Here is a 56,172-nt window from a genome sequence, read left to right as displayed (position 1 = left end):
GCCGGGGCGCCCGGTCATCGACGCCCAGATATGCCGCATGGCACCGGGGTCCAGAGCGCCCGGCGGACCTTTACGTCGCACCCCGCATTCCCTATATGTTTGCTCAGGAAAGCCCACACTACCGCAGAGGTCCGTTCATGAACGACGCCACCCCCCCGCTTGAAGGTGCCCCGCTGATTGCGCCCTCCAGCACCGATCACCCGCTCTACGATCAGGTGGTCGAGGCGTGCCGCAGCGTCTACGACCCTGAAATCCCGGTGAACATCTACGACCTGGGCCTGATCTACACCATCGACATCTCGCCCGAGAACGCGGTCAACGTCACCATGACCCTGACCGCGCCGGGCTGTCCCGTGGCCGGCGAGATGCCCGGCTGGGTCGCTGAGGCGATCGAGCCGCTCGCAGGTGTCAAGCAGGTCGATGTGGACATGACCTTCGACCCGCCCTGGGGCATGGACATGATGACCGACGAGGCGCGGCTCGAACTGGGCTTCATGTGAGCCTCGATCCGGCCTGGGACACGATGGTCGCGGGCGAACTCTATCGCCCCGGCGCCCCGGATCTCGTCGCAGCCCGCAAACGCGCGCAAAAGCTCATGGCGGCCTACAACGCCACCACCTACGGCGACGACGGGCGCGAGACCACGCTGGCCGAGCTTCTGGGCGGTGTCGGGAAGGACTGCGCCGTGCGCGCGCCGTTTTATGTCGACTATGGCCGCAATATCACCCTGGGCGACAATGTCTTCCTGAACTACGGCTGCGTGCTGCTGGATGTCTGCCCGATCACCATCGGTAACCGCGTCGATATCGGGCCCTACGTGCAGATCGTCACCGCCGACCACCCGCGCGACCCCGCCACGCGCGCAGCCGGTCTGGAATTCGGCCGCCCCATCAGCATCGGCGACGGCACCTGGATCGGCGGCGGCGCGATCCTCCTGCCGGGCGTCACCATCGGCGCGGGCGCCGTCATCGGCGCCGGTGCGGTGGTCACCCATGACGTGGCACCGGGCACCACCGTCGGCGGCATCCCGGCCCGCCCCCTTGTGTCGAAGCGTTCCGGCGCTTAAATTCCAATCAGGCAAGAGGAGTTTCCCATGTTCGGCATTCCCGGCAAGGCCCCCGTCACCATGACCCCGGCCGCCGTGTCCCAGATCACCAGGCTCATGGCCCGCGACAACCGCGCCGGCCTGCGCATCGGCGTGAAAAAGGGCGGCTGTGCGGGCATGGAATACACCATGGAATACGTCGATACCGCCGACACCCATGACGAGGTGGTCGAACAGGACGGCGCCCGGGTGATGATCGCGCCGATGGCGCAGATGTTCCTTTTCGGCACCGAGATCGACTACGAGGTGTCGCTGCTGGAAGCGGGTTTCAAGTTCAACAACCCCAACGTCGCCGACGCCTGCGGCTGCGGCGAGTCGATCAAGTTCAAGGACGTCTCCGAACTCGAGGAAGAGCGCAGCGGGTCTTGATCCAGGCTGTCGGTTTCCGGTGCCGGCAGGTCTCGGCAAAACCTCTCGCCAAATGCACTCCGGCCAGCATGACCTTGGCGGAGCCGTAGGGTGCCGTATCGGTGTCGCCATTCGGATTCAAGAACAGCGACACCGAGATTCGTTCGGCGTCTGACCCGATCACCCGATGCGGCGGTGCCTTGACCCGGCCCGCGGTTCTCATCGCCAGCATCGCGCCGAAAGCGATGACTCATCCGCCCACGGGCGCCCAAAAGCGCCGTCCCTCGCCGCGCGCGTCCCCTTGACCTTCCGGCCCGCGCCGCGATGATGGCGCAAACCCCGAATGACAGGAGCGACCATGCCCCGCAAACTTGCCGCAGGCAATTGGAAGATGAACGGCACCGCCGCGTCCCTCGATCAGATCGACGCCTTGGCCGAGGCCGACGAAGGCGCGGCCGAGGTGCTGATCTGCCCGCCCGCCACGCTGATCCACGCCGCTGCGCAACGGGCCCGCGGCGTGATGATCGGCGCGCAGGACTGCCACACGGCTGACAAAGGCGCCCATACCGGCGACCTCTCGGCGCCGATGCTGGCGGATGCGGGCGCCAGCCACATCATCACCGGTCATTCCGAACGCCGCGCCGATCACGGCGAAACCGACGCCGTGGTGCGCGCCAAGACCGAAGCGGTCTGGGCGGCGGGCCTGACGGCCATCCTCTGCATCGGCGAGACGCTGGACCAGCGCGAGGCCGGCGAAACGCTCGAGGTGCTGGCCGAGCAGATGGCGGGCTCCGTACCAGACGGAGTGACCGGCACCCAGCTGGTCATCGCCTATGAACCGGTCTGGGCAATCGGCACCGGCAAGGTGCCCACCACGGACCAGATCGCCGAGGTGCACGAGTTCATGTTCAAGAAACTCGAGGACCGTTTCGGCTCCGAGGTCGCGGGCGACACCCGCCTGCTCTATGGCGGCAGCGTCAAGGCGTCGAACGCCACAGAGATCTTCGCCGTCCCCCATGTCGACGGCGCGCTGGTCGGCGGAGCGAGCCTCAAGGCGGAAGACTTCGCCCCCATCGTCGAGGCCCTCAACGCCGCCACCTGAGCGCCTGCGCGAGTCGCGACCGGGTCAAGGAGGCCGCAGGCCCCGCGGCGTGCCGCGGCGTGTCCTTGACGCGGGCGCGACTCGCAAGACACTGGACATGGCGCGTTCAGGGCAGACCTGCCCCTGAACCGCTTCTCAGCAAAATCCGAAACCCATCGGAAAAGGCGACGCCCCGGTCAGAGCGTCGCCTCGCAGATTTCAGATCAAGAGCGCGCGGTAGCGCTCAATCGGATCACCTGACGATGATCTCCGGTCCCATGAAGGTCGTCGGCAGCCAGGTCGACAGCCACGGGATGTACGTCACCATGATCAGGAAGACGAAGAGCACCGCGAGGAACGGCAGCGCCGCGCGCACGACCCGCATCATCGGCATCCCCGCCACGCCCGAGGTCACGAAGAGGTTCAGACCCACCGGCGGCGTGATCATCCCGATCTCCATGTTCACGACCATGATGATGCCCAAATGAATGGGGTCGATGCCAAGCTCGATGGCGATGGGAAAGACCAGCGGCGCCACGATCACGATGAGGCCCGAGGGTTCCATGAACTGTCCGCCGATCAGCAGGATCACGTTCACGATCACCAGGAACATCACCGCGCCGAAGCCGGCGTCCAGCATCATGCCCGCGATGTGCTGCGGGATCTGCTCGTCGGTCAGCACGTGCTTGAGAATCAGCGCATTGGCGATGATGAACATCAGCGTGACCGTGAGCTTGCCCGCCTCGAACAGCGTGTCGCGGGTGTCGCGGTGGAAAAACGCCGTGACCAGCGCGATGGGCCGGTCGAGCAGCGTCTTGTTGCGCGCGCCCTCCTCGGTCTTCAGCGGTCCCATGTCGCGGTAGACGAAGCAGGCGATGAAGAAGGCATAGACCGCCGCCACCGCCGCCGCCTCGGTCGGCGTGAAGATGCCGCCGTAGATGCCGCCCAGGATGATGACGATCAGGAACAGGCCCCAGCCCGCCTCGCGGCCCGAGGCCAAAACCTCGCCCCAGCCCTTCCACTCGCCCTTGGGCAGGTTTCGCATCACGGCGATGATGTAGATGGTGAACATCAGCATGGTGCCGGCCAGCAGGCCCGGGATCACCCCCGCGAGGAACATCCGCCCCACCGACACGTCCGTGGCCGAGGCATAGACCACCATCACGATCGAGGGCGGAATGAGGATGCCCAGCGTGCCCGCGTTGGCGATGACACCTGCCGCGAAGTCCTTGGAGTACCCCACCTGCCGCATCCCCGCGATGACGATGGAGCCGATGGCCACCACTGTTGCCGGGCTTGATCCCGAGAGCGCCGCGAACATCATGCAGGCAAAGACGCCCGCGATGGCCAGACCGCCCGGGAAATGCCCGACGATGGCGATGGAAAAGCGGATGATCCGCCGCGCCACGCCGCCGGTGGACATGAAGCTCGACGCCAGGATGAAGAACGGAATCGCCAGCAGCGTGTAATGCCCCGCCATCGCCTGGAACAGCGTCTGCGCGATCGACGCCATGGAGGTGTCGCTCAGCACCAGCAGGAACAGGATCGACGACATGCCCAGGGAGACGGCAATCGGCACGCCCAGCAGCATCAGGCCGATCACCATGACAAAAAGAATTGCAACTTCCATGGCTTAGCCCTCGCGATTCATGTGGGCGACGTCATCGACGGCGTCTTCGGCTTCGTGGCTGACGATCAGGCTGGTCTGGTCACCGGTCCAGATCCGCACGAAGGCCTGGACGAAGCGGAAGAGCAGCAGCGCCATGCCGATGGGCAGGATCGCGTAAGGGATAAAACGCGGCAGTTTCTCGTAGCTTTCACCCTGGTTCATGATCGGCTCGATGAAGCGCAGCCAATCCTGCATCGGGATGTCCACGACCTCGTACCAGGCCTGGTCGCGGCTGTCGGCGAACCCGGTGGGAAACCAGCGCCCGGTCGTGGCGTCGAGCCCGGCGAACGGCGCCCAGTAATCCCACGCGCCTTTCATCAGCATGCAGGCATAGACGATGCAGATGGCACCCGCGACCAGCGCGATGATCCGGCGCACGGGCGGCGAAAAGAGATTGATCACCGCATCCACGCCCAGGTGCGCGGTGACCTTGACGGCGTAGCTCACGCCGAACAGGACGAGCCAGGCAAAGAGGAAGGTCACCGCCTCCAGCCCCCAGATCAGCCCGGTGTTGAACCCGTAGCGCAGCACGACATTGGTGAAGGTCACCAGCGTCATCAGCCCCAGCAGCACGGCGATGGCGGTTTCCTCGAATTCGTGAACGGCTTGCCCCAGAACGCCTTTCGGCCGGTAGTGCGACATCGGATGTCCCCCTAGAGTTTCTTGGCACGATGAAAAAGGCCGCCCGGCGCCGGTCCGGCACCGGGCGGCCACTGCCCGTGCGGGCGATCAGCCTTCGGCGTTGATCGCTTGTGCGGCGTCGATGTTCTCCTGGCCGACGTCATCCACGAACTGGTCCCAGACCGGCTTCATGGCATCGACCCAGGCCTGGCGCTGCTCGGGGGTCAGCTCGCGCACCACGCCGCCGGCGTCGATGATCGCCTGCTTGGCCTCTTCGTTCACCGCAAAGGATTCGGCGTTCCGCGCCAGCGTGACTTCCTCGATGATGGTGGCAAGCTGGTCGCGCACCGCTGGATCGAGGCTGTCCCACCAGTCGGTCGAGGTCACCAGCAGGTAGTCGATCACACCGTGGTTGGTTTCGGTGATGCCGTCCTGCACTTCAAAGAACTTCTGGCCATAGATGTTGGACCAGGTGTTTTCCTGACCGTCTACAACGCCGGTCTGCAGCGCGCCGTAGACTTCGGAAAAGGCCATCGGCTGCGGGCTGGCACCCAGCGCTTCCATGTTCGCCTTCAGCACTTCGGAGGGTTGCACGCGGAACTTGAGGCCCTGCGCGTCTTCCGGCGAGATCAGCGGCTTGTTGGCCGAGATCTGGGTCACGCCGTTGTGCCAGAACTGCAGGCCCAGCAGGCCGCGGCGGGTCATCGATTCCTTCATCGCCTGACCGGCTTCGGAGGTCTGGAACGCGTCGACCGCGTCGATGTCACGGAACATGAACGGCAGATCGAAAATGCGGAAGACCTTGGTGAACTGCTCGAACTTCGACAGCGACGGCGCGGCCAGCTGGACGTCGCCCTGCAGCATCGCCTCGAGCACCTGGTCGTCGTTGTAGAGCGTGGAGTTCGGGAAAACCTCCATGCAGGCTGTGCCGTTCATCTCTTCGTTGACACGCTCCTGCAGCAGGCTGGCGGCGATGCCCTTGGGATGGCGGTCGGTGTTGGTGACGTGGCTGAACTTGATGACCATTTCGCCATCGTCACAGGCCGCCGCGGCGGTCTGGGCGGTGGCCGTCAGAGCAAGGACCGCGGTTGCGGTCATCAGAAACTTCTTCATGGGTGTCCTCCCGGGAACGATTTTCGTCTCATCGGGGGCGCTCTCCTCGACCGCCCCACTGCGGATAGAAGACAACCCGAATCGGATCACGGCAAGGATTTGCTTCACGGCGGCGTGAATCTCTGTCTTTCCTTTTTTTTCAGTGGCTTGGAATATTCGGTCGGTTCGAGGCCCGATTCGCCTGTGCGGAATTCCGCACAGGCGTTAGCGGCCACAGTGCGAAACCCCGCACATGCCGTCCGGAGGATCAGGGCCGCCCGATCTCTCCGATGGCGATGCCGGACCATGTGTGAACGGTGCTGGAGTAGTGGTCGTAATTCGGGGTATAGCCGGGCATGTCGCCGGCACCCTGCGCGCCCAGCACCATCAGCGCCATGCCGGTGCCAAGCAGCAGCATTTCCGTCGACATGGCCGCTGCCTCGGCGCTGGCGGCGTCGCCGCGCATCACATCGGCGATGCTGGGACCGGTGCGCCGCTGCAGGCGCTGCTGCCCAAGCTGCGCCACCTTGGCATCAGAACTTTGCGCCGCGCGGGTGAAATAGGCCCGCGCCTGGCTTGCATCGCGCAGCGGCAGCGGCCCCTCGGTCAGGATATCCCCGGCCAGCAGCAGCGCGAACGCATGTCCGCCTTCCGCCGCGCGCCGCGCATGGGCCAGCGCCCGGCCCATGTCGCGGTCGACGCTGCGTTCGCGCAGGATCGTCGCCGCGGCCTCGTAGAAGGCGTCGGGATGTCCCAGCTCTCCGGCCCGTACGAAGTAGGCCTCGGCACGCTCCAGATCCTGCGCCACGCCGAACCCGTCGCGGTAGATGCGCCCAGCCTCGAAATTTGCCGCCGCGTGATCCTGCGCCGCGGCCTGTTCCAGCAGGTAGCTGCCCTCGTAGGCATTCTCGGGCAGCACGTCGCCCAGCATGTAGGCCAGCCCCAGCGCATAAGCGGCCTCTGAGTGTTTCTGCTCGGCGGCGGCGCGCAGCCAGCGGTCTGCCCGCGTCGCGGCCTCTGCCTCGCCCTCGGTCGCCCGGCGCAGCTGTGCTATGCCGATTTCGTACTGCGCCTGCGGATGGCCCTGCTCTGCCGCCCGGCGCACCAGCACCGCCGCATCGGCGAGAGCGGCAGGGCCCTTCGCCATCACCAGCAGACCCGAGCGCACATAAAGCGCATCGGGTGTCTCTGCGCCGTCGAGCAGGTCCAGCGCCTGTTCCGCCGTGCAACCGCCGTCAGCGATCCGGGCGGCGCAGACCATCCCTTCCTGCACCTGCGCCACACCCGCACCGGGCAGCACGGCCAACACCGCCAGGACGACGGCCAGAGCCGACCCGGCCCGGCGCCGAGGTCTCATTCCTGCGCCGCGGCAAAGACTGCGCCGCGGACCATGATATAGGCATTGCCGAAGTTCTTCGCCGTTACCTCGTCCAGTCGGTTCCAGCGGCGCGAACGGTCCTTGCCCTTGCCGAAGGGCTGCGCCTTGAGCGCGTCGCTGCGGAACGCGCCGTCGATCTTGTAGGCCGCGTCGATGAAACATTTGCCGCCCACCGGCAGCGGATCGACGCCCAGAACGCCGGTGCGTACCTCGTAGGTGTTCCAGGCTTCGGTATAGGCCTTGACCATAGCTGCGCTGGGCCGAAGACCGATCTTGCCATAGCTGGCAGCCCGGTCCCGCAGAAATTGCAGATGCGGAGCGGGATCGAGGGACCGGCGCTTGATGGACTTGAGAAGCCGCGCCTCGGCCATGTCCAGCGTCACCTCCACGCCTTCGTAGAACAGGATCAGCTCTAAGACCTCGGCGCTGAGCCCCAGTTGCGACCGCACCGTCTGTTCGATCTTGGCGCGCTCCTCGGCGCTTTTGTCCGCGTGGTAGCGCTCCAGATGCGCGGCGAGCGCGGGCTCCAGCCCGATGCCTTCGGAGGTCATGCGGGTCAGGACCGCCTGCGCCTCGCGGTCGAAATTCTTCTTGCCGTAGAGCGACAGATAGGCGTTGGCCAAGTCCTTCGGTGTGACATCCTTGGCTTTTTCGATCTGCGCCCAATCCTTTTCGTACTGGCCACACAACCGGTTCGCGGCGACGGGTTCGGCAACCGAAAGGACCAGAAGGAACACGAGGAATAGGCGGAATAAAGGCATGAAAATCACTCCGTTCGAAATCGTGCAGCCAATACTCGACTTGGATGAAAGCCTGCAAATCGCTGCCTGACAAGCAAATATCGCCCATGGCGACACGGCTCACCGATACTCCTCGGGCTTCAGCCCGTATTTCGCCAGCTTGTCGTAGAAGGTCTTGCGCGGCAGTTTCAGCGCCTCGGCGGCGGCGCTGGCCTGCCCGCCGGTGCGGCGCAGCGCCTCGCTCAGCAGGGACCGTTCCACCTGCGCCAGCTGTTCGGTCAGGCCCAGCCGCGCATCCGGCGCCTGCGTCTCGCCCAGACCCAGGGCAAAGCGCATGGCCGCCGTCATCAGCGCCCGCGCGTTGCCGGGCCAGTCCTGCGCCATCAGCCCGGCGATGACCTCGGGCGTGATCTCGGGCGGCGCCAGCCCCGCCTGTTCGCTGGCCTGCGCCACGTAGTGCCGGAACAGCACCGGGATGTCCTCGGGCCGCTCGGACAGGGACGGGATGCGCACCGGCATGACCTCGAGCCGGTAGTAAAGCTCGGCGCTGAGCCGTCCCGTCTCCACCGCGCCGCTCAGGTCTTCGGTCGTGCCGGCGATCAGCCGGGCGCCGCCCTGGTCCAGCGCATCCACCAGCGCCAGCTGGGTGTCCGAGGGCAGCGCGCCGATGTCGTCCAGGAAGAGCGTGCCGCCGGCGCAGGCGGTCCAGAGGTCATCAAGCTGTGCGCGGCTCAATCCTTTCGAGGCGCGCTTTTCCAGAGGTCCCTTGGCGCGCGCCGAACACAGGTGCACGACCTCCGCGATCTTGCTGATGCCCGTGCCGGGCGCGCCGGTGACCAGCACCTCGGTGCCGGACCGCGCCGCGATGCGGACCCGCGCCCGCAGCGTCTCGGCCAGGGCCGACTGGCCAAAGACCAGCCGCGCCGCCGGATCGCCGGTTTCCAGCTGCGCCTTGAGCCGGCGGTTTTCCAGCACCAGCGCCCGGGTCTTGAGCGCGCGGGCGATGACCGCGGTCAGGTCCGCGGGCGCGCAGGGCTTTTCAAGGAAATCGAAGGCCCCCGCCGCCATGGCCCGCACCGCCATGGGAATGTCGCCCTCGCCGGTGAGCAGGATCACCGGCAGGTCGGGGTCTGTCTGCTGCGCATAGCTCAGCAGGTGGAACCCGTCGCGCCCGGGCATGCGAATGTCCGACACGATGATCCCGGCGAAATCGCGCTGGATGTGGTCCTTGGCCTCGACGAAGGACCCGGCGGTCAGCGGCGCGAGTTCCGCAAGTTCCAGCGTCTGTCCCAGCGCCTCGCGCACCGCCGCGTCGTCGTCGACCAGAAGCACCCGCCGGATCATCACGCGCCTCCTGCGGAATGGCGGGCGGGGCGACGGGCCCCGGCCCGAGCGGCGTCCGTCGTCCCACTCATGCCGCCACCTCGTCCGCACGCCAGGGGTCGAGCTCGACCGTGAAGACCGCGCCGGTTTCGGTGTTGGCGCCGCGGATGGCGCCGCCGAAACTCTGCACCAGGCCGTAGGAAATCGACAGGCCCAGGCCCATGCCGGCGCTCACCTCCTTGGTGGTGTAGAACGGCTCGAAGATGCGGTCGGGATCGGCGATTCCGGGACCGGTGTCGTGCACCTGCACGCGCAGCTTGGGGCCTTCGTCGAGTGCGATGCGGATGCGCTTTTCCGAGGCGCCCGCCATGGCGTCGACGGCATTATTGATAAGGTTGACGAAGACCTGGCTCAGCCGCACCTCGCCCCCGAGCGCAAGATACTCTCCGGGCGGCGGGGTCCAGTCCAGCGTCACGCCTTCGGCGCGCAGCCGCGCCTCGGTCAGCTCCACCGCCTGGCCGATCACCGCGACCAGATCGACGCAGCCCATCGGTTCGCTTTCGTTGCGCGCAAAGGCGCGCAGGTTGCGGATGATCCGCGCCGCGCGCTGCGCCAATGCGCCGATCCGTTCCAGCGTGCGCCCCGCGTCCTCGGGCCGGCCCCGGTCGAGGAACGCCCGGCCGTTCTCTGCGAAGGACCCGATCGCCATCAGCGGCTGGTTGAGTTCGTGGCTGATCCCCGCCGACATCTGCCCCAGCGCCGACAGCTTGCCGGCCTGCACCAGGTCCGCCTGCGCGCGTTTCAGCGCTGCCTCGGCCTCCTGCCGTTCGGCGATCTCGTGGCGCAGGGCGCGGTTGGCGGCAGAGAGGTCCGCCGTGCGCGCCGCCACCCGCTCCTCGAGCGCGAGATTCGCCGCCGCCAACGCCCGCCGGCGTTCGGTCGCGAGGAACAGCAGCGCTCCGAAAAAGAGGAAGGTCGCCGCCGCGGCCGCCGCCTGCAGCCCGGCCAGCCGCCGGGCCGGGGCCACATCTGCCATCAGCGCCCCTTCGAGGCCCACTACCGGCAGGGGCAGGGTCAGGTAGAGCGCCCGCCCCGGGATGTAGGCGCTCCAGTCCTGCTGCCAGATCGTGTGGCCGCCGGCCTCGCGCACCCGGGCCGTGCGGCGGGTGCCGTCGGGCGCCGTCATCACACCGCCGGCCGCCTTGGTCCAGTTCAGCATCTCGCTGCGGTTGGTGACCAGCACCTCGCCGGTCTCGATGGTGAAGAACACCGCCGGCAGCGTGCCGCGCCAGTTCTGCTCCAGCGCGCCGAAGGACACGGTGACCACCAGCACCCCGCGCACCCGGCCATCGGGGCCGAAATCCGGCGCCGCGAACGCATAGCCGCGCCCGTCGGTGCCGGGAAAGGCGCCGTCGCCTGCGCCCAGAGTGCCGTCGAGCGCCGCCGCGAAGAAGTCCTGCCCCACCAGCGAGATCGGCAGCTCCGGCCCGGACCGCGCCAGCACCCGCCCCGCCGTGTCGGTATAGACCGCCGCCACGGCGCCGGTCTTGTCGGCGGCCTGCAACAGGATGGCATCGGCCTCGGCGCGGCTGCCGCGGCCGTCGTGCAGCGCGGCCAGCGCCGGATGCTCTACCATCAGGACCGCGAATTCGCGGAACCGCTGCAGCTGCGTGACCAGCCTGTCGCCGGCCAGTTCGAGGTCCGACGCGCCGCGCGCCGCCACCTGGGTCAGCGCCTGCCGGTAGCCATAGGTCCAGACGCCCGCGGCAACGACCCCCACGAAAAGCAGGTAGCAGGCCACCAGGGCCGAACGGGGAATGTTGCGCCGAACCATGCCGAAGTCTTAGCAAAGACGCGCTTGCAAAGACCAGCGCCAAGCGCCAAGCCTGCCGCCATGCAGCGCTTGGCCCAGTCCCCGACCGATCCCGCCTTCGTGCAGGACCCCTACCCGTTCTACGCCCGCCTGCGCGCCGCGGGCGACCTTGCGTGGTGGGAAGACTACGCCATGCCCTGCGCGGCAAGCCATGCCGCCGTGCACGCGCTGCTGCGCGACCGGCGGTTCGGGCGCGAACGGCCCGCCGACCTGGCCCCGCCGGTGCCGCCGCACCTGGCGCCCTTCTACCGGGTCGAGGATCACTCGATGCTCGAGATCGACGGCCCCCGGCACGCCCGCCTGCGGGGGCTGGTGCTGCGTGCCTTCACCTCTCGCCGGATCGCCGCGCTCGGTCCCGAGATCGCGGCGCTGGCGCACGACCTGATCGACGGGCTGCCCGCGGAGGGAGCATTCGACCTCCTGCCCGGCTTCGCGCAGAAGCTGCCGGTCATCGTCATCGCCCGGCTGCTGGGGGTGCCCGAGGACATGGCGGACCGGCTGCTGCACTGGTCGAACACCATGGTCGCGATGTACCAGGCCGGCCGCAGCCACGCGGTGGAACTGGCGGCGGCCGAAGCGGCCGAGGCCTTCGCCGCCTTCCTGCGCGGCCACGTGGACGCCCGCCGCGACGATCCGCGCGACGACCTGATCACGCATCTCATTGCCGCCGAAGAGGACGGCGCGCGGCTTTCCACGGAGGAGCTGATCGCCACCTGCATCCTGCTGCTCAACGCCGGGCACGAGGCGACCGTCCACACCATCGGCAACGGGGTCAAGGCGCTGCTCGAACACGGTCAGTCGGTCACAACCGACACCGCCGCCGCCGCGACAGAGGAGATCCTGCGCTTCGATCCGCCGCTGCACATGTTCACGCGCATCGCCCACGAGGACGCAGAGGTCTTCGGCCACCGCTTCGCCCGCGGCGACGAAGTGGCGCTGCTGCTGGCCTCCGCGGCGCGCGATCCCGCGGTCTGCGCCGCCCCCGACCGTTTCGACCCAAGCCGCGCCAGCGCGCCGCATCTCAGCTTTGGCGGCGGGCCGCATTTCTGCGTCGGCGCGCCGCTGGCCCGGCTGGAATTGCAGATCGCCCTGCCGATCCTCTTCGACCGCCTGCCGGGTCTGCGGCTGGCAGACGCGCCGCGATACGCGCAGACCTACCATTTCCACGGGCTGTCAGCGCTCTGGCTGACCCGCTAGACCGCGTTCAGCGCCACCGCCCCCAGCGCCGAGGCCGCCAGCACCCAGCCCAGGCCCAGATGCAGCCGCAGCAGCAGCACCGCGCAGAGCACCGCCAGCAGTCCGGCCCGCCAGTCGAAACTGGCGGCATCAGGCACCCAGAGCGTCCAGGGGCCGCTTTCGACCCGGCTGACCTCGGCAAAGAGCACGTGCAGGGCGAACCAGATGGCCAGGTTCAGGATCACCCCCACCACGGCGGCGGTGATGCCCGACAGCGCGCCGCTCAGCCGCGGCTGGCCGTCGATCCAGTCGATATACGGCGCCCCCGCGAAGATCCACAGAAAGCAGGGCACGAAGGTCACCCAGAGCGTCACGACGGTGGCCGCCAGCGCCAGTCCGATGCCGCCCTGGGTGTGACCCGCGACGAAGCCCACGAACTGCGTGACCAGGATCAGCGGACCGGGCGTCGTCTCGGCCAGGCCCAGCCCGTCCATCATCTCTCCGGCGGTCAGCCAGCCGTAGCCCGTCACCACGTCCTGCGCCATGTAGGCCAGCACCGCGTACGCACCGCCAAAGGTCACAACCGCGAGCTTGGCGAAGAACAGCCCCAGCGCGGTCAGGAAGGCGCTGCCCGTCACCGCGTCCAGCAGCCAGAGCGGCCCGAGCCAGAGCACCACGCCGGCCGCCAGCGTCAGGAGTGTCGCGCGCCAGGACACGGACGGAGGCGCGGCTTCGGGCGTCTCGCCCTGCGCCGCGACCGCTCCGACCAGCGCCGCCGCCACCACGATCAGCGGATAGGGCAAGGCGAAGAAAAACAGCGCCCCGAAGGCCGCCGCCGCCAGCGCCCAGTGCAGCGGGCCGCGCAGCGCCTTGCGCGACACCCGCAACAGCGCCTCGAGCACGATGACCAGCACCGCCGCCTTGATGCCCAGGAACAGCGTTTCGACCAGCGGCACGTCGCCATAGGCCACGTAGACCCACGCGAGGGCCAGGATCACAAGCGCCCCGGGCCCGACGAACAATCCGCCCGCCAGCAGCCCGCCCGGCACGCCGCGCAACCGCCAGCCCGAATAGGTGGCCAGTTGCATCGCCTCGGGCCCCGGCAGCAGCATGCAAAAGCTGAGCCCGCCCATGAACTGCCGCTCGCTCAGCCAGCGCGTATCCTCGACCAGCATCCGGTGCATCAGCGCGATCTGCGCCGCCGGCCCGCCGAAAGACATCAGGCCGATGCGCAGGAAAACGGCGAATAGCGTCGCCCAACGCACGGCTGTCCGATCTTCCGCCATGACCTCACCCCTTCGCCGCAGGCCAATCGTGGCCCTCGTCCTGCGCATCCCGCGCCCAGCGATAGAGCGCGTCATACAACCCCATGCCCGCCTCGAGCTGTTGCAGGTCGTCGCGGTACATGCGCGACAGGCCCAGGGACACCGCCAGAAGCCCGGCCGCCTCAGGCGCGAGGTCATGCCGGTCGGTATCCGCGCCGCGCACGATCTCGGCCAGCCGGTCGAGCGCCGGAACCTTCAGGCCAAATTCGGCGAGCATTGTGTCAAACGTGCAAAACGCGCCACGATGGCTCCAGGCGCCGTCCGGCATGTCGAAAGCGGTCGCGCCGAAACGCTCCGCGACCAGATCGACCTGCGAGGGCGCCACGAAGAGAAAGCGCGCCATCGGGTCGACGAACCGGCGGATGAGCCAGGGACAGGCGATGCGGTCGATCTTGGGCCGGGCGCGGGTGACCCAGAGCGTGCCGCCGCTGGTCTGTGCCACCGGCAACGCTGCGGCAGTCACTGTCGGCAGCGCGGCGTCGCGCCAGGAGACCATGCCGCCCTCGAGCGTCTCTGCCTGCACACCCTCGCAACGCAGGATCGCCGCAGCACCCTGGCTGATTTTCAGCCCCTTGTGACAATAGAGGACCGCCCGACGGACGGTCAGCGCGGGCACCAGGTCAACGATGTCAGCGGCGGAGTGTCGCCGTGCGCCGGGAATGAAAACGGGGTCCGCATCGAAATCCGCGTCGATGCGCAAATCGATCAGCGCCGGGCAATCCGGTGTGCCGATCTGGCGGGCAAGCTGGTTCGGGGTCATTTCGGTTGGCGACGCCATCGGCATCCTCCTCCATCGGCAGGAAAGACAGGATGCGGTCTTTGGGCTGGCGCCTCACGAGGCATCCGCGTGCCCCATTTGGATGTGATAGCGTTCGCACCGCCCGCCGGTCAACCTCGCGCGCCGCCCTTGCCGGAAATATCAATCATGATAAATTCGTCGCCGCCCCGACCGAAAGAACCCCACCGTGGACCTGCCCGCCAAATCCGAACCCAAGCGCCGCCGCCCCCTGCAGGTGGCCGAAGCGATCAAGAGCTGGGTGGTCGAGAGGGGCCTGCGCCGCGGCGACCGCCTGCCCGGCGAGGCCGAGATGATCACGCGTTTCGGCATGTCCAAGAGCACGATCCGCGAGGCCATGCGCATTCTCGAAGCGCAGGGCCTGGTCGAGACGCGCACCGGCCCCGGCGGCGGGTCCTTTGTGGGTGAAGTGACCGAGGAGCGCGCACGGGCGTTGCTCGGAAATTATTTCTACTTCAAGGGCCTGTCCATCGACGACATCTATGCCCTGCGCGAACTGCTCGAACCGGAACTGGCCGCGTCCCTTGCGGGGAAACTGTCCGACGCGCAGCTGGCGGAGCTCGACGCGCTGGTCGCCGCCTATGACCGCCCGGCGCAAAGCCCCGAGGAAGAGCGCGACCAGCATGTCGCCTCGCTGGCCTTCCACCGCAAGCTGGCGCGGTATTCGGACAATCCGCTGCTGGGGTTCTGCATCGGCTTCATGGCGCAGATTTTGTCGGACCTTACCGTGACCCGCAGGCTCTACGAGCCGCCCAACGAACGGCTCTGGCGCAAGGGCCGCGCCTACCAGATGGATCTGGTGGCTGCCTTGCGCGCGGGCGACGCGGATCGCGCGCGGCAGATCATGCGCGACCACATGAAGACCGCGCATGCGATGATGCAGGATCAGGAAGCCGAGGTGATGCGGCGGTTCATGGCCGAATGAGCGGCGTCAGAAATGCGCCTTGGGCTCGTCCGGTTTGCCCGCGGCCAGCGCCAGCACGCCGCCCAGACCGGCAAAGGCGATGGGGAACATGGTGAAGACATTGAAGCCGAAGGCCATGTACATGCCCGCCGCCGACAGGATCAGGAACAGCCCGCCCAGAAAGGCCCGCGACGGCGCCATGGCCCCGCCCGCGATGGCCAGCATTGGCGACAGGATCGACGCGATGCGCACCAGTTCGGGGTCGGCGAACATGCCGAAGGCCTCCTCGACCTCGGAGAAATTGCGGGCAAGTTCGGTATAGCCGAACCCGACGAAGCCGACGATCATGCCGAAGCAGCCCGCGATGATGCCCAGGGCCAGTGCCGCGTTGCGCATCTCAGAACCCCAGGCTTCTACGCACGTCCGGGGTCCACCCCAGGTACATGGTATCGCCCGCGACGAGGAGCGGACGCTTCATCAGCGTCGGATGCGTCTGCAATTGCGCAAGCGGGTCGTTCGCGCGCTCGGCCTCGGACAGGTCGCGCCAGGTGGTGGAGCGGGTGTTGACCAGCGCCGGGCCGAACCGCCCGAGCGCGCGTTTCAGAATCTCCTCGGGCACGCCGTCGTCGCGGACATCGACAAAATCCGCATCGGGCAGCGCCTTGCGGGCCTTGCGGCAGGTGTCGCAGGTCTTCAGACCGTAAAGGATCATCGTCACTCCCTTCGCTGAGTGCTGAAATAATGGCCGGCTCAAGGGTTTGCGACCCTCTTTTTCTTGCTTTTTGGCAATCTCGTGCGATCCTTTGTTGCGCATCCGTCATAAAACGGACGCAGGATTGGGGAGTGTTGCCGGCCCCGGTGGGATCGGACGCACCGCCAGGAAAGACAAGACCAGAAGGAGACCGCGGATCATGCCGACCGGCACCGTGAAATGGTTCAACACCACCAAAGGCTACGGCTTCATCGCACCCGAAGGCGGCGGAAAGGACGTCTTCGTGCACATCTCGGCCGTGGAACGGTCGGGCCTTACCGGGCTCGCCGACGATCAGAAAGTCAGCTACGAGCTGAGCGAAGGCCGCGACGGCCGCGAAATGGCCTCGGACCTGTCGTTGCTCTGACAACGCCACGTTTCGGTGCCCTCAGCCCCGGCTCGCCCTGCGCGCCGGGATAATTCCCCTGTGTCTAAAAATTCCGGTGTCTCAGAGACCTTGCAACCGGCCTGCCTCGGCCTTGGCAAAGGCGATGAGGTCGGTGACATATCCCTTGCCCACGTCATCGCTGCGCGTCGCAGCGTAAAGCCTGCGGGTGATGCCCCGTTGCGTCAGCGGCCGCGTCACGTAGTCGGAATTGTACTTCACCTCGCGCACGACCCAGTCGGGCAGCACCGCGACGCCGCGGTTGCTGGCCACCAACAGCAGGATCACCGCCGTCAGTTCGACCTGCCGGATCGCCCCCGGTTCGACCTTGGCCGGGGTCAGAAGCTGGCTGAAGACGTCGAGCCGCGACCGCTCCACCGGGTAGCTGATCAGAGTCTGGCCGCGGAAGTCCTCGGCTTCGACGTAGGGCTTGTCGGTCAGCGGATGCTGTGACGACGCGACGAAAACCGGTTGATAATCGAATAGTTCGGTAAAGGTCACGCCCGGAATGTCCTCGGGATCCGAGGACACGACGAGGTCAACCTCTTCCTTCAGAAGTGCTGGCAGCGCATCGAAAGCCAGTCCCGGGCGAATGTCCACGTCCACGTCCGGCCAGCTCTTGCGGAACCGCTCCAGCACCGGAAACAGCCATTCGAAACAGGCGTGGCATTCGATGGCGATGTGCATGCGGCCCGCCGACCCGTCGCGCAGGCCGGAAAACTCCTCCTGCAGCGCCTCGACCTGCGGCAGGACCTGTTCGGCCAGCCGCAACAGGCGCAGCCCCGCCGGCGACAGTTTCATCGGCTTCGAGCGGCGCACAAAGAGCTCCACCCCGGCCTGGTCCTCGAGCCCCTTGATCTGGTGGCTGAGTGCGCTCTGGGTGATGTTGAGCTGATCCGCGGCGCGGGCGAGGCCCCCGGCCTGGTGAATGGCCTTGATCGTGCGCAGATGACGGAACTCGATATGCATATCCGCGTTCGCTTCATGTTGTTGATGAGATTTATGAGTTTGTCTCACATCCCCCGCCATGCGACAAGACGGTAACGCGACAGGATCGCCCCCTCAGATTCAAGGCCCCGACCATGACCCGACCCGAGATTTCCTTCGAATTCTTCCCCCCCAAGAACATCGAGGCGACTTTCCGTCTCTGGGACACCGTGCATGTGCTGGCGCCGCTGGCGCCGCGCTTCGTCTCGGTCACCTACGGCGCCGGCGGCACAACGCGCGACCTCACCCGCGATGTGGTGGCGACGCTGCACAAACATTCGGGCCTGCGCACCGCCGCGCACCTGACCTGTGTCGAGGCGACCCGCGAGGAAACCCTGCAGATCGCCCGCGACTTCGCCGCCGCAGGTGTGACCGACATTGTGGCGCTGCGCGGCGATCCGCCCAAGGGGGCGGACGGCTTCACCCCCCACCCCGAAGGATTCGCATCGTCGGTGGAACTGATCGAAGGGCTGAAGGATGCGGGCGACTTCACCATCCGCGTCGGAGCCTATCCGGACGTCCACCCCGAGGCGCGCGACCAGGCCGCCGATATCGAATACCTCAAGCGCAAGCTGGATGCCGGGGCGGACGAGGCGCTGACGCAGTTCTTCTTCGAATCCGAAACCTTCTTCCGCTTCCGCGACGCCTGCGTGAAAGCCGGGATCGACAAGCCCATCGTGCCGGGCATCCTGCCGATCGAGAACTGGAAGGGCGCGCGCCGCTTCGCTGAAAGCTGCGGCACGGTCATCCCGCAATGGGTGATCGACGCCTTCGAGACCGCCGAGCGCGACAACCGCCAGGATCTGCTGGCCACCGCCATCGCGACCGAGCTGTGCTCCGAGCTGATCGACGGCGACGTCGACAAGCTGCACTTCTACACGCTGAACCGCCCGGAACTGACGCGCGACGTGTGCTTTGCCCTGGGCGTGACCCCGGATGTGAAACTCGAAAACGTCGCCTGACCGCGCCAGACCGCAGCCAAGAGTTTTACCTGGGCGCCGCGGCCTATGCCGCGGGCGCCCGTCCCCCGATCCCGCGCGTGACAGCCTGTGCCGCGTCCCGCACCACCCCGCCGGTCGCGGCGATGGAGTCGTCGGGAATGCGGTTGGCCGGCCCCGAGACCGAAATGCCCGCCACCGCCTCGCCGTGGACATCGAAGATCGGCGCCGCGATGCAGCGCATCCCGAGGTTCTTTTCCTCCGCATCCACCGCGTAGCCGCGCGCCCGCGTTTCCGCCAAGTCCGCCGTCAGCGCCTCCCCGGTCAGCGTGTGTTCGGTGAAGCGCTCCGCCCCGTGCCGGTCGAGAATCGCCGCCACCCGCTCCGGCCCCATCTGCGCCAGCAGCGCCTTGCCGATGCCCGAGGCATGCATCGGCGACATCGTTCCCGGAGCAAAGAAGGCGCGGATCGTCGCCTGGGTCTCCACCTGGCTCAGGAACAGCACCTGCCCGTCCCGCGCGATGCCCAGGTTCGCGGTCTCTCCGGTCGCCTGCATGAGGTCGCGCAGCGCCGGGCGCGCGCGTTCCACCAGCGAGGTGCGGCGCAGGAAGCGCGAGCCGATCTGAAACGCCCCGGCGCCGATGTGCCAGACCTGCGCGCCCGAATCGAAATCGACGATGCCCCGCGCCTCGAGCGTGTAGAGCACCCGGTAGACGCTGGCGGGCGCCTGGTCCAATGCGCCCGCGAGCTCCGAAAGCGTCGCGCCGTTCATCTCGGACAGCCGTTCCAGCACCTCCATGGCGCGGTCCAGCGACTTGATGGTGTTCTGGTCGGTCCGGTCGGTCCAGGCGCGCGGCCGCCCCCGCGCCCGGGACGTGGTCTTGCCGGTCTGCGTGTCCTGAGTCTCTGCCATGGTGGTCTCCAAAGTTTCCAAAAATGTTTTTCACATCATGAAAAATACAAGCGCCTGTTTCAATTCGGTTTTTCTTATCATACCAAAAATGAAAAACGTTTTCAAAAAAATTGCCCAGCAAACGGGCAGATTGTAGACAGGATGCAGAACCCAGGAGGCACCGCCCATGAGCATTCAGAACCCGGTCTTCATCCCCGGCCCGACCAACATTCCCGAGGCGATCCGCAAGGCCTGCGACATGCCGACGATCGACCACCGCTCGCCGCTCTTCGCGACGATCCTGCACCCGGCCATCGACGGCTGCAAAAAGGTGCTCAAGACCACCCGCGGCGAGCTGTTCATCTTCCCCGCCTCCGGCACCGGCGGCTGGGAAGCGGCGCTGTCGAACACGCTGAACCCCGGCGACGGCATCCTCGCCGCGCGCAACGGCATGTTCAGCCACAAGTGGATCGACATGTGCCAGCGCTTCGGCCTCGACGTCACACAGGTCGACGTGCCCTGGGGCGAAGGCCTGCCGGTCGCGCGGTTCGAAGAGATCCTGCGCGCCGACACCGAAGGCCGGATCAAGGCCGTGCTCGCCACCCATAACGAGACCGCAACCGGCGTGGTGTCGGACATCGCCGGCCTGCGCCGCGCCATGGATGCGGCGGGCCACGGCGCGCTGCTGCTGGTCGACGGCGTCAGCTCCATCGGGTCGATGGACTTCCGCTTCGACGACTGGGGCGTGGATGTGGCCGTGACCGGCAGCCAGAAGGGCTTCATGCTGCCCGCGGGGCTCGCCATCGCCTGCTTCTCGGAAAAGGCCGTCGCCGCCAGCAAGTCCGCCACCCTGCCCCGAACATTCTGGAGCATCGACGACATGCGCAAGGGCTACGCGGCCAACGCCTATCCCTACACGCCCGCCGTGGGCCTGCTGAACGGTCTGAAGCTCGCCACCGACATTCTGCTGTCCGAAGGGCTCGACAACGTCTTCGCCCGCCATGCCCGCATCGCTGACGGTGTGCGCGCCGCGGTCAAGTCCTGGGGCATGAGCCCTTGCGCGGTGAGCCCCGATCTCTATTCCAACACCGTGACGGCCATTCGCACGCCCGAGGGCTTCAATGCCTCGACAATCGTCGAACGTGCCGCACATGAATATGGCATGGCCTTCGGAACCGGGCTTGGCGACGTGGCCGGCAAGGTCTTCCGGATCGGCCACCTGGGCCAGCTGACCGATGCCATGGCCCTGTCGGGCATCGCCACGGCGGAAATGGTCATGGCGGACCTGGGCCTGAACATCACCCTGGGCTCCGGAGTGGGGGCCGCGCAAGCGGTCTACCGCCACGGAACCCCCATCGCAACGGAGGCTGCCGCGTGAAGGACATGACAGACATACTGCCAACCTATGCCGACATGCTTGCCGCGCACGAGCGGATCAAGCCGTACATCCACCGCACCCCGGTGCTGACCTCGAGCTTTCTCAACGAGAAGACCGGCGCAGAGCTGTTCTTCAAGTGCGAGAACTTCCAGAAGGCCGGTGCCTTCAAGGTGCGCGGCGCGTCCAACGCGGTCTTCGGCCTGTCGGACGAACAAGCGGCCCGCGGCGTCGCCACCCACAGTTCCGGCAACCACGCCCTGTCGCTCAGCTACGCCGCAGGCCGCCGCGGCATCCCTTGCCACGTGGTCATGCCACGCACTGCGCCGCAGGCGAAAAAGGACGCGGTGCGCGGCTACGGCGGCATCATCACCGAATGCGAACCCTCGACCAGCAGCCGCGAGGCCACCTTTGCCAAGGTGCAGGAAGAGACCGGCGCGGAATTCGTGCATCCCTACAACGACACGCGGGTGATCGCGGGCCAGGGCACCTGTTCGAAGGAACTGATGGAGCAGATGGAGGCCGAGTACGGCCACGGTCTTGATGCCGTGGTCGCCCCCATTGGCGGCGGCGGCATGATCTCTGGCACCTGCCTCACGCTCTCGACGCTGGCGCCGGATGTGAAGATCTACGCGGCCGAGCCCGAACAGGCCGATGATGCCATGCGCAGCTTCAAGGCCGGGCACATCATCGCCGACGACGCGCCCGACACCGTGGCCGACGGTCTGAAGGTGCCGCTGAAGGAAAACACCTGGGCTTTCGTCAGCCAGCATGTGACCGACATCCTCACCGCTTCCGAGCAGGAAATCATCGACGCGATGAAACTCACCTGGGCGCGCATGAAGATCGTGATGGAGCCCAGCTGCGCCGTGCCGCTCGCGGTGATCCTCAAGAACCCCGAGGTGTTCCGCGGCAAGCGCGTGGGCGTCGTCGTCACCGGCGGCAATGTCGATCTCGACAAGCTGCCCTGGACGCTCTGACCGGCGTCCTCCATCCATTCACAGTTCTCAACGGGAGATGAGACCATGAAAGATATCACCGACTATTCCGACCTCGAGGTGGGCTTCGACGTGCCCGCCCTGCCCGGCATGGACGAATCCGAGATCCAGACCCCCTGCCTGGTGCTCGACCTCGACGCGCTCGAGCGCAACATCAGGAAGATGGGCGATTACGCCAAGTCGCACGGCATGCGCCACCGCGTGCACGGCAAGATGCACAAATCCGTCGACGTGGCGCTGCTGCAGGAAAAGCTCGGCGGCTCCGTCGGCGTCTGCTGCCAGAAGGTCTCCGAGGCCGAGGTCTTCGCCCGCGGCGGCATCAAGGATGTGCTGGTCTCCAACCAGGTCCGCGACCCCGCCAAGATCGACCGCCTTGCGCGGATGCCAAAGCTGGGCGCGCGCACCATCTGCTGCGTCGACGACTTGGACAACGTGGCCGACCTCTCGGCCGCAGCCCAGAAACACGGCACGCAGATCGAATGCCTGGTGGAAATCGACGTGGGCGCGGGCCGCTGCGGCGTGCAGTACGGCCAGCCGGTCGTCGAGCTCGCCAAGGCCATCGACGCGGCACCCGGCCTGAAATATGCCGGCATCCAGGCCTACCAGGGCGCGATGCAGCACATGGACAGCTACGAGGACCGCAAGGCCAAGACCGACATCGCCATCAGCCAAGTCTCCGAAACGCTGGAACTGCTCAAGGCCGAAGGCATCGAGAGCGACATCGTCGGCGGCGGCGGCACCGGATCCTACTACTTCGAATCCGCTTCCGGCGTCTTCAACGAGCTGCAGTGCGGCTCCTACGCCTTCATGGATGCTGACTACGGCCGCATCCTGGACAAGGACGGCAACCGCATCGACCGCGGCGAATGGGAAAACGCGCTGTTCCTGCTGACCAGCGTCATGAGCCATGCCAAGGCCGACAAGGCCATCGTCGACGCTGGCCTCAAGGCGCAGTCGGTGGACAGCGGCCTGCCGGTGATCTTCGGGCGGACGGACGTGGAATACGTCAAATGCTCCGACGAGCACGGCGTCGTCTCCGACCCCGACGGTGTGCTCAAGGTCAACGACAAGCTGCGCCTCGTGCCCGGCCACTGCGATCCGACGTGCAACGTGCACGACTGGTACGTGGGCGTCCGCAACGGCAAGGTCGAAACCCTCTGGCCGGTCTCTGCGCGCGGCAAGGCCTACTGATCCGGCTTCATCTTGCAAACAAACTCCAGAGAGCGCGAGAGACAGCGTCTCTCGCATCGCCCGGGGGCACCCCGGGCGATCCAATTCCCGGCAGGCGGCCTGCCGGCCTGAAAGGACCCCCATGCACATCGTTCCCGAATCCGTGATCTCCGACCTCATCACCCCCGAAGCCGCCTTCGACGCGGTCGAGCAGGTCTTCGCCGCAATGGCCGCAAAGGACGCGTACAACTTCCCCGTGGTCCGCGAGGCGATCGGCCACGAGGACGCGCTCTACGGCTTCAAGGGCGGGTTCGACAGCGCCGGCGGGTCGCTGGGCCTCAAGGCCGGGGGCTACTGGCCGCACAACCTCGAAAAGCGCGGACTGATCAACCACCAGTCCACCGTGTTCCTGTTTGATCCGGACACCGGCAAGGTCTCGGCCATGGTGGGCGGCAACCTGCTGACCGCGCTGCGCACCGCCGCCGCCTCCTCGGTGTCGATCAAGCACCTGGCGCGCAAGGACAGCGAAGTCCTCGGCATGATCGGCGCCGGGCACCAGTCGGTGTTCCAGATGAAGGCCGCCGTGAAACACCGGGATTTCAAGAAGGTCATCGGCTGGAACTATCATCCAGAGATGCTGTCCCGCCTTGCAGACTGCGCCGCCGAGCTGGGCCTGCCCTTCGAAGAGGTCGACTTGCCGACGCTGGGCCGCGACGCCGACGTGATCATCTCGATCACCTCGAGCTTCGATCCGACCCTGATGGATGCGCATGTCTCTCCTGGCACACATATCGCCTGCATGGGCACCGACACCAAGGGCAAGCAGGAGGTCGAAGCGGCACTGCTGAAGCGCGCACGCGTCTTCACCGACGAGGTGGCGCAGAGCATCTCCATCGGCGAGGCACAGCATGCCATCGCCGAAGGGCTGATCGAAGAGAGCGACATCACCGAGATCGGCGCCGTCATCAACGGCAGCCATCCGGGCCGGACAAGCGACGAGGACATCACCCTCTTCGACGGCACCGGAGTCGGCCTTCAGGACCTTGCCACCGCCGCCAAAGTGGTAGAGCTTGCGGTCGAAAAGGGCGTCGCCCTCGAGGTGGATTTCTAACGTAAGGCCAAGACCATGCGCATCGCGCTGAACGGGTTCGGCAGGATCGGTCGCACGGTCCTGCGCCAGGTGCTGCGTCACCATCCGGATATCGAATTGGCGCTGATCAACGACATCGCCGATCCCGCCACCTGTGCCTATCTCTTCCAGTACGACAGCGTCTTCGGCCCCTACCCGGGCCGGGTCCGCGCCGAGGCCGGTATGCTGCGGATCGACGACCGGAGCATCCCCTTCACCGGCAGGCGCGCCTTGGGCGATCTCGATCTCTCGGGAGTCGATGTGCTGATGGACTGCACCGGGACGATCCAGACCCGCGCCCATGCGGCACAGGGGCTAAAGGCCGGCGCGCGCAGCGTCCTCATCTCCGGCCCCTGCGACGAGGCCGAGCGGACGATCGTGCTGGGCGCCAACGAGGACACGCTGGGCGATGCACGGATCGTGTCGAACGCGTCGTGCACCACCAACGCGCTCGCGCCGCTACTGCGGGCCGTGCAGGACCGCTTCGGCATCCTGTCGGGGCACATGACCACGGTGCATTGCTACACCGGCAGCCAGCCCATGGTCGACGCGCCGCGCGGGCCCTTCGCGCGCAGCCGTGCCGGGGCGGTGTCAATGGTGCCCACCACCACCAGCGCCACGCACCTGATCGACCTGGTGCTGCCTGACATCGCGGGACGGGTCACGGGAGCGGCGGTGCGTGTGCCGGTGATCTCGGTCTCGGCCATCGACGTGACGCTGCGGCTGTCGTCGCCGCCCGCAGGACCTGCGGAGGACGCGCTCCGGGCGCTCGCCGAGGCATCGGAGGTGATCGGCTGGACCGACGATCCCTGCGTGTCGACGGACCTGCGCGGCCGGCCCGAGTCGCTGGTCATCGCCCTGCCCGAAACCCTGCCCAGAGGCGATCAGCTGCGCATCTTCGGCTGGTACGACAACGAATACGGCTTTTCGGCGCGCATGATCGACATGGCCCGGCGCATGTCGGCACGCGGCTGAGCGTCCTCAGACCAGCTGCTTGAGCTGGTCGAGCCCCTGCTGCGCGCGCTCGGTCTTGCCCATGCGCACCATCTCGGCCACCCGCTCCACCGCATCCGGCAGGCACAGCCGGTCCAGCGCGAAGGCGCGCGGCGCGGCGCGGCGGCGCAGGGCAAAATACCGCATCTCGCGGCGCTGCGCGCCAAAGGCGAATTTCCACGGCTGGTCCCCGGCCCCGAACTCGTAGCGGTCGAAGCCCTGGTCGATGCCCCAGCGGATGCTTTCGGGAATCAGGATCAGCTCGGGCGCGCCCGGCGCGTCACCGGGATCGCGGCCCATGAGCAAGAGGTGCATCCGGTCCATGTCGTGATCGAGCAGATGCGCAACCGCGCCGACCGGCGTGTCCCCGTCCCACAAGACGCTCAGGTCGAGGCAACCCAGCCGGCGCGCCAGGTCTAGGCGGCTGCGGAACCCCTCGGCCAGCGCCTGCGCTTCGTCAGAGCCGCTTTTCACCCCGCGTTCCGCCACCCAAAGCGCCAGCAGCGCCTCGCGGTCGCGCTCGTGGGTGTCGGCATCGCTGCGGGTGAGCGTCCAGCGCCCGCTGTCGAGATAACGCCGCCGCGTGCGGCGGATCAGGTCCTGCACGCCCCGCGACGGCGCGGTCTGCAGCCAGGTCTCGAAGCTCAGCGGCAGCACCAGGCGCGGCGCGACAAGGTTGTCGGTGGCGCCCGCGTTGACCGTGTAGGTCTTCCAGCTCAGCCGGAACTCCGCGGGATCGAACGCCGCCGCGAATGCCTCGGCGCGGCGGGTGCTGCGGACATAGCGCAGCGACAGCTCGGTCCAGGGCGTCTGCGCCACCGCCCGCGCCAGCGCCGGCATGGCCGCCTCTTCCCAGTCGGGATCGCAGAGCAGGCCGGTCCAGAGGCTGTGCAGCAGCCGTCCGGCGGCGTCGCATTCGGTGGTGAATTCCTCGCGCTCGCGGCTCCAGTGCACGCGCAGGCGCAGCGGAAGGACGGCGACGATCTGGCTAAGCTGGTGCGGGTTGCGCGCGACGAAGATGCGCCAGCGGCGCGGGTTTTCCGACAGGCCCTCGGCCAGCCAGGCCCAGGACAGGAACAGCGTCGCCTCGGGATCGCGGGCAAAGAGCGCGTTCCAGGCCGGGCGCAGCGCCTCGAAGGCCTCGTAGGCGTCGATGACGTCGACGACGGGCTGTGGTGCGCTCCGCGCCGCGGCGTCTTGGGTCACGGGGGACTGGTCCAGCATGCTCGGCTCAGGCCCGCAACACCCGGCGGCGCTTGAGTTTCTTCATCCGCTTGTCCTCGCGCCGCGCGTCGCGTTCAGATAGCGTGCGGAAGTTCTTTTCCGCCGCTTCGAAATGATCGCGCAGGCAGGACGTCAGCGGATATTGCGCCGCGAAATACCCGCCGACCTTGCAGATATGGGCGGCGAAATCCGGATGTATCCCGGCATCGTCGTATTTGCGCACCTTCTCTTTCTTCTGCCAGCCGCGCTTTTCCGCCTCTTTCACGATCAGCTTGAAGCGCTGGATGCAGTGAAACACGGTGTAATGCGACAGGTATTCGAAATAGGCGTCCATGGTGTGGCCGCATTCGGGGTCGAAGGCGTCGATGACGATATCGACCATGTCGCTCGGGTCCATCGGCCAGGCCTCGTCGCCGATGAGCCAGGCGAAATCCTCGGCGCCGTGGCGGATGCCGGAATATTCGAAGTCGAACCAGCGCAGCCGCCCGTCGTCCCCGAGCGCCGCGTTGCCCGACCGGCAGTCCCACTTGATGAACTGCGTCTTCGGCACGTCCAGCGCATCCAGCACCGCATAGGGGTCGAAACTGTCGGGGATGCCGCCTCCGTAGGGTTCGAGCGCGTCCACCGCGCCGATGAAATTCTCGTACCATTCGGCATTGTCGCCCAGGTGCGGCAGCATCTCGGCCAAGTCGGTCTTGCGCGCGGCACTCTGGAAACGGAAGATCGACGACACCGCCGCGTGGGCCATCTCGTGCTGCTCGATCCCCTCGACCTCGGCGATGGCGACGTTGAGCCGGCGGCCGCCGACGTCTTCCTGAAACAGGATTTCCTCGACCACGCCAAGCGCGCGGGGCACGTCGTCGCAATGCTCCGACAACTGGCCCAGCACATAGCCTTCGAGATGGGTGCGGCGGAAGTTCGGGCGCAGGGTGGCGATCACCGTGCGGTCGGGAAAATGCAGACGGAAGCTCGACCGGCTTTCGCCGCCGGGGGCCGAGATGTCGTCCAGTTCCTGGCCGAAAAAGTCTTCGGCGGACCGGGCGATATAGTCGACCCGGGATTCGGCGGTGTCTCTGGGCATGGCGGTCTCCGTCAAAGCTGGTTGCATCCCGCTTAAACGGACATTTGGGCAATTTTGAGGAAGAAGCGGCAGATTAGCGGCGCGCTGCCCGCGTCGCAGGCCGACAGCAGGCGAAGGATAAAACAAAAAGCGGCCCGGCGTCTTTCGACACCGGACCGCGCATCCCCTAAAGGATGATCCCGCAAGCTTCGGGGGGACCTTCACCTGCGGAATTCGCGCCTTACGCGTCCTGTTGATCGAGCGTGCCGACGGTGACGGATTTCGTCACTTCTTCACCCTTGCGCCAAATCACCACGTCGGCCTCGGCCTCGGGGTCGGTGTCGGCGACGGCACGGGTCAGATCGCGCAGGTCTTCGATCTGTGTCCCGTTAAAACTTAGGATGATGTCACCGTTTTCAAGGCCTGCGGCCTGTGCGGGGCTGTCGGGCTGGACCATTTCGACCACCGCACCGCGGGGGGTGGCGTAGCCCAGCACGTCCGCGATCTCGTCCGACATCGGCCGAATCTGGACGCCCAGCCAGCCACGGGTGATCTCGCCATCGTCGCTCAGGTCGGCGACGACCTCCTGCACCAGGTCGGACGGCACGGCAAAGCCGATGCCCACGGACCCGCCGCCGGGCGAGAAGATCGCGGTGTTGACGCCGATCACCTCGCCATCGTTGTTGAACAGAGGGCCGCCCGAATTGCCGCGGTTGATGGCGGCGTCGGTCTGGATGAAGTCATCGTAGGGCCCGGCGTTGATGTTGCGCGACTTGGCCGAGATGATCCCGCTGGTGACAGAGCCGCCAAGGCCGAAGGGGTTGCCCACCGCCATCACCTCGTCGCCGACGCGCATGTCGTCCGACGATCCGAAGGCCACGGCCGGCAGAGGCTCACCGGCAGTGACCTTGATGACGGCGAGGTCGGTCAGCCGGTCGCTGCCCAGCACCTCGGCCTCGAAGCTGCGGTCGTCCGACAGCTTGACGGTCACGGTTTCGGCACCGGCCACGACGTGCGCGTTGGTGACGATCAGCCCGTCTTCGGACACGATGAAGCCTGAGCCCAGACCCTGGCGCGCGCGGTCGCCGCGCTGGCCGTGTTCGGGCATCATGTCCTCGAAGCGCCTGCGCAGCTCTTCGGGCATGTTCTCCGGCAGCTCGCCTTCGAAATTCGCAGGCGACGCCTTGCCGGTCACCTCGATGAAGACGACGCTGGGTGACACCTGCTCGACCAGGTCGCCATAGCCGCCTTCGGGCACGGCGAAGGCCGCGGTGGGAGCCAGCGCCAGGCCGCCGGTGGTAGCCACGGATGCGGCCAGGGCCACGGCCGCGATGCGGGATGTGGAAGCGTTGAGGGTCATGCAAACTCCGTTGTTTTGCTCTTGCGATGCTGCCTATCTGACGCCTGCGCCTCACAGCCGCTTGGCCGGGCCTATACAAATTTTTAACACCAACGAAGCTTCACACGGCGGACCAAAAGGCTCATGTTCCGTGCACTTCCGCGGGCTTGCACCCGCCATTCAGCGATTGCGGTCCCAATGAAACTTCTCGTTGTCGAAGACGACGCCACCACCGGCAGCTACATCGCCCGCGGACTGCGCGAAGAAGGCCACACGGTCGATCTCGTGACCGACGGCCGCGACGGGCTGGTGCAGGCCACGGGCGGCGGCTACGATGTCATGGTGGTGGACCGGATGCTGCCAGAGGTCGACGGCATGACGCTGGTCAAGACCCTGCGCGCCGCCGGCAACCGCACGCCGGTGCTCTTCCTGACCTCGCTGGGCAGCGTCGACGACCGCATCGACGGTCTGAACGCCGGCGGCGACGATTACCTCACCAAGCCCTTCGCCTTCGGTGAACTGTCGGCCCGGGTCAGCGCCCTTGCCCGCCGCCCGCAGGCGGTGGAGCAGGAAACCGTCCTGCGCGCCGCAGACCTCGAGATGAACCTGATCACACGCAAGGTGACCCGCGGCGGGCAGGAGATCGACCTGCTGCCGCGCGAATTCTCCATTCTCGAACACCTGTTGCGCCGCAAGGGCCGCGTGCAGACCCGCACCATGTTGCTGGAATCGGTCTGGGACATTTCCTTCGACCCGATGACAAACGTGGTCGAAACGCATATCAGCCGGCTGCGCGCCAAGGTCGACAAACCCTTCGAGCCGGACCTGATCCAGACCGTGCGCGGTGCGGGCTACCGGATCGACGGATGAGCCGCCTGCTGCGCTCCACCCCGCTGCGGCTGGCGCTTGGCCTCGTGCTGCTCTTCTCGGTGGTCAGCCTGCTGAGCCTCGCCACCAGCTACGTGATCACCCAGCGGTCCTTCGAGGACACGATCCGCGAGGATCTGCGGCAGGACATGACCGGGTTCCGCGCCGCCCCGAGCGGTGCCGCGCTGGCGCAGCTGGTCGAAGCCGAGGCGGCAGAGACCGATCCGAACCGGCTGGTGCTGAGCTATTACGCCGCCAACCGCCAGCATTACGGCAACGCCTTCATCGCGCGCGACGACGAGGGCTACCACATCGTGAGCCTGGGCGAGGATCGCGCCGGGCTGCCGGGGCGCTACCTGGCGCTCACCGCTCGGCTCTATGGCGGGCAGCTGACCATCGCGCGCAGCCGGGCCGAGATCGACGCCCTGCGCGGCGTGTTCCTGAACATTCTGGCGCTGAGCCTGCTGCCCACGGTGCTGATCGCGGTGTCTGGCGGTCTTTACTTCGCCCGCCGATCGGCACGGCAGGTGGCGGTGATCGGCGACGACCTCGACCGGCTCACCACCGGCACGCTGTCGGCGCGGATCGGCGACACGCCCGGCTGGGGCGAGGATCTGGCGCAGATCGCCCGCAAGATCGACCAGATGGCCCGCGCGCAGGAAGCCTCGGTCGAGACCCTGCGTCAGGTGTCCTCGGACATCGCGCACGACCTCAAGACGCCGATCCAGCGCGTCGCCCTGCACCTGGACGATCTGGCCGAACGGCACGCGCTGGATTCGGAGGCGCAGGAGAAGGTGGCCGAGGCGCGGGCGGAGCTCGAGGATATCGTCTCGGTCTTCCACGCCCTACTGCAGATCGCGCAGGTCGAGGCGGGCACGCCCCGCTCACGCTTTGCCACGGTGGACCTCGCGCAGCTTTGCCGGACCTTCCACGAGGTCTTCGAACCCTCGGCGGCAGAGAACGGCCAGAGCCTGACGCTGGACCTGCCTGCCGACGCGGACACGATCCCGGTGACCGGCGACCGCAACCTGCTGGGCCAGGCGGTGGCGAACCTGATCGAGAATGCCATGCGCCACACGCCCTCCGGCACGGCGATCACCCTGGGCGCATCGAACGGCCCGCATCCGGTGCTTTGGGTGGCCGATACCGGTCCCGGCATCCCCGAGCCAGAGCGCGGGCTGGTGCTGCAACGGCTCTACCGGCTCGACCGCAGCCGCGGCACGCCGGGCAGCGGGCTGGGTCTGAGCCTGGTGGAGGTGGTCGCGTCCCTGCACGAGGCGCGTCTGGAGCTTTCGGACAAAGCGCCGGGGCTGCGGGTGTCGCTGCGGTTCTAAGGCGATTGGTCGATGCCATGCCCCGTCAGAGACAGGCGCCATGTTGTAGTCGACCCGCGACTGTTCACCAGCGGCACGTCATCACGCCGGTCATGTGCCAGGCCGGTGCCGCGCATCCACGGACCGCAAGGTGAGTTTGACGCCGCCAAACCTGCCGCGAGGGGTCGGGCCGCCCCTCTGTTCGTTGGTTCGGACCTCGTCGCTGCGCGGAATCAAGGCGGCCCCTGGCCGCCGCCGCGCCATCGCCGGGCCGCCCCCCGGCACGGCGATTTGGCTGGGCTTGGCACGACGCTGACAAGTCGTCCGGATTTGGCTGGTATAAAGTGCTGAGCGGCAGAGCCGGATCGCCGCACCGCGGCCCGACGGTGGCTCGACTCTCCCTGACCCCAGCGGTTTCCTCGCGAAAACCGCGTTCGCCGCTGAAAAGGCTCCCCCGGAGCCTTTCCCGGGCGCGGCTTGCCCCGGCGGTTTTCTTGCGAAAACCGCGTTCGCCGCTGAAAAGGCTCCCCCGGAGCCTTTCCCGGGCGCGGCCTGCCCCGGCGGTTTTCTTGCGAAAACCGCGTTCGCCGCTGAAAAGGCTCCCCCGGAGCCTTGCCCGGGCGCGGCTTGCCCCGGCGGTTTTCTTGCGAAAACCGCGTTCGCCGCTGAAAAGGCTCCCCCGGAGCCTTTTCCGGGCGCGGCTCACCCCAAGGCGCGCAGGCGGCGGATAAGGCTCGAGGTGTCCCACCGGCCGCCGCCCTGCTTCTGCACGTCCTTGTAGAACTGGTCCACCAGCGCCGTGACCGGCAGCGAGGCCTGCACCTCGTCGGCGGCCTGCAAGCAGATCCCAAGATCCTTTCGCATCCAGTCGACTGCGAAGCCGTGATCGAAATGGTCGTCCAGCATCGTTTCATAGCGGTTCGACATCTGCCACGACCCGGCGGCCCCCTGGCTGATCACCTCGACCACCGCACGGCCGTCGAGCCCCGCCTTCTCGGCGAAATGCAGCGCTTCGGAGAGCCCCTGCACCAGCCCGGCGATGGCGATCTGGTTGCACATCTTGGTCATCTGCCCGGCACCGCTTTCGCCGATGCGGCGGCAGAGCTTGGCATAGGTGTCGATCACCGGTTCGGCCATGTCATAGGCCGGCTGATCCCCGCCGCACATCACCGAAAGGGCTGCGTTCTCGGCCCCCGCCTGGCCGCCGCTGATCGGTGCGTCGACAAAGGACAGGCCCAAGGTCTTGGCCTCGGAATACAGCTCTGCCGTGACCTTGGCCGATACGGTGGTGTGATCGACGAAGATCGCGCCACGGTCCATGCCCCCGAAAGCGCCGCCTTCGCCGGTGCAGACCGAGCGCAGATCGTCGTCGTTGCCGACGCAGGCCATGATGAATTCCTTGCCCCGCGCCGCCTCTGCCGGGGTTTTCGCCCAGGCGCCGCCGTGCTCTTCGACCCAGGCCTCGGCCTTGGCGGCGGTACGGTTGTAGACCGTGACCTCGTGCCCGCGCCGGGCCAGATGCCCCGCCATCGGATAGCCCATCACGCCCAATCCCAGAAATGCCACCTTGGCCATCGTTCTCTCCCTCTTTCGCTGCGTTGCGCCCGTTATTCCCGCCGGTCCGCCCCTTGGCAAGGCCGCGATCCCGAGATACGCCCTTTGCACCGGACCTAGTGCGGGAGACGGAGACGAAAATGGGCTTCCTGTTCAGATGGCTGCTGCGGCTCGCATCGGCGGCGATCCTGCTGTCGTTGCTGGCGGTGCTGGTGGTCTATTACCTGGGCTCGCGGTCCCTGCCCGATTACGATAAGGCGCTGGCGGTCTCGGGCATCACCGGCGATATCGAGATCGTGCGCGACAATTCCAACGTGCCGCATATCCTCGCGCAGTCCGACCGCGATGCCTTTTTCGGACTGGGCTACGTTCACGCGCAGGACCGTCTGTGGCAGATGACCCTGCTGCGCCGCACCGTGCAGGGCCGCCTCTCCGAGGTCTTCGGCACCCGCACGGTCGAGACCGACAAGCTCTTGCGCCGCCTCGACCTTTACCCGCTGGCGGTACAGTCGGTCGAGGCACAGGATGCCCGCACCCGCGATGCGCTCGATGCCTATGCCCGCGGCGTCAACGCCCGCATCGACGAGATCAACGCCGACTCTCTTGGCCGCGGCGCGCCCGAATTCTTCCTGTTCAACGCGCCCATCGCACCGTGGCAGCCCGCGGATTCCATCGCCATCGTCAAACTCATGGCGCTGCAGCTATCGGGCCACCTCGGCGACGAGGTGCTGCGCGCCCGCACGTCGCTGCAACTCCCCGACGAGGACCGGCTGGCGGATATCCTGCCCGACATTCCCGGCCAGGGCCTGGCCGCGCTGCCGGAATACAGCGCGCTCTTTCCCGCCGGAGCCCGCTTTGCCGCCGCGACGCCCGCGCAGGACCGTCCGGCCCTCTGGCCGGTGCCGCGGCGCGGGCTGGCGGGCGCGTCGAACGCCTGGGCCGCCGACCCCACCCGCTCCGCCTCGGGCGGCACCTTGCTGGCCAACGATCCGCACCTGGGCTTCACCGCCCCCGCGATCTGGTATCTCGCGCGGCTGCAACTGAGTTCCGGCGGTGTCATCGGCGGCACCATCCCCGGCGTTCCCGCGATCATGCTGGGCCGGTCCGAGGATCTGGGCTGGGGCATCACCTCGTCCTACCTCGACGACCAGGACCTCTACATCGAGGAACTGAACCCCGACAATCCCGAGCAATACCGCACGCCCGAGGGGTTCAAAGCGTTTCGCACCCGCCGGTCGATCATCGAGATCAAGGACGCGGCCCCGATCACCATCACCCTGCGCTGGACCGACAACGGCCCGGTCCTGCCGGGCACCCGCTTCGACCTTGCCAGCATCACGCCCGAAGGCCATGTCGTGTCGCTGGCCTGGACGGCACTCTCGGGGCGCGATACCTCGATCAGCGCCGCCATCGGCCTGATGCATGCCCATGATGTCGAAGAGGCGCTGGCGCTCTCCGAAGGCTACGTCGCGCCGTCGCAGAACCTGACACTGGCGGATAACGAGACCATTGCGCTCAAGACCATCGGCGCCATGCCGCGCCGCGACGCCGCGCATCAGAGCCAGGGCCGCCTGCCCAGCCCCGGCTGGATCGAGGCGAACCGCTGGCAGGGCATGCTGCCCTTCTCCGCCAATCCCGAATTCCTCTCGCCCTCGGGCGGGATCGTCGGCAACACCAACAACAAGGTCGTCGACCGGCCATTCCCCATGCATGTCAGCTTCGAATGGGGCGACAGCCAGCGGGTGATGCGCTGGCAGGGGCTGATGCAGGGCCGCGAGGTGCACACGCGCGACAGCTTCATCGAGGCGCAGCTCGACACCGTGTCCTTTACGGCGCGGTCGCTTCTGCCGCTGATCGGCGCCGATCTGTGGTTCACCGGCGAGGCCGCGCCCGAAGGCACGCCCGAACGCCAGCGCCAGCGCGCGCTGGACCTGCTGGCCAACTGGAACGGCGAGATGAACGAGCACCTGCCCGAGCCGCTGATCTACGCCGCCTGGCTGCGGGCGCTGCAGGACCGGCTGATCCGCGACGACCTCGGCCCGCTGGCGGATGAATTCGACCACGTCGAGCCGCTGTTCATCGAGCGCGTCTTCCGCGACGTGGACGGCGCCTCGGCCTGGTGCGACATCATCCGCTCGGCGGCGGAAGAGAGCTGCACCGACATCTCGCGGCTGGCGCTGGACGACGCGCTGGTCTGGATCGGCGAAAATTTTGGCACGGCGCTCGAATCCCTGCGCTGGGGCGATGCGCACCAGGCCACCCATGACCATCCGGTGCTGGGCGAGGTGCCAGTGCTGCGCTACTTCGTCAACATCCGGCAAAGCACCAGCGGCGGCGACAACACGCTGCAACGCGGGCGCACCAGCGGACAGGACCCGATGCCGTTCCAGAACGTGCACGGGGCGGGCTATCGCGGCGTCTACGACTTCGCCGATCCCGACAGTTCGGTCTTCATCAATTCCACCGGGCAATCGGGTCATTTCCTGTCGCGCCACTACGACGACCTGGGCGAACTCTGGCGGCGCGGAGAGTACATTCCCATGTCGCTGGACATCGACCTCGCGCGCGCGGCGGCGGTGGGCGTGACACGGCTGACCACCGACTGACGCTGCGCGCCTGCCCGACGCCCCACACGTCCAGGTTGCCAGAAATCTCGGAACATTGCGGAACGACGTTGCGTTAACCCCGAATATCTTAACGAATTCAACGGGGGACATGATGGACGAACTTGCTCGGAAACTGGGTCTGAGGACCGATCCCGCGATTTTCTTTACATCGGCCGCTCTGACACTGGTGTTCGTGCTGGCGCTGGTCATCGCCCCCGGCCCCATCGGCGACGCCTTTGCGGCGGGCCGTGCCTGGATCGTCACCAATCTGGGCTGGTTCTTCATCCTTGGCGTCAACGTCTGGTTGGGTTTCCTGCTTTGGGTCGCGATGTCGCGGCACGGGCACATCCGGCTGGGCCGCAAGGGATCGCGGCCCGAGTATTCGAACCTCAGCTGGTTCACCATGCTTTTTGCCGGCGGCATCGGCACGGTGTTGATGTTCTGGGGCGTGGCCGAGCCGATCTCGCATTTCTCCACCCCGCCCCTGCCCGGCATCGAACCCTACAGCGAAGAGGCGGCCAAGGACGCCATCTCCATCGCGATCTACCATCTGGGCCTGCACACCTGGACGATCTTCACCCTGCCGGGTCTGGCCTTCGCCTATTTCATCAACCGCTACGAACTGCCGGTGCGGGTGTCGTCGGTCTTCTACCCGCTGCTGCGCGAGCGCATCCACGGCCCCATCGGCAAGACCATCGACGTGGCCGCCGTGCTTGGCACCCTCTTCGGCGTCGCGGTGTCGCTGGGCCTCGGGTCCAGCCAGATCGCCGCCGGCCTGAACGAGCTCTTCGGCACCGGCGACGGCGCCTTCGTGCAGGTCTGCATCCTCGCAGTTCTGACCGGCGTCGCGGTCACCTCGATCGTCGTCGGGCTCGACAAGGGCGTGAAGCTCTTGTCGAACCTCAACATCGGCATGGCGGTGGCGCTGATGATCTTCGTGCTGATCTGCGGGTCCACCCTGTTCCTGCTGCGCGGCATCGTGGAGACCTTCGGGCTCTATTTCGAGAACCTGCCGCGGCTGGCCTTCTGGAACGACATGCTGGCCAACAACAACCCCGGCAACGACGACTGGGGCTGGCAGGGATCCTGGACGGTGTTCTACTGGGCCTGGACGGTGACTTGGTCGCCCTTCATCGGGCTTTTCGTGGCGCGCATCTCGCGCGGGCGCACGATCCGGGAATTCGTCTTCGGCGTTCTGATGGCCCCGTCGCTCTTCACGCTGATCTGGTTCGCGATCTTCGGCTGGCAGGCGATGGAGTTCGACGGTCTCGGCGCCGCCGCGCGCGAGGCGATGGGCGACCAGGCCGGGGCGATCAGCGACGCGGTGGCCGAAAGCGTGCCGCTGGCCATGTTCGCCTTTTTCGAGCAACTTCCCTGGACCACCTTCATCCAGGGCTTTGCCGTGGTGATCGTGGCGATCTTCTTCGCCACCTCGTCGGATTCGGCGTCACTGGTGGTCGACATGCTCTGCACCGGCAACGCCACCCCCGGACCGGTGCATCAGCGCGTGTTCTGGGGCGCGGCCGAAGGGCTGGTGGCGGCGATGCTGATCATTCTTGCCGGCGAGGCTGGCCTGACGGCTCTGCAACAGGTCATCACCGTGGTCGGCCTGCCGATCTTCGTGCTGGTCAGCATGATGATCCCGTCGCTGATCATCGGCCTCGCGAACGAGGATATCGACCATATCAGCATCGGCACGCGGCCCGATCTGGACTGCTTCGAACCCGACAGGTCCGAAGAGGGCAGCGCGTCCTAGGCGCTCGCGTCTAGACCGTCTCGAAAGTGCGCTTCTGCTGCTCGGACCAGCGCACGGTGAGCGCGAAGCCGTCTTCGGTTTCGCGCTCTTCCTCGACCAGCCCGCGCTCGAAGAGCCAGGCCCGGCGGTGGCCCTGATCGAAGGGCAGCACCAGCGTCTCGACCGTGGTCTCCGTCTCAAGCCGCTGCTTCACCGTCTCCAGAAACTGCGGCAGCCCCTCGCCCGTGAGGGCGGAGAGCGCAAGGATGTCCGGCTCGCGCTCGGCCCGGGTGCGGGCGGCATCGCGGGCCTGCGGCTCAAGAAGGTCGACCTTGTTCCAGACCTCGATCTGCGGCGTGTCCTCGGACACTTTCAGCGACTTGAGGATGCCGCGCACGTCCTCGGCCTGTTCCTCGGTGTTATCGTGGCTGATGTCGCGCACATGCACGATCAGGTCCGCCGCCAGCACCTCTTCGAGCGTGGCGCGGAAGGCGGCGACCAGTTCCGTGGGCAGGTCGCTGATGAACCCCACCGTGTCCGACAGGATCACGTCGAGCCCGTTGGCCAGCTTCACCGCCCGCATCGTCGGATCGAGCGTGGCGAAGAGCATGTCCTTGGCCATCACCTCGGCCCCGGTGAGCCGGTTGAACAGCGTCGATTTCCCGGCGTTGGTATAGCCCACCAGCGCGACGATCGGATACGGCACCTTGGCGCGCGCCTTGCGATGCAGCTCGCGGGTCTTCACGACCTTGTCGAGCTGCCGGCGCAAACGCACCAGCTGTTCGTCGATGGCGCGGCGGTCCGCCTCGATCTGCGTCTCGCCGGGACCGCCGACGAAACCAAGCCCGCCCCGCTGCCGTTCCAGGTGGGTCCAGGCCCGCACCAGCCGTGTGCGCTGGTAGGACAGTGCCGCCATTTCGACCTGCAGCACACCTTCGCGGGTGGCGGCGCGATCCGAGAAGATCTCCAGGATCAGACCGGTGCGGTCCAGCAGCTTGACCCCCCATTGCTTTTCGAGGTTGCGCTGCTGTACCGGCGACACCGGCCCATCGACCAGCACCAGCTCGACCTCTGCCGCTGCGATCCGCGCCTTGAGCTCTTCGATCTTGCCGGTGCCGAACAGATGCCCGGCATGGGGCTTGGGCAGCGGCACGATTTCGGATCCGACCACTTCGAGATCGGGCAAGGCCGCGGCCAGGGCCACGGCTTCGTCCAGCGCGGGCCCCGCCACACGGCGGTCGCGGTCGGATTTGATGTCGGGGTGAAGAACCCAGGCCCGGGTCACACCGCGGTCATGTTCTTTCAATTGTTGTCTTCGCCGTCATACAGGTTGATCGGCTGGGCCGGCATGATGGTCGAAATCGCATGCTTGTAGACAAGCTGCGACTGACCGTCGCGGCGCAGCAGCACGCAGAAATTGTCGAACCAGGTGATCACGCCTTGCAATTTCACGCCGTTTATCAGGAAAACGGTCACCGGAACCTTGGTTTTCCGGACGTGGTTGAGGAACGCGTCCTGAAGGTTTTGTCTGTCCGAAGCCATTGAAATTGCCTTTTTTCTTGCGCACGCCCGGATCGGCGCGGTGGATCATCGCCAAGTATGGGGTGCGGATTCGGGAACTTCCAGTGCAAAAAGCCCGAAAATGTCCGGCTGCGGCAATGGCGCGTCAGTCGCGCCACATATCCGGGTTCAGCATCACGAAAAGCGCCAGCATCTCGACCCGCCCCAGCACCATGGCAAGGCCCAGGAACGCCTTGATCCCCGCGCCCATCTGCGACACCGCGATCGGGGCCTCGGCGGCGACGGCGATCAGCGGCCCGGTGTTCGTGAGCGCGGCGATGGCCAGCACGAAGGACGGCTCGAACGCCACGCCAAGCGCCGCCAGCCCCAGCGCCACCGCCGCGAGGGTCAACGCGAAAAGCATGAAGAACACCCAGGCGATAAAGGCGCCCTCCTTGCGGATGCGGCGGCTCATGATGCTGGAGCGGCCGACCGAGGACGGATACACCAGCTTCTCGATCTCGCGCAAACCGTTGAGATAGAGCGCGAAGACCCGCAGCAGCTTGACCCCGCCGGCGGTGGTCGCCACGCCGCCGCCGATCAGCGCCAGGCCCAGCAGGATCAACCCCGGCGTGCTCAGCCCCGACCAGTTCTGCGCGGTGGACCAGTCGGCGCTGATGAACCCGGTGGTGGTCAGGAACGACAGCGTGGTGAACATGGCCCCCCAGTAGGCGCGGATACCGGCGATCAGGTTTTCCTCGTCGCCCACGTCGAAGGACGCCAGCCAGTGCCGCAGGAACAGCACCGTGGGGACCGTCACGACGATCACCAGGCCCATGCGGAATTCCGGATCGTCCCGCAGGCCGCTGCGGCTCGAATTGCCGGTGTCGCCGGAAAAGGTCAGCCGCGACAGGGCGAAGAACATGAAAAGAAAGAGGATGACCTCTCCGGCAATGCCGCTGGTGGCGAATTGCGCGCCCCCCACCGGCGAAATGCCCGAGGTGGCCATCACCGACATCGCGTGGCAAAGCGCCACCAGCGGCGAATCTCCCAGCACCTGCAGCAGGATCCACATTGCCAGCGTCAGCCCCGCATAGACCGGCAGCAGCGCATGCAGGCTGCGCGACAGCCGCCGCGCCGGATCGGCGATCGCCCGACGTCCCCGGTCCGCAGGCGCGGTCTGTCCCGGCTCGCCCAGGGCGGTGACCTCGAACCCGCCCAGGGTCAGCGGCGCGAGGATCGCCGCCGCCGCAACCCACATCAGCAGCCCGCCCAGCCAGCCCACCTGCGCGCGCCAGAGGTGCTCCGTGGCCGACAGCCGCGACGGCTCGAAAAGCGTGGCCCCGGTGGTGGTGAAGGACGACACCATCTCGAAATAGGCATTGACGAAGGTCGTGGTGCGCACCGCCTCGTAGAACGGCACCGCCATGATCGCCGGCAGCACCAGGAATGCGGCCAGCAATGCCAGAAGCTGCCGCAGGGCGCTCTGGTTGTGCACCCGCGTCGCCTGCGCCACGGCGATCATCACACACAGCACCAGCCCGACAAGGCCCGCGTAGAAGAAACTGCGCGCATCGTGGAAATCCTCGCCCGCCAGCGCCACCGCGGCCGGCAGGATCATCGACGCGCAGGTGATGATGGTCAGCACCAGGAACAGCGGCAGGGCAAGCAGGCGCTGCATGGCTCAGAAGAAGTCGATCGAGACTTGCAGCAGACGTTCGACCTCGGCCACGTCCTTGCTCAGCGCGAAGATGACGATCAGGTCGCCCTCGTCGATCACCAACGCCCCGGTGGGCTTGACCACCTTGTCGCCCTTCAGCACCGCCCCCACCAGCACGCCTTCGGGAAAGTCGATCTCGCGGATGCGGCTGCCGGCGATGGGCGAGGTCGACAGCACCTCGGCCTCGATCACCTCGGCCTCGGCATCGCCGATGGAATAGACCTGCCGCACGCGGCCATGGCGGATGTGGCGCAGGATCGAGCTCACCGTCGTGGCGCGCGGGTTGATGTAGGCGTCGATGCCCAGCGGCTCCATCAGCGGCACCAGCGTCGGATCGTTGATGAGCGCGATGGCCATCGGGCAGCCCGCGGCCTTGGCGCGCACCGCCGCCAGCATGTTGGTCTTGTCGTCGTCCGTGACGCAGAGCACCGCATCGGCGCGTTCGATATTGGCCTCGGCCAGCAGGCTCGCATCCAGCCCGTCGCCATGCAGCACGATGGTCCGTTCCAGCGCCTCTGCCGCGCGTTCGGCGCATTTGCGGTTCTTTTCGATCATCTTGACCCGCACCCGCTCGGCCCGCGTCTCGAGGTTCTCGGCCACCGCCAGCCCGACGTTGCCGCCGCCCACCAGCACCACCCGCTCCTGCTTGCGCAGCGACTTGCCGAAGATCTCCATGGTCCGGCGGATGTCGTCTGCATGCACGATGACGTAGCAGGAATCCCCGACGAAAAGCTGGTCGCCCGATTCAGGCGCAAAGAGCGTGCCCTCGCGCCGGACGCCCACCACCACCGACCGCAGGGTCGAGAAAAGGTCGGTCAGCTGCCGCAGCGGCGTGTTCACCACCGGGCATTCGGCTTCGATGGTCAGGCCCAGAAGCTGCGCCTTGCCGTCGAAGAAGATCTCGGTGTCGAAGGCCGCGGGCGCCGCCAGGCGCTGCAGTGCCGCCTCCGCCACCTCCTTCTCGGGGCTGATCACCACGTCGATGGGCATGTGATCGCGGCGGTAGAGATCCGAATAGATCGCCGTCAGGTAGCTTTGCGAGCGCAGCCGCGCGATCTTGCGCGGGATCGAGAACACCGAATGCGCCACCTGGCAGGTGACCATGTTGACCTCGTCCGAATAGGTCGCGGCGATGATCATGTCCGCATCGCGCGCACCCGCACGGTCGAGGATGTCCGGGTAAGAGGCAAATCCCGAGATGCCCTGCACATCCAGCGAGTCGGTGGCCCGGCGCACGAGGTCGGGGTTGTTGTCGACCACCGTCACGTCGTTGCGCTCGCCCGACAGATGGCGGGCGATCTGCCAGCCCACCTGGCCCGCCCCGCAGATGATGACCTTCATGCCGTTCCAGCTCCGCGCCGCACCTGTCCAGAGGTCTGAATGACAGAGTGCCGCAAAGGGGTCAATCCACCGCCCGACCGGTCTCTGTTCCGGAGCCACCCCTCGCACGGGACGGACCGGACCGGAAGCGGACGCCGCGACAAGGGAAATCGCCGAGGGGCCCCGCGGCACGCGGGGAGACGGCTATTTCGCTTGGCGCGGGGGCCGGTTGCGGTCAGGCAGGTCCGGGCGCGGGGTGGGTGCGGAACAGAGGCTCTGTTCTGGTGAATCCGGAGCCGGACCCATGCTGCCCGGTGTCCGCGAGGACGCCCGCCAGGGCGGAGGAGCGGCGCTCAGCCCGCCTCTTCGACCTCGTCCTCGAGCTGCGCGATACGCGCCCCGCCCTTGGCCGAGGTCACCACCCCCAGCGACTTCAGCTTGCGGTGCAGCGCCGACCGCTCCATGCCCACGAAGGACGCGGTGCGGCTGATGTTGCCGCCGAAGCGGTTGATCTGCGTCAGCAGGTATTCGCGCTCGAACGCCTCGCGCGCCTCGCGCAGCGGCAGCGTCGCCAGCGTCCCCGACAGCACCACCCGTCCCTCCTCGGCACTCGCCGGGCCGCTGTCCTGCGGCAGTTCGCGGGCCTCGATCTCGCCGGAGCCGTCGCCGAGGATCAGCACACGTTCCACGAGGTTCTTGAGCTGCCGCACGTTGCCCGGCCAGACCATGGTCTGCATCAGCGCCACCGCGTCGTCGCTCAGCGCGCGCATCGGCAAGCCTTGGGTCTTGTTGCACTGGGCGATGAAATACCGCGCCAGCAGCGGGATGTCCTCGCGCCGCTCCTCGAGGCTCGGCACCGCGATCGGCACCACGTTCAGCCGGTGGTAGAGTTCCTGCCGGAAGCGCCCGGTCTCGATCTCCACCGCGAGGTCGCGATTGGTGGACGAGATCACCCGAAGGTCGACCCGTACCTTGTCGGCGCCGCCAACCCGGGTGAACTGCTGGTCGACCAGCACCCGCAGGATCTTGGACTGGGTGCCGGACGGCATGTCCGCCACCTCGTCGAAATAGATCACCCCGCCGTGGGCCTGCTCGAGCAGGCCCGGCTCCACCCCGCGGTCGGGCGTCTCGCGGCCGAAAAGCACCTCTTCCATGGTTTCGGGCGCCACGCCGGCGCAGTTCACGGTGACGAAGGGCGCCGAGGCGCGGCCGGAATGGGCGTGGATATAGCGCGCCGCCACTTCCTTGCCGGACCCCGCGGGTCCCGACAGCATCACCCGTCCGTTCGATTTTGTCACCTTGTCGAGTTGTCCCACCAGGGTGCGGAACGCCGCACTTTCGCCGACCATCTCGGCGGCGGTGGCATCCTTGCGCTTGAGCTTCTGGTTCTCGCGGCGCAGGCGACTGGTTTCCATGGCGCGGCGGATCACCACCAGCAGCTGGTCGATATTGAACGGCTTCTCGATGAAGTCGTAGGCGCCCTGCTTGATCGCCGCCACGGCGATCTCGATATTGCCATGGCCCGAGATGATCACCACCGGGATGTCAGGATTGTCGCGCTTGACGGTCTTGAGGATGTCGATCCCGTCCATCTTGCTGTCCTTGAGCCAGATATCCAGGATCATCAGCGCCGGCGGCTCGGTATTGACCTCGGCCATCGCCTCGTTGGAATTGCCGGCCAGCCGCGTGGCAAAACCTTCATCCTCCAGGATATCGCCAATCAGCTCGCGGATGTCGCGTTCGTCATCGACAATCAGAATATCGCCCATGGGTCGTCACCTCTTTTATACCGTTTCTTGTTGCAATGCGGCGGGCAACGGGCTGCCCCCCGGCGCCAGCGGCAGGCGGATGACCGCCATCGCCCCGGCATGGGTCGCGCCGTCGAAAACCGGCGCATCTTCAAGCGCAAGGCTGCCGCCGTGCTCTTCGATGATCTTCTTGACGATCGGCAGGCCCAGGCCGGTGCCCTTGTCGCGGGTGGTCACGTAGGGCTCGAACAGCCGCGCGCGGTCCTCGGGCAGGCCGATGCCGTTGTCCATGATCCGGATTTCGGCCCGGCCCTGGTCGTCGGTGCCGCAAGTGATGCGGATCTCCGGCACATAGCCCTCCTCCGCGCCGCTCTCGCGCAAGGTCTCGGTCGCCTCTCCGGCGTTCTTGATGAGATTGGTCAGCGCCTGGCTGATCATCGTCGCATCGAGTTCCGCCGCCATCGGGCTGTCCGGCAAGTCCGCGACAAAGCGCACGTCTGGCTGGCCGCTTTCCTGCAGGAACACCGCCCCGCGCAGCAGGGCGACCAGGTCTTCGGGCTTGCGTTCGGGTTCCGGCATCCGCGCGAATTTCGAGAACTCGTCGACGATCCGGCGCAGGTCGGTGGTCTGGCGCACGATCACGTCGGTCATCTGGTCAAGGCTGTCTGCGGACACCGCATCCAGTTGGCGGCGGAACTTGCGCTTGATCCGCTCGGCGGACAGCTGGATCGGCGTCAGCGGGTTCTTGATCTCGTGGGCGATGCGGCGGGCCACGTCGCCCCAGGCCGCCATGCGTTGCGCGCTCACCAGGTCGGTCACGTCGTCGAAGGCCGCCACGTAGCCTTCGAGGCTGCCGTCGTTGCGGCGGCGGGTGGCGACGCGCACCAGCAGGTTTTCCAGGCGCCCCTCGCGGCTGACCTTGACCTCTTCCTGCACCGTCTCGCCGGGAATGTCGCGCAGGCGGTCGAAGACCGGGCCGAATTCCGGCACCGCCACATGGATCGGCACCGACTGACGGCTGTCCTCGTCTTCCCAGGCCAGCAATTTCTCGGCGGAGCGGTTGACGAAGGTGATCTTACCCTCGGGATCGAGCCCCACGACCCCCGAGGTGACCGAGCTCAACACAGAATCGAAGAGCCGCTGGCGCCGTTCGATCTGGCGGGTGTTGTCCAGAAGCTTTTGCCGCTGCGCCTTGAGCTGCCGGGTCATCTGATTGAAATACCGGCCCAGAAGGGCGATCTCGTCATCACCTTCGTCCTCGACCACCTGAACGTCCAGATCGCCCGCACCCACCTGCTGCGCCGCGCCCGTCAGACGCCCCACCGGGCGGCTCAGCCGTTCGGCGAACCACAGGCCCAGCCAGGTGGCGGCAAGGATCAGCAGCACCGCGAAGCCAAGATAAAGCAGCGCGAAGTCGAACAGCCGCCGGCCCCGTTCGCTTTCCTGTTGCTGGTAGAAACGCGCGGTTTCCTGCGTGTCGTCCAGCAGGTTGAGGATGCCGCCGTCGACCTCTCGGCTGACGTAAAGATAGCGGTCGACGAAGGCGTCGAGCGGCAGCAGCGCGCGGAATTCGTTGTTGTCCCAGTCCTCGATGATCGCGACGCCGTCGTCGGAGGCCTCGGCGATCTCTGCGGGGGTCGGTTGCTCGTAGTCGAAGAGGTACGACCGTTCGCCCCGTGCGCGGATTTCTCCGGTGCCGTCGATGACGAAGGCTTCGCGCAGCCCGCGCTGAATCTGCGCCTGCCCCTGGCTCAGGATCTGGCGCAATTCGCCGTCGTTCATGATGAAGGTCGCGCGGCGGTTGATGTCGAGGTAATTGCCAAGCGCGCGGGCATCCTGAATCAGGTCCTCGCGGTGCTCCTGCTCATAGGCCTCTGCCGCCGACAGCGACGCGCCCACCACGTTGCGCACGCGTTCCGAAAACCACGTCTCGAGCCCGATGTTGATGGTGAGCACCGCGAAGACGGCGACGGTGATCGTCGGCAGCAGCGCCATCAGGGCAAAAACGCCGGTCAGACGCAGGTGCAGCCGCGATCCGGCGGACTTGGCGCGCCGGGCGGCGATCATCTTGGCCACCCGCTGCAAGACCAGCGCCGCCAGAAGCAGGACGTAGACAAGGTCGGCGAGCAGCACCAGCCGCAGCCCGGTCTGGGCGCCCCGACCCTGGTCGAGCGGGCCGAGCACGGCAAAGGTCGCGCCCGCCAGCAGCGGCCCCAGCAGAACCAGGCCGAGGGTCATCGCGTTCTGAACGCGCCGCTGGCGCCGCAAGCGGACCAACCGCGACCAATTCAACGTCCGTGCCCAAGTGGCCACAGCCCAACCTCGCACCAATGCGCTGCTACCCGCAGCGAACCGCCATATCTTGTGGTCTCTTCGCCGCCGACAGCAGCGCGGCCACAGTTATGTGGCTCTTTTACATCAATTTGCGGCGGCGTGTCACGCGGATATCGAGGTCGGTGATCTTCTTCCGCAGCGTATTGCGGTTGATTCCCAGCAAATCGGCACATTTCGCCTGATTGCCGCCCGTCGCTTCGAGCGCGATCTCGATCAGTGGCGCCTCCACCTCGCGCAGGATGCGGGTATAGAGCCCCGGCGGCGGCAGCATGTTGCCGTGCAGGTCGAAGTAGCGCCGCAGGTGACGGGCCACCGAGGTCCCCAGCTTCTCGCCCTCGCCGCCGCGCAGGATCGGGCCGGTGTCGGGCTGGTTGCCCAGCACCGCCTCGACCTCGGTGCGGGTGATCTCCTCGGCGCGGCTGGTCAGGCTCAGCCGGCGCACGGCGTTTTCCAGCTGGCGCACGTTGCCGGGCCAGGAATACTGCCGGAAAAGCTCTGCCGCGTCCGTCGAAAGCCACCGCTTCGGCGCGCCCTCGCGTTCGGCGCGCAGCAGGAAATGGTCGGTCAGAAGCGCGATATCCTCGACCCGTTCACGCAGGGACGGCACGTTGATGGTCGCGCCCGACAGGCGGTAATACAGGTCCTGGCGCACCCGGCCCTCTTCCATCGCCTGGCTCAGATCGCCCTGACTGGTGGCCATGAAACGCGGCACGTGTTCGCCCGGCACATCCATCATCCGCACGATCCGCGCCTGCACCTCATCGTCGAAATCGGTGATCTCGTCGATCAGCAGCGTGCCGCCCTTGACCCGCGCGAGGATGCGCGCCGGACCTTCGAGTTCCGACAGGTCGGCGGCGGTGGCGGTGACGAAGGGCAGCGTGCGGCGGTCGGAAAAGTCGTGGATCGCTCGCGCGATCAGCGACTTGCCGGTGCCGCTCTCGCCGCAGATCAGCACCGGCAGATCGGTGTTCATCACCCGCGCCACCAGCCGGTAGAGCGCCTGCATCGCGGCGGTCTTGCCCACCAGCGGCAGTTCGTCCGGGCCGTCGGCGCTGTGCGTCGGTTCCTCGCGCCGCGGTGCGCGGTTGCGGTTCTCGAGCGCCCGCGCCGTGCGCTTCATCAGGTCCGGCAGGTCGAAGGGCTTGGGCAGGTAGTCGTAGGCCTCGGCCTCGGCGGCCTGGATCGCCGTCATGATCGTGTTCTGCGCCGAGATCACGATCACCGGCAGGCCGGGCCGGTCCTGGGCGATTTTCGGCAGCATTTCCAATCCGTTGCCGTCGGGCATGACCACGTCCGAGATCACCACGTCGCCCTTGCCCTCGCCGACCCAGCGCATCAGCGTGGTAAGAGAGCTGGTGGCGTGCACCTTGCACCCCGCCCGGGTCAGGGCCTGGGTCAAAACCGTGCGGATCGTGCGGTCGTCATCCGCAACCAGAACCGTGCCATCCATCAGCGTTTCTCCTTTTTGTCGCGGGGGGCCATGGGCAGCGAGATGCGGAACACGGTGCGCCCCGGCACCGAGTCCACCGAGATCCAGCCGTCATGGTCGGAAATGATCTTGCTCACCAGCGCCAGGCCCAGGCCGGTGCCGTTCTCGCGGCCCGACACGAAGGGGTCGAAGATGTCGCCCTTGATGTTCTCGGGCAGGCCCGGACCGTCGTCGATCACCTCTATCTGCAACGGCAGCGACACGCCCGACCCGTCGGCCCGCCGCAGGCGGAAGCTGTGTTCATAGAAGGAATGCAGGCGGATCTTGCCGGGCTGGCCCTGGGTCGCCTCGGACGCGTTCTTGAGCAGGTTCAGCACCACCTGCAGCAACTGGTCCGGGTCGCCATGGGCCAGCGGCAGCGAGGGGTCGTAATCCTCGATGATCTTCATATGTGCGCCGAAGCCCAGCAGCGCCGAGCGCCGCGCGCGGTCGAGCACGTCATGCACGTTGACCGGACGCCGTTCCGGCGCGCTGAGGTTGCCGAACTGTTCGACCTGCTCGAGCAGCTTCACGATGCGGCGCGTCTCTTCGACGATGAGGTCGGTGAGCTCCAGGTCGCTCTGGCTCAGGTTCATGCTCAGAAGCTGCGCCGCCCCGGCGATGCCGGCGAGCGGGTTCTTGATCTCGTGCGCCAGCATCTCGGCCATGCCGATGGCCGACTTGGCGGCAGACTTCACCGAATGGCTCTGGGTCATGCGGCCGGCGAGTTCCCGCGGCGAGATCAGCAGGATCATCCAGCCAGGCCGCCCCTGCACCGGGGCGATCTGCAGGTTGCACACCAGCGGCGGGCGACTGCCCGGGCCGACATCGACATCGTTGACGAACAGCGGCGTGCCGTTCTCTCGCGCCCTCTCGAGGCTCTGCTCCAGCGGCGCGTCCACCGTCAGCCGGTCCCAGATCGGCTGGCCCAAGAGCCACTTGGCCGAGTTGTTCATGAAGCCTTCGGCGGCGGGGTTCATGTCGGCGATGCACTGGTCGGCATCCAGCAGGATCGCCGGAACCGGCAGAGACGACCAAAGGCTGGCGTCGAATTCGGCATTCATGCCGCCGCCCTCCGGCTGTCCATCAGCGCCTCGGGCAGCCGCTCCAGCACCTCTTCGGGCGTCCGCGCGGTCAGGATGGCCCGGCGAAGCGCGGCGTCGGTGCCGGCATCATCCATGTACCAACCCAGATGCTTGCGCGCGACCTTGGCGCCAAGCGTCGTGCCGTAGAAGCCCAGCATCGCCTCATAGTGCCCGGCCACCATATCGACCAGCGCCCTGCCCTGCGGCACCTTCGGCGCGGGCGCCCCGTAGAGCGCATGCGCCACCTGGGCCAGCAGCCAGGGCCGCCCCTGCGCGCCCCGCCCGATCATCACGCCGTCGGCGCCACTGGCAGCGAGCGCCCGGCGCGCGGTCGCCGTATCGGTGATGTCGCCGTTGGCGATCACCGGAATCGTGACCGCGTCCTTCACCGCCCGGATCGCCGCCCAGTCGGCGCGGCCCTTGTAGAACTGGCAGCGGGTGCGGCCATGGATCACGATCATGCGGATGCCGGCCGCTTCGGCGCGGCGCGCAAGCTCGGGCGCGTTGAGGCAGGCATCGTCCCAGCCCAGCCGGGTCTTGAGCGTCACCGGCACGTCGACCGCGCCCACCACCGCTTCGATCAGCCGCAGCGCATGGTCGAGGTCGCGCAACAGCGCCGATCCCGAATAGCCGCCCACGACCTTTTTGGCCGGGCAACCCATGTTGATGTCGATAAGCCGCGCGCCATTGGCCTCGACCATGCGCGCCGCCTCGGCCAGCCAGTAGGGATCGCGTCCCACCAGCTGCACCGCGGTGTTGGCCTGCCCGAACCCCAGTTCGGCCTTTTCGCGCACCCCGGTCTTGCCCTGCACCATTTCCTGCGAGGCGACCATCTCGCTGACCACCCGGCCCGCGCCGAAGCGCGACACGAGCGTGCGGAACGGCAGGTCGGTGATTCCCGCCAGCGGAGCCAGCAGAACCGGAGGTGTGAAGTCGATATCGGCGGGAGCCAAGTTCAATCGCTTATTCCTTGTGCACCGTCTCAGCGCTAGCCTGCGCCCCGGCATCCTACAATATCTGCGGGATATATTGCGCCCACCACGGACACAAATGCCTAATTTTTCGGCACAACCCGCGGCACCGTTGCGCAGCCGCCGCGCAAACCCTACACCCGGGTCAAGGAGACACCCATGACCATCGCCGCCTTGATCGTGGCCGCCGGGCGCGGCACCCGTGCCGGGGGACCGGTGCCGAAGCAGTGGCAGATGCTGGCGGGCGCTCAGGTGGCGCGCTGGACGCTCAGGGCGTTCTCTCGGATGGACCGGTGCGTGGTGGTTGTCCACCCGGACGATATGGAGACCGCGAAGACGGCAGCCAAGGGGATCGACTGCACTTTCGTGCCAGGCGGCGCGGACCGCGCGGCCTCGGTCCGGCTGGGGCTGGAGGCGCTGGCAGAGGACCCGCCCAGGCTGGTGCTGATCCACGACGTCGCGCGGCCCTGCGTCAGCCCCGAGATCATCGCCGAGGTGATCGCCGCGCTGGACACGGCAAAGGCCGCCGCCCCCGCCCTGCCCGTGACCGACGCGCTCTGGACCGGCGACGCCGGCCGGGTGACCGGCACTCGCGACCGCGACGGGCTTTACCGCGCGCAGACACCGCAGGGGTTCCGCTTCGACGCCATCCTCGCCGCCCACCGCGCGCATCCCGGCGGCGCCGCCGATGACGTGGCCGTGGCCCGCGCCGCCGGGCTTGACGTCGCCATCACCGAAGGGTCAGAGCAAAACCTCAAGATCACCACGCCCGCGGATTTCGCCCGCGCGGCCCGGATACTGGAGCAGGGATTGGATATACGGCTGGGAAACGGGTTCGACGTGCACGCCTTCGCGGAGGGCGACCACGTGATGCTCTGCGGCGTCGCGGTGCCGCATGAGCGCGGGCTGTCGGGCCATTCCGACGCGGACGTCGGCATGCACGCGCTGACCGATGCGATCTATGGCGCTTTGGCGGATGGCGACATCGGCCAGCATTTCCCGCCCTCGGATCCGCAGTGGAAAGGCGCCGAAAGCCACGTTTTCCTGTCCCATGCGGTGGCGCGCGCCGCCGCGCGCGGTTACGCTGTCGGGAACGTGGACGTGACGCTGATCTGCGAAGAGCCCAAGATCGGGCCGCACGCGGCGGCGATGCGCGCGGCACTTGCGGCGATCATCGGCATCGAAGCGGGCCGTGTGTCGGTCAAGGCGACCACGTCGGAACGCCTGGGCTTTACCGGGCGCAAGGAAGGGATCGCGGCAATGGCAACGGCCACCCTGGTGACAGCATGAAGTGGGTCGCCTCCTTTTTCGGCATCGGCTTCCTGAGCCCCGGACCCGGCACCTGGGGATCGCTGGCGGCGCTGCCGGTGGCCTGGGGTCTGCATCAGCTGGGCGGCTTCTGGTTCCTGCTGAACATGACCTTTTTCGTCTTCGTCACGGGCTGGATGGCAACGCAGAAGATCACCGCCGGCGGCACCGATCACGACCCGTCCTGGATCGTCATCGACGAAGTGGTCGGCCAGTGGATCGCCCTCTTTCCAGTGAGTTACGGGGCGATGATGATGCAGGCCGACATCACGCGGCTGTGGCCGGGCTGGATCGTGGCCTTTGTGATGTTCCGGGTCTTCGACATCTGGAAACCCTGGCTGGTGGGCCGTGCCGACCGCCGCGGCGACGCGCTGGGGGTGATGCTGGACGACGTGGTGGCGGGCGTCTTTGCGGCGATCGTCGTGATCGTGCTGGCGGGTCTCGCGCACAGGGTGCTGATGTGACCGAGAGCCTGTCGCAGTCCATCCTCGCCACCGCCCGCGACAAGGGCGCGACGGTGACCTGCGCCGAAAGCTGCACCGGCGGCAAGGTCGCGGCGGCACTGACGGACGTCGCGGGCTCCTCGGCGATCTTCGAACGCGGCTTCGTCACCTACTCCAACGCCGCCAAGACCGACATGCTGGGAGTTTTCCCGGACACGCTGGCGGCGCACGGCGCCGTGTCGGAACAGGTGGCGCGGGAGATGGCCCTGGGTGCGCGGCGGCTGTCGGGGGCGGATGTGGCGGTGGCGATCAGCGGCATCGCCGGGCCAGGCGGGTCCGAGCACAAGCCCGAGGGCCGGGTCTGCTATGCGCTGGCGACGGCTTCGGGCACGCTCAGCCAGACCGTGGAGCATGGCGCGCTGGGCCGCGCCGCGGTACGCGCGGCGGCGACGCTGCATGCGCTGACGCTGGTACAGACGGCGCTGGACGAGATGTAAGCGCGCTCACCTCGTCTCGATCGAAAAACCTCTTTCTCGTCATAGCATTGGACGGCAAACCTCACCCTTCGGATGAGCAGCGCGGTACCATTGCGCGGCCCAGACAGGTCAACCGTAAAGCTGCGCCGCCCGCCGTTCGAAGGCGCGCACGATGCGTTGCATCGCCTCGTTGAACACCAGCCCGATGATTCCCTGCAGCATGGCGTTCTTGAATTCGAAATCGACGAAGAAGGACACTTCGCACCCGCCTTCCACATCCCGGAAGGCCCAGTTCGACTTCATGTAGCGGAACGGCCCGTCGAGGTATTCGGTGTCGATCTTCATGTCCTCGGGCCAGAGCGTCACGCGGCTGCCGAACCGTTCGCGGAACACCCGGAAGCTGATTACCAGATCCGCCAGCATCACCGTCGCCGCGCCCTCCTCTTTGGTGGAGCGGATGCGCGCCGCGGCGCACCACGGCAGGAACTCCGGGTAGGAGCCGACATCGGCGACAAGATCGTACATCTGCTGCGCGGTATAGGGCAGCTTTCGGGTTTCGGAATGGGTTGGCATCGGTCCCCGTTTTCGTCATGAGTCTGTGCCATGTCGTACGCCAAGTACGGAAATTCAAGGGAAAGCCATGACTCAGCGTCCTTATGTCATCGACGAGATGATCTCGGCCAAGGCCATCGCCGCGCGGATCGAGGCGCTCTGCGTGAAGATCGACGCAGAGTTTTCGGACACCGACAAGCTGGTGGTGGTGGGGCTGTTGCGCGGGTCCTTCGTCTTTATCGCGGACCTGGTGCGCGAGCTCGACCTGCCGGTCGAGGTGGATTTCCTCGAAGTCTCCTCCTACGGCAACGAGATGCAGTCGAGCCGCGAGGTGCGGGTGCTCAAGGACCTGCGGTCGGGGATCGAGCGCCGCGACGTGCTGGTGGTCGAGGATATCGTCGACACCGGCCACACGCTGAGCCATGTGACGGCGCTTCTGAGGTCGCGCAAGCCCGCACGCCTGCGCACCATCGCGCTGCTGGACAAGCCATCGCGGCGCGAGGTGGATTTCCGCGCCGACTGGATCGGCTTCGAGATCCCGGACGAATTCGTCGTGGGCTACGGCATCGACTACGCGCAGCGCAACCGGAACCTGCCCTATATCGGCAAGGTTCGGTTCACCGGCGAGGCGGAGTCGTGAACTGGTTCCACCTGCTGCGCATGGCACGCTGGGCGCGCAACCCGCCCTCTGCGGGCAAGGTCAAGCTGGTGCTGGCGATCATCGCGGTTTGTCTGGGGCTTTATGCCGTCGAACGCTGGGTCGGCTGGCCCGAGGCGCTGAGCGTCGAGGGCACGCGGGCGCCGATGCGGGTGAGCCCCTGAACTGCCCCCGCGCTCGCCAAGCTGTGATCGGCATTGCCCGGGGACTGCGGCATACTAGGTGACGTTAGGTTCATTCAGGGAGACCGATTATGCTCAAGACATCCGCCATGGCCGTTTGCGCCGCCGCCCTTCTGGCATCCCCCGCCCTTGCCCAGGAAGATTTTTCCGACGTGCTCAAGGCGCGTCAGGGGCAGTTCCGCATCATGGCGCTGAACCTCGGCATCCTCGGCGGCATGGCCAAGGGAGAGGTCGCGTATGACACCGAATCTGCACAAGCCGCCGCGGATACGCTTGTCGCGGTGTCGATGATCCAGCAGGGTCCGCACTGGCCCGAGGGCAGCGACGAGATGGCCATCGACGGCACCCGCGCCCTGCCCGCCATCTGGGAGAATTTCGACGATTTCGTCACCAAATGGGAAGGCTTCGGCACCGCCGCCGCGAACATGCAGGAGGTCGCTGCCACCGGGCAGGAGGCGCTTGGCCCGGCGCTGGGTCAGATCGGCGATGCCTGCAAGGCCTGCCACGACGACTATCGCGCCTCGCAGAACTAAGCCGCCGGCATGCGCAAGGGAGTGATTTTGCTTGCGGCGCTTGCCGTGGCCGTGCTTGCGGGCGGGCTTTGGATCACCCGCGCCGTGCCGCTGCCCGAGAGCGCGGTGCCGGAGAGCGCGGGCGATGCGGCCGCGGGCGAACAGGTCTTCGTCGCGGCCGGATGCGCCTCCTGCCACCACGCGCCGGAGGCCGAGGGCGATGCCAAGCGGGTGCTCGCGGGCGGACAAAGATTTCCCAGCGATTTCGGAACCTTCGTGGCGCCCAACGTCTCTCCGCACCCCGAGGCCGGGATCGGGACATGGTCGCTGGCGCAATTCGCCAGCGCCGTGCAGCGCGGCGTCTCGCCCGAGGGCGCCCATTACTACCCGGCCTTCCCCTATACCGCCTATGCCCGCATGACCGCTCAGGACGTGGCCGATCTCTGGGCCTTCTGGCAGACCCTGCCACCCGATGCGACGCCGAGTGCGGCGCACGAGGTCGGGTTTCCCTTCAACATCCGCCGCTCGCTGGGTGTGTGGAAGACGCTCTACCTGCGCGAGGACTGGGTGATGGAGGAGGTCCCGGACGCGACGGTGGACCGCGGGCGGTACCTTGTCGAGGCGCTGGCCCATTGCGGCGAATGCCACACCCCGCGCGACGCGCTCGGCGGGCTGGAGCGCGACGCCTGGCTGGGTGGCGCGCCAAACCCCAACGGGCGCGGCACGATCCCGGACCTGCGCCCAGGCGCGCTCGACTGGAGCGCGACCGACATCGCCTACTACCTCGAAAGCGGCTTCACCCCGGATTTCGATTCCGCCGGCGGGCACATGGTGGCGGTGATCGAGAATTTCGCGCAGCTTCCTGCTGAGGATCGTGCGGCGGTGGCGGCCTATCTCAAGGCCCTGCCCGGCGGGGAGTGATCCGGCTGCGCCGGATACGAGAGGCGCTGCCTCTCGTGCTCTCCGGAGTTTATTGGCAAGATGAAGGGGCGCCCCGTGTCGGACGGCGGCGCATCGGGATCGGGCGGGTCAGGCCTTGGCGAGCCGGGCTTCGCGGGCTGCGCGCAGGCGTGCGAAGTCGTCGCCGGCGTGGTAGGACGACCGGGTGAGCGGCGTGGCCGAGACCATCAGGAAACCCTTGCCGTAGGCGGCCTTTTCGTAGCCCGCGAATTCCTCGGGGGTGACGAAGCGATCCACGGCGTGGTGCTTGGGCGTCGGTTGCAGGTACTGGCCGATGGTCAGGAAGTCGACATCGGCGGCGCGCATGTCCTCCATCACCTGCATCACCTGCTGGCGGCCTTCGCCCAGCCCCACCATGATGCCAGACTTGGTGAAGATCGACGGATCGAGTTCCTTGACCCGCTGCAGCAGGCGCAGGGAGTGGAAGTAGCGCGCGCCGGGACGCACCGAGGGATAGAGCCCGGGCACGGTTTCGAGGTTGTGGTTGAAGACGTCGGGTTTCGCCGCCACCACGGTTTCCAACACCGAGGGCGCGCATTTCAGGAAATCCGGCGTCAGGATTTCGATCGTGGTGCCGGGGCTGCGGTGCCGGATCGCGCGGATGGTCTGGGCGAAGTGGTCGGCGCCGCCATCCTCGAGATCGTCGCGGTCCACGGAGGTGATGACGACGTGATTCAGACCGAGCTTCTGCACCGCGTCGGCGACGCGGCCGGGCTCGAACACGTCGAGCGTGTCGGGCCGGCCGGTGGCGATATTGCAGAAGGTGCAGCCGCGGGTGCAGATGTCGCCCATGATCATCATGGTGGCGTGACCCTGGCTCCAGCATTCGCCGACGTTGGGACAGCCCGCCTCTTCGCAGACCGTGACGAGGTTGTGTTCGCGCATGATCTTGCGGGTGTCGGCATAGCCCTGCCCGCCCGGTGCGCGGACGCGGATCCAGTCGGGTTTCTTGGGCTGCGCATTGTCCGGGCGGTGGGCTTTCTCCGGGTGGCGCTGCTGCGGTATCTTGAGGTCTCGCACTGGTCTTTCCCCGTGACGTTCCGTTGTCCTGTCACTAGCATAGGTCACGTGCCGGGGCAGTACCAGTGTCGCATGGCCGCTATGCGTCATGCGGAGGCGTGCGGGGCCGGCGCAGGATCGCCAGGGGCGGTGCATCGGGTGCGGCAGACATCTTGCCGCAGTCTTGTGATCAGCCGATCAGGCCGCCGCCGGGCCCGGTGGTTTCGTCGTAATGGCGCTTGAGGCGCTGCAGTGCGATGCGCAGGACGATCTTGCCCGACCGCGCCGACCAGCCCATGCGCTTTTCCGCCGTCTCGAGCCCTTCGAGGTAGCAGCAGCAGCGCAGCGCGATCTCGGACAGCCCGGGGCCGAGGTCGCGCAGCACGCGGGCAAGCCGCACCCGCGCGCCTTCGACCCCGCGCAGGGGCGCCCGAGGATCGTCCGGACCGACCGGCTGCGACAGGTCCCAGTCGGGCGGCAGCGTCGCCCCGACCTGGGCCAGTTCGAAATCCTCGCGCAGCCGTTCGCCGGCGCTGACCAGCGCGTCCGACAGGAACGGCGCGCCGGTCTTGTCGCGGCGCCGGGCGAGCGCCGTCAGCGGGCTGTCGGACAGGGCGTAGCCCGACCTGCGCCGCTGCGGGCTGTCTTCGGTGTCGTCCAGCGCCGCCTCCAGCGCCCGGCCCGAGGAAAAGGCGGTCTGCGCCTCGGCAAAGCCGCGCAGGCGGCTTTCCTGCTCGGCGAGCAGCCGGCTGAGGGCCGTGCGGCCCAGCGCCGTGATCCGGTAGCGCGAGATCCGGCCCGGAGCGTCGCAGGCGATCCAGTCCTTCAGGGCCATGGCCTGGGCCACGGCGCTGTCGACCACGGCGGTGCGGGCGGTGCCGCCGTCCGCGGTGTCGCGTACCACCACCGCCTTGTCCATCTCGGCCGCCACCGCCAGCACGGCGCCGCTTTCGGAAAGCCGACGCAGGATGCGCCGGGCCTCGCGCGACAGGCGGTTTTCGTCGATCTCTGTTTCCTCGATGCGGGCTATGGCGGTCATGGTCGCGTGGTCCTTTTCCGGGCCGAAAGACGGCGAACGGCGCTGGTATGTCCCGAGGCGGCGCAGCGCCGCGTCGATGAGCGGATCGTCGCGCTGCGCTTCGATCCTGCGGACCTGCCGCAGAACCGTCGACGCATGGCATCCCGCCGC

Annotated in this window: 53 protein-coding genes (1 of these 53 cut by a window edge); 24 read left to right on the top strand and 29 right to left on the bottom strand. The window is 67.1% G+C overall.

Going from position 1 to position 56,172, the window contains the following annotated elements; genetic code table 11:
* The first annotated feature begins 137 nt into the window (after positions 1 to 137).
* The 4 genes from DU478_RS06375 (at position 138) to tpiA (ending at position 2,555) form a co-directional block, all read left to right on the top strand.
* Complete coding sequence (locus DU478_RS06375; protein ID WP_114510097.1) at positions 138 to 500, top strand: SUF system Fe-S cluster assembly protein; 363 nt, start codon at positions 138 to 140, stop codon at positions 498 to 500.
* Between the two features lie 23 nt (positions 501 to 523).
* Positions 524 to 1,066 (top strand): sugar O-acetyltransferase, encoded by a 543-nt coding sequence (locus tag DU478_RS06370; protein ID WP_114510245.1) that lies wholly within the window; start codon positions 524 to 526, stop codon positions 1,064 to 1,066.
* Positions 1,067 to 1,093: 27 nt separating this feature from the next.
* Positions 1,094 to 1,474 (top strand): HesB/IscA family protein, encoded by a 381-nt coding sequence (locus tag DU478_RS06365; RefSeq protein WP_114510096.1) that lies wholly within the window; start codon positions 1,094 to 1,096, stop codon positions 1,472 to 1,474.
* Between the two features lie 337 nt (positions 1,475 to 1,811).
* Positions 1,812 to 2,555: a triose-phosphate isomerase gene (gene tpiA, locus DU478_RS06360; RefSeq protein ID WP_114510095.1), complete on the top strand. Its 744-nt coding sequence runs from the start codon at positions 1,812 to 1,814 to the stop codon at positions 2,553 to 2,555.
* A gap of 232 nt (positions 2,556 to 2,787) precedes the next feature.
* Here tpiA and DU478_RS06355 read toward each other — a convergent pair whose 3' ends face one another.
* The 7 genes from DU478_RS06355 to DU478_RS06325 form a co-directional block, all read right to left on the bottom strand.
* Complete coding sequence (locus tag DU478_RS06355; protein ID WP_114510094.1) at positions 2,788 to 4,164, bottom strand: TRAP transporter large permease; 1,377 nt, start codon at positions 4,162 to 4,164, stop codon at positions 2,788 to 2,790.
* Between the two features lie 3 nt (positions 4,165 to 4,167).
* Positions 4,168 to 4,845, bottom strand: a complete 678-nt coding sequence (locus tag DU478_RS06350) for a TRAP transporter small permease (protein ID WP_114510093.1) — start codon at positions 4,843 to 4,845, stop codon at positions 4,168 to 4,170.
* Between the two features lie 87 nt (positions 4,846 to 4,932).
* Positions 4,933 to 5,937 (bottom strand): DctP family TRAP transporter solute-binding subunit, encoded by a 1,005-nt coding sequence (locus tag DU478_RS06345; protein WP_114510092.1) that lies wholly within the window; start codon positions 5,935 to 5,937, stop codon positions 4,933 to 4,935.
* 247 nt (positions 5,938 to 6,184) lie between these two features.
* Positions 6,185 to 7,273, bottom strand: coding sequence for a tetratricopeptide repeat protein (locus DU478_RS06340; RefSeq protein ID WP_114510091.1), 1,089 nt, complete (start codon positions 7,271 to 7,273; stop codon positions 6,185 to 6,187).
* The gene (locus DU478_RS06335) at positions 7,270 to 8,055 is read right to left on the bottom strand and encodes a hypothetical protein (protein WP_147276322.1); all 786 of its coding nucleotides are present in this window, start codon (positions 8,053 to 8,055) and stop codon (positions 7,270 to 7,272) included. Before DU478_RS06335 ends, DU478_RS06340 begins: the two co-directional genes overlap by 4 nt.
* Before the next feature lie 99 nt (positions 8,056 to 8,154).
* Positions 8,155 to 9,378, bottom strand: coding sequence for a sigma-54-dependent transcriptional regulator (locus tag DU478_RS06330; protein ID WP_114510089.1), 1,224 nt, complete (start codon positions 9,376 to 9,378; stop codon positions 8,155 to 8,157).
* Between the two features lie 67 nt (positions 9,379 to 9,445).
* Positions 9,446 to 11,191 (bottom strand): ATP-binding protein, encoded by a 1,746-nt coding sequence (locus DU478_RS06325; RefSeq protein WP_114510088.1) that lies wholly within the window; start codon positions 11,189 to 11,191, stop codon positions 9,446 to 9,448.
* Positions 11,192 to 11,251: 60 nt separating this feature from the next.
* On the opposite strand from DU478_RS06325, the gene DU478_RS06320 reads away from it, so the two are divergent.
* Entirely contained in the window at positions 11,252 to 12,427 is a 1,176-nt protein-coding gene (locus DU478_RS06320) for a cytochrome P450 (RefSeq protein WP_114510087.1), read from the top strand.
* Here DU478_RS06320 and chrA read toward each other — a convergent pair.
* Together chrA and DU478_RS06310 are read right to left on the bottom strand one after the other, a co-directional pair.
* The gene (gene chrA, locus DU478_RS06315) at positions 12,424 to 13,692 is read right to left on the bottom strand and encodes a chromate efflux transporter (RefSeq protein ID WP_114510086.1); all 1,269 of its coding nucleotides are present in this window, start codon (positions 13,690 to 13,692) and stop codon (positions 12,424 to 12,426) included. The two genes, DU478_RS06320 and chrA, sit on opposite strands and share 4 nt — an antisense overlap.
* 4 nt (positions 13,693 to 13,696) lie before the next feature.
* Positions 13,697 to 14,509: a chromate resistance protein ChrB domain-containing protein gene (locus DU478_RS06310; RefSeq protein ID WP_114510085.1), complete on the bottom strand. Its 813-nt coding sequence runs from the start codon at positions 14,507 to 14,509 to the stop codon at positions 13,697 to 13,699.
* 229 nt (positions 14,510 to 14,738) lie between these two features.
* On the opposite strand from DU478_RS06310, the gene DU478_RS06305 reads away from it, so the two are divergent.
* Positions 14,739 to 15,452, top strand: a complete 714-nt coding sequence (locus DU478_RS06305; protein WP_114510244.1) for a FadR/GntR family transcriptional regulator — start codon at positions 14,739 to 14,741, stop codon at positions 15,450 to 15,452.
* Positions 15,453 to 15,458: 6 nt separating this feature from the next.
* Here the strand turns inward: DU478_RS06305 and DU478_RS06300 are convergent, their stop codons facing one another.
* Together DU478_RS06300 and DU478_RS06295 are read right to left on the bottom strand one after the other, a co-directional pair.
* Positions 15,459 to 15,827, bottom strand: coding sequence for a hypothetical protein (locus DU478_RS06300; protein WP_114510084.1), 369 nt, complete (start codon positions 15,825 to 15,827; stop codon positions 15,459 to 15,461).
* A 1-nt stretch (position 15,828) separates the two neighbouring features.
* Positions 15,829 to 16,143 carry an ArsC/Spx/MgsR family protein gene (locus DU478_RS06295; RefSeq protein WP_114510083.1) on the bottom strand — a complete coding sequence of 105 codons (315 nt, stop codon included), beginning with the start codon at positions 16,141 to 16,143 and terminating at the stop codon, positions 15,829 to 15,831.
* A gap of 199 nt (positions 16,144 to 16,342) precedes the next feature.
* On the opposite strand from DU478_RS06295, the gene DU478_RS06290 reads away from it, so the two are divergent.
* Positions 16,343 to 16,549 carry a cold-shock protein gene (locus DU478_RS06290; protein ID WP_114510082.1) on the top strand — a complete coding sequence of 69 codons (207 nt, stop codon included), beginning with the start codon at positions 16,343 to 16,345 and terminating at the stop codon, positions 16,547 to 16,549.
* An 81-nt stretch (positions 16,550 to 16,630) separates the two neighbouring features.
* Here DU478_RS06290 and DU478_RS06285 read toward each other — a convergent pair whose 3' ends face one another.
* Positions 16,631 to 17,536, bottom strand: a complete 906-nt coding sequence (locus DU478_RS06285) for a LysR family transcriptional regulator (RefSeq protein ID WP_114510081.1) — start codon at positions 17,534 to 17,536, stop codon at positions 16,631 to 16,633.
* Between the two features lie 113 nt (positions 17,537 to 17,649).
* Here DU478_RS06285 and metF point away from each other — a divergent pair, with 113 nt between their 5' ends.
* Positions 17,650 to 18,516 carry a methylenetetrahydrofolate reductase [NAD(P)H] gene (metF, locus tag DU478_RS06280; protein WP_114510080.1) on the top strand — a complete coding sequence of 289 codons (867 nt, stop codon included), beginning with the start codon at positions 17,650 to 17,652 and terminating at the stop codon, positions 18,514 to 18,516.
* 43 nt (positions 18,517 to 18,559) lie between these two features.
* Here metF and bhcR read toward each other — a convergent pair whose 3' ends face one another.
* Entirely contained in the window at positions 18,560 to 19,405 is an 846-nt protein-coding gene (gene bhcR, locus DU478_RS06275; RefSeq protein ID WP_114510243.1) for an HTH-type transcriptional regulator BhcR, read from the bottom strand.
* A gap of 166 nt (positions 19,406 to 19,571) precedes the next feature.
* Here bhcR and bhcA point away from each other — a divergent pair, with 166 nt between their 5' ends.
* From bhcA to DU478_RS06250, 5 genes are all read left to right on the top strand, one after another.
* Positions 19,572 to 20,762, top strand: a complete 1,191-nt coding sequence (bhcA, locus tag DU478_RS06270; RefSeq protein WP_114510079.1) for an L-aspartate--glyoxylate aminotransferase BhcA — start codon at positions 19,572 to 19,574, stop codon at positions 20,760 to 20,762.
* 5 nt (positions 20,763 to 20,767) lie between these two features.
* Entirely contained in the window at positions 20,768 to 21,739 is a 972-nt protein-coding gene (bhcB, locus tag DU478_RS06265) for a beta-hydroxyaspartate dehydratase BhcB (protein ID WP_114510242.1), read from the top strand.
* A gap of 45 nt (positions 21,740 to 21,784) precedes the next feature.
* Positions 21,785 to 22,948, top strand: a complete 1,164-nt coding sequence (gene bhcC, locus DU478_RS06260; protein ID WP_114510078.1) for a 3-hydroxy-D-aspartate aldolase BhcC — start codon at positions 21,785 to 21,787, stop codon at positions 22,946 to 22,948.
* Positions 22,949 to 23,069: 121 nt separating this feature from the next.
* Positions 23,070 to 24,038 carry an iminosuccinate reductase BhcD gene (bhcD, locus tag DU478_RS06255; RefSeq protein WP_114510077.1) on the top strand — a complete coding sequence of 323 codons (969 nt, stop codon included), beginning with the start codon at positions 23,070 to 23,072 and terminating at the stop codon, positions 24,036 to 24,038.
* A 15-nt stretch (positions 24,039 to 24,053) separates the two neighbouring features.
* Positions 24,054 to 25,031 (top strand): type I glyceraldehyde-3-phosphate dehydrogenase, encoded by a 978-nt coding sequence (locus DU478_RS06250; RefSeq protein WP_114510076.1) that lies wholly within the window; start codon positions 24,054 to 24,056, stop codon positions 25,029 to 25,031.
* 6 nt (positions 25,032 to 25,037) lie between these two features.
* Here DU478_RS06250 and DU478_RS06245 read toward each other — a convergent pair whose 3' ends face one another.
* The 3 genes from DU478_RS06245 to DU478_RS06235 all read right to left on the bottom strand — a co-directional run bounded on the left by DU478_RS06245 (position 25,038) and on the right by DU478_RS06235 (position 28,693).
* The gene (locus tag DU478_RS06245; protein WP_114510075.1) at positions 25,038 to 26,273 is read right to left on the bottom strand and encodes a GNAT family N-acetyltransferase; all 1,236 of its coding nucleotides are present in this window, start codon (positions 26,271 to 26,273) and stop codon (positions 25,038 to 25,040) included.
* A gap of 7 nt (positions 26,274 to 26,280) precedes the next feature.
* Positions 26,281 to 27,354, bottom strand: coding sequence for a hypothetical protein (locus tag DU478_RS06240; protein ID WP_114510074.1), 1,074 nt, complete (start codon positions 27,352 to 27,354; stop codon positions 26,281 to 26,283).
* 220 nt (positions 27,355 to 27,574) lie between these two features.
* Positions 27,575 to 28,693, bottom strand: a complete 1,119-nt coding sequence (locus DU478_RS06235; protein WP_114510073.1) for a Do family serine endopeptidase — start codon at positions 28,691 to 28,693, stop codon at positions 27,575 to 27,577.
* Positions 28,694 to 28,870: 177 nt separating this feature from the next.
* Between DU478_RS06235 and DU478_RS06230 the strand changes: the two genes are divergently transcribed.
* A complete protein-coding gene (locus DU478_RS06230) occupies positions 28,871 to 29,542 on the top strand; it encodes a winged helix-turn-helix domain-containing protein (RefSeq protein WP_114510072.1) in 672 nt (223 codons plus the stop codon).
* The gene (locus DU478_RS06225) at positions 29,539 to 30,873 is read left to right on the top strand and encodes a sensor histidine kinase (protein ID WP_114510071.1); all 1,335 of its coding nucleotides are present in this window, start codon (positions 29,539 to 29,541) and stop codon (positions 30,871 to 30,873) included. Before DU478_RS06230 ends, DU478_RS06225 begins: the two co-directional genes overlap by 4 nt.
* Positions 30,874 to 31,554: 681 nt before the next feature.
* Here DU478_RS06225 and DU478_RS06220 read toward each other — a convergent pair.
* Positions 31,555 to 32,463, bottom strand: coding sequence for an NAD(P)-dependent oxidoreductase (locus tag DU478_RS06220; protein WP_325048089.1), 909 nt, complete (start codon positions 32,461 to 32,463; stop codon positions 31,555 to 31,557).
* Between the two features lie 83 nt (positions 32,464 to 32,546).
* Here DU478_RS06220 and DU478_RS06215 point away from each other — a divergent pair, with 83 nt between their 5' ends.
* Together DU478_RS06215 and DU478_RS06210 are read left to right on the top strand one after the other, a co-directional pair.
* Positions 32,547 to 35,012: a penicillin acylase family protein gene (locus tag DU478_RS06215; RefSeq protein ID WP_114510069.1), complete on the top strand. Its 2,466-nt coding sequence runs from the start codon at positions 32,547 to 32,549 to the stop codon at positions 35,010 to 35,012.
* A gap of 112 nt (positions 35,013 to 35,124) precedes the next feature.
* A complete protein-coding gene (locus DU478_RS06210; protein WP_114510068.1) occupies positions 35,125 to 36,768 on the top strand; it encodes a BCCT family transporter in 1,644 nt (547 codons plus the stop codon).
* Between the two features lie 10 nt (positions 36,769 to 36,778).
* On the opposite strand, the gene hflX is transcribed toward DU478_RS06210, so the two are convergent.
* From hflX to dusB, 9 genes are all read right to left on the bottom strand, one after another.
* A complete protein-coding gene (gene hflX / locus DU478_RS06205; RefSeq protein ID WP_233501134.1) occupies positions 36,779 to 38,053 on the bottom strand; it encodes a GTPase HflX in 1,275 nt (424 codons plus the stop codon).
* Positions 38,050 to 38,289: an RNA chaperone Hfq gene (gene hfq / locus DU478_RS06200; RefSeq protein ID WP_114510067.1), complete on the bottom strand. Its 240-nt coding sequence runs from the start codon at positions 38,287 to 38,289 to the stop codon at positions 38,050 to 38,052. Before hfq ends, hflX begins: the two co-directional genes overlap by 4 nt.
* Before the next feature lie 124 nt (positions 38,290 to 38,413).
* Positions 38,414 to 39,928: a potassium transporter TrkG gene (locus DU478_RS06195; protein ID WP_114510066.1), complete on the bottom strand. Its 1,515-nt coding sequence runs from the start codon at positions 39,926 to 39,928 to the stop codon at positions 38,414 to 38,416.
* Between the two features lie 3 nt (positions 39,929 to 39,931).
* Positions 39,932 to 41,308 carry a Trk system potassium transporter TrkA gene (trkA, locus tag DU478_RS06190; RefSeq protein WP_114510065.1) on the bottom strand — a complete coding sequence of 459 codons (1,377 nt, stop codon included), beginning with the start codon at positions 41,306 to 41,308 and terminating at the stop codon, positions 39,932 to 39,934.
* Positions 41,309 to 41,640: 332 nt separating this feature from the next.
* Positions 41,641 to 43,056 (bottom strand): nitrogen assimilation response regulator NtrX, encoded by a 1,416-nt coding sequence (gene ntrX / locus DU478_RS06185; protein ID WP_114510064.1) that lies wholly within the window; start codon positions 43,054 to 43,056, stop codon positions 41,641 to 41,643.
* 15 nt (positions 43,057 to 43,071) lie between these two features.
* The gene (locus DU478_RS06180; RefSeq protein WP_114510240.1) at positions 43,072 to 45,273 is read right to left on the bottom strand and encodes a sensor histidine kinase NtrY-like; all 2,202 of its coding nucleotides are present in this window, start codon (positions 45,271 to 45,273) and stop codon (positions 43,072 to 43,074) included.
* A gap of 175 nt (positions 45,274 to 45,448) precedes the next feature.
* Positions 45,449 to 46,819 (bottom strand): response regulator, encoded by a 1,371-nt coding sequence (locus DU478_RS06175; RefSeq protein ID WP_114510063.1) that lies wholly within the window; start codon positions 46,817 to 46,819, stop codon positions 45,449 to 45,451.
* Positions 46,819 to 47,901, bottom strand: a complete 1,083-nt coding sequence (locus DU478_RS06170; RefSeq protein WP_114510062.1) for a two-component system sensor histidine kinase NtrB — start codon at positions 47,899 to 47,901, stop codon at positions 46,819 to 46,821. Before DU478_RS06170 ends, DU478_RS06175 begins: the two co-directional genes overlap by 1 nt.
* Complete coding sequence (dusB, locus tag DU478_RS06165; protein WP_233501133.1) at positions 47,898 to 48,881, bottom strand: tRNA dihydrouridine synthase DusB; 984 nt, start codon at positions 48,879 to 48,881, stop codon at positions 47,898 to 47,900. Before dusB ends, DU478_RS06170 begins: the two co-directional genes overlap by 4 nt.
* A 171-nt stretch (positions 48,882 to 49,052) precedes the next feature.
* Between dusB and DU478_RS06160 the strand changes: the two genes are divergently transcribed.
* The 3 genes from DU478_RS06160 to DU478_RS06150 are packed head-to-tail and all read left to right on the top strand — an operon-like array spanning position 49,053 to position 51,141.
* Entirely contained in the window at positions 49,053 to 50,183 is a 1,131-nt protein-coding gene (locus tag DU478_RS06160; protein WP_114510060.1) for a bifunctional 2-C-methyl-D-erythritol 4-phosphate cytidylyltransferase/2-C-methyl-D-erythritol 2,4-cyclodiphosphate synthase, read from the top strand.
* Positions 50,180 to 50,665, top strand: coding sequence for a phosphatidylglycerophosphatase A family protein (locus DU478_RS06155; protein WP_114510059.1), 486 nt, complete (start codon positions 50,180 to 50,182; stop codon positions 50,663 to 50,665). Before DU478_RS06160 ends, DU478_RS06155 begins: the two co-directional genes overlap by 4 nt.
* Positions 50,662 to 51,141 carry a CinA family protein gene (locus DU478_RS06150; protein WP_114510058.1) on the top strand — a complete coding sequence of 160 codons (480 nt, stop codon included), beginning with the start codon at positions 50,662 to 50,664 and terminating at the stop codon, positions 51,139 to 51,141. Before DU478_RS06155 ends, DU478_RS06150 begins: the two co-directional genes overlap by 4 nt.
* 108 nt (positions 51,142 to 51,249) lie before the next feature.
* On the opposite strand, the gene DU478_RS06145 is transcribed toward DU478_RS06150, so the two are convergent.
* Positions 51,250 to 51,693 carry a type II toxin-antitoxin system RatA family toxin gene (locus DU478_RS06145; RefSeq protein ID WP_114510057.1) on the bottom strand — a complete coding sequence of 148 codons (444 nt, stop codon included), beginning with the start codon at positions 51,691 to 51,693 and terminating at the stop codon, positions 51,250 to 51,252.
* 67 nt (positions 51,694 to 51,760) lie between these two features.
* Between DU478_RS06145 and hpt the strand changes: the two genes are divergently transcribed.
* From hpt to DU478_RS06125, 4 genes are all read left to right on the top strand, one after another.
* Positions 51,761 to 52,312 (top strand): hypoxanthine phosphoribosyltransferase, encoded by a 552-nt coding sequence (gene hpt / locus DU478_RS06140; RefSeq protein ID WP_114510056.1) that lies wholly within the window; start codon positions 51,761 to 51,763, stop codon positions 52,310 to 52,312.
* The gene (locus tag DU478_RS06135; RefSeq protein WP_114510055.1) at positions 52,309 to 52,494 is read left to right on the top strand and encodes a hypothetical protein; all 186 of its coding nucleotides are present in this window, start codon (positions 52,309 to 52,311) and stop codon (positions 52,492 to 52,494) included. The genes hpt and DU478_RS06135 overlap by 4 nt, the downstream gene beginning before the upstream one ends.
* Positions 52,495 to 52,583: 89 nt before the next feature.
* Complete coding sequence (locus DU478_RS06130) at positions 52,584 to 53,045, top strand: c-type cytochrome (protein ID WP_114510054.1); 462 nt, start codon at positions 52,584 to 52,586, stop codon at positions 53,043 to 53,045.
* Between the two features lie 9 nt (positions 53,046 to 53,054).
* Positions 53,055 to 53,945 (top strand): cytochrome c, encoded by an 891-nt coding sequence (locus tag DU478_RS06125; RefSeq protein ID WP_114510053.1) that lies wholly within the window; start codon positions 53,055 to 53,057, stop codon positions 53,943 to 53,945.
* Positions 53,946 to 54,053: 108 nt separating this feature from the next.
* Here DU478_RS06125 and lipA read toward each other — a convergent pair whose 3' ends face one another.
* Positions 54,054 to 55,004, bottom strand: coding sequence for a lipoyl synthase (gene lipA, locus DU478_RS06120; protein WP_114510052.1), 951 nt, complete (start codon positions 55,002 to 55,004; stop codon positions 54,054 to 54,056).
* A 169-nt stretch (positions 55,005 to 55,173) separates the two neighbouring features.
* Positions 55,174 to 56,172, bottom strand: partial view of a DUF6456 domain-containing protein gene (locus DU478_RS06115; protein WP_233501132.1) — the 3' portion only. 117 nt of this gene lie beyond the right edge of the window; only the last 999 of its 1,116 coding nucleotides appear in the window; its start codon lies off the right edge, out of view — the gene reads right to left on this strand; it ends in the stop codon at positions 55,174 to 55,176.

It is taken from the genome of Thalassococcus profundi (assembly GCF_003344785.1).
GTDB lineage: Bacteria > Pseudomonadota > Alphaproteobacteria > Rhodobacterales > Rhodobacteraceae > Puniceibacterium > Puniceibacterium profundi.
This window is presented reverse-complemented; position numbering and strand designations above follow the sequence as displayed.

Coding starts and splice junctions, on each gene's coding strand:
- DU478_RS06375 (WP_114510097.1), top strand. CDS start 138: ATGAACGACGCCACCCCCCCGCTTGAAGGTGCCCCGCTGATTGCGCCC.
- DU478_RS06370 (WP_114510245.1), top strand. CDS start 524: ATGGTCGCGGGCGAACTCTATCGCCCCGGCGCCCCGGATCTCGTCGCA.
- DU478_RS06365 (WP_114510096.1), top strand. CDS start 1,094: ATGTTCGGCATTCCCGGCAAGGCCCCCGTCACCATGACCCCGGCCGCC.
- tpiA (WP_114510095.1), top strand. CDS start 1,812: ATGCCCCGCAAACTTGCCGCAGGCAATTGGAAGATGAACGGCACCGCC.
- DU478_RS06355 (WP_114510094.1), bottom strand. CDS start 4,164: ATGGAAGTTGCAATTCTTTTTGTCATGGTGATCGGCCTGATGCTGCTG.
- DU478_RS06350 (WP_114510093.1), bottom strand. CDS start 4,845: ATGTCGCACTACCGGCCGAAAGGCGTTCTGGGGCAAGCCGTTCACGAA.
- DU478_RS06345 (WP_114510092.1), bottom strand. CDS start 5,937: ATGAAGAAGTTTCTGATGACCGCAACCGCGGTCCTTGCTCTGACGGCC.
- DU478_RS06340 (WP_114510091.1), bottom strand. CDS start 7,273: ATGAGACCTCGGCGCCGGGCCGGGTCGGCTCTGGCCGTCGTCCTGGCG.
- DU478_RS06335 (WP_147276322.1), bottom strand. CDS start 8,055: ATGCCTTTATTCCGCCTATTCCTCGTGTTCCTTCTGGTCCTTTCGGTT.
- DU478_RS06330 (WP_114510089.1), bottom strand. CDS start 9,378: ATGATCCGGCGGGTGCTTCTGGTCGACGACGACGCGGCGGTGCGCGAG.
- DU478_RS06325 (WP_114510088.1), bottom strand. CDS start 11,191: ATGGTTCGGCGCAACATTCCCCGTTCGGCCCTGGTGGCCTGCTACCTG.
- DU478_RS06320 (WP_114510087.1), top strand. CDS start 11,252: ATGCAGCGCTTGGCCCAGTCCCCGACCGATCCCGCCTTCGTGCAGGAC.
- chrA (WP_114510086.1), bottom strand. CDS start 13,692: ATGGCGGAAGATCGGACAGCCGTGCGTTGGGCGACGCTATTCGCCGTT.
- DU478_RS06310 (WP_114510085.1), bottom strand. CDS start 14,509: ATGGCGTCGCCAACCGAAATGACCCCGAACCAGCTTGCCCGCCAGATC.
- DU478_RS06300 (WP_114510084.1), bottom strand. CDS start 15,827: ATGCGCAACGCGGCACTGGCCCTGGGCATCATCGCGGGCTGCTTCGGC.
- DU478_RS06295 (WP_114510083.1), bottom strand. CDS start 16,143: ATGATCCTTTACGGTCTGAAGACCTGCGACACCTGCCGCAAGGCCCGC.
- DU478_RS06290 (WP_114510082.1), top strand. CDS start 16,343: ATGCCGACCGGCACCGTGAAATGGTTCAACACCACCAAAGGCTACGGC.
- DU478_RS06285 (WP_114510081.1), bottom strand. CDS start 17,536: ATGCATATCGAGTTCCGTCATCTGCGCACGATCAAGGCCATTCACCAG.
- metF (WP_114510080.1), top strand. CDS start 17,650: ATGACCCGACCCGAGATTTCCTTCGAATTCTTCCCCCCCAAGAACATC.
- bhcR (WP_114510243.1), bottom strand. CDS start 19,405: ATGGCAGAGACTCAGGACACGCAGACCGGCAAGACCACGTCCCGGGCG.
- bhcA (WP_114510079.1), top strand. CDS start 19,572: ATGAGCATTCAGAACCCGGTCTTCATCCCCGGCCCGACCAACATTCCC.
- bhcB (WP_114510242.1), top strand. CDS start 20,768: ATGACAGACATACTGCCAACCTATGCCGACATGCTTGCCGCGCACGAG.
- bhcC (WP_114510078.1), top strand. CDS start 21,785: ATGAAAGATATCACCGACTATTCCGACCTCGAGGTGGGCTTCGACGTG.
- bhcD (WP_114510077.1), top strand. CDS start 23,070: ATGCACATCGTTCCCGAATCCGTGATCTCCGACCTCATCACCCCCGAA.
- DU478_RS06250 (WP_114510076.1), top strand. CDS start 24,054: ATGCGCATCGCGCTGAACGGGTTCGGCAGGATCGGTCGCACGGTCCTG.
- DU478_RS06245 (WP_114510075.1), bottom strand. CDS start 26,273: ATGCTGGACCAGTCCCCCGTGACCCAAGACGCCGCGGCGCGGAGCGCA.
- DU478_RS06240 (WP_114510074.1), bottom strand. CDS start 27,354: ATGCCCAGAGACACCGCCGAATCCCGGGTCGACTATATCGCCCGGTCC.
- DU478_RS06235 (WP_114510073.1), bottom strand. CDS start 28,693: ATGACCCTCAACGCTTCCACATCCCGCATCGCGGCCGTGGCCCTGGCC.
- DU478_RS06230 (WP_114510072.1), top strand. CDS start 28,871: ATGAAACTTCTCGTTGTCGAAGACGACGCCACCACCGGCAGCTACATC.
- DU478_RS06225 (WP_114510071.1), top strand. CDS start 29,539: ATGAGCCGCCTGCTGCGCTCCACCCCGCTGCGGCTGGCGCTTGGCCTC.
- DU478_RS06215 (WP_114510069.1), top strand. CDS start 32,547: ATGGGCTTCCTGTTCAGATGGCTGCTGCGGCTCGCATCGGCGGCGATC.
- DU478_RS06210 (WP_114510068.1), top strand. CDS start 35,125: ATGGACGAACTTGCTCGGAAACTGGGTCTGAGGACCGATCCCGCGATT.
- hfq (WP_114510067.1), bottom strand. CDS start 38,289: ATGGCTTCGGACAGACAAAACCTTCAGGACGCGTTCCTCAACCACGTC.
- DU478_RS06195 (WP_114510066.1), bottom strand. CDS start 39,928: ATGCAGCGCCTGCTTGCCCTGCCGCTGTTCCTGGTGCTGACCATCATC.
- trkA (WP_114510065.1), bottom strand. CDS start 41,308: ATGAAGGTCATCATCTGCGGGGCGGGCCAGGTGGGCTGGCAGATCGCC.
- ntrX (WP_114510064.1), bottom strand. CDS start 43,056: ATGGGCGATATTCTGATTGTCGATGACGAACGCGACATCCGCGAGCTG.
- DU478_RS06180 (WP_114510240.1), bottom strand. CDS start 45,273: ATGACCCTCGGCCTGGTTCTGCTGGGGCCGCTGCTGGCGGGCGCGACC.
- DU478_RS06175 (WP_114510063.1), bottom strand. CDS start 46,819: ATGGATGGCACGGTTCTGGTTGCGGATGACGACCGCACGATCCGCACG.
- DU478_RS06170 (WP_114510062.1), bottom strand. CDS start 47,901: ATGAATGCCGAATTCGACGCCAGCCTTTGGTCGTCTCTGCCGGTTCCG.
- DU478_RS06160 (WP_114510060.1), top strand. CDS start 49,053: ATGACCATCGCCGCCTTGATCGTGGCCGCCGGGCGCGGCACCCGTGCC.
- DU478_RS06155 (WP_114510059.1), top strand. CDS start 50,180: ATGAAGTGGGTCGCCTCCTTTTTCGGCATCGGCTTCCTGAGCCCCGGA.
- DU478_RS06145 (WP_114510057.1), bottom strand. CDS start 51,693: ATGCCAACCCATTCCGAAACCCGAAAGCTGCCCTATACCGCGCAGCAG.
- hpt (WP_114510056.1), top strand. CDS start 51,761: ATGACTCAGCGTCCTTATGTCATCGACGAGATGATCTCGGCCAAGGCC.
- DU478_RS06130 (WP_114510054.1), top strand. CDS start 52,584: ATGCTCAAGACATCCGCCATGGCCGTTTGCGCCGCCGCCCTTCTGGCA.
- DU478_RS06125 (WP_114510053.1), top strand. CDS start 53,055: ATGCGCAAGGGAGTGATTTTGCTTGCGGCGCTTGCCGTGGCCGTGCTT.